Annotated in this window: 57 protein-coding genes, 1 rRNA gene, 1 pseudogene and 1 riboswitch (1 of these 60 running past the window's edge); of the genes and pseudogenes, 39 read left to right on the plus strand and 20 right to left on the minus strand. The window is 71.5% G+C overall.

Annotated features, from left to right (window positions below; all coding sequences use genetic code 11):
• The first annotated feature begins 147 nt into the window (after positions 1-147).
• The 11 genes from rrf (at position 148) to ACWFR1_RS19110 (ending at position 10,842) form a co-directional block, all read left to right on the plus strand.
• Positions 148-264: ribosomal RNA gene (gene rrf / locus ACWFR1_RS19060) — 5S ribosomal RNA — on the plus strand.
• Positions 265-411: 147 nt separating this feature from the next.
• Positions 412-1,020, plus strand: a complete 609-nt coding sequence (locus tag ACWFR1_RS19065; protein WP_056641870.1) for a CDP-alcohol phosphatidyltransferase family protein — start codon at positions 412-414, stop codon at positions 1,018-1,020.
• Positions 1,021-1,136: 116 nt separating this feature from the next.
• Positions 1,137-3,632 carry a sugar phosphate nucleotidyltransferase gene (locus tag ACWFR1_RS19070; RefSeq protein ID WP_453552569.1) on the plus strand — a complete coding sequence of 832 codons (2,496 nt, stop codon included), beginning with the start codon at positions 1,137-1,139 and terminating at the stop codon, positions 3,630-3,632.
• A gap of 101 nt (positions 3,633-3,733) precedes the next feature.
• Entirely contained in the window at positions 3,734-4,663 is a 930-nt protein-coding gene (locus tag ACWFR1_RS19075; RefSeq protein WP_453552571.1) for a DUF881 domain-containing protein, read from the plus strand.
• Complete coding sequence (locus ACWFR1_RS19080; protein WP_015032176.1) at positions 4,660-4,992, plus strand: small basic family protein; 333 nt, start codon at positions 4,660-4,662, stop codon at positions 4,990-4,992. Before ACWFR1_RS19075 ends, ACWFR1_RS19080 begins: the two co-directional genes overlap by 4 nt.
• A 224-nt stretch (positions 4,993-5,216) precedes the next feature.
• Positions 5,217-6,059, plus strand: a complete 843-nt coding sequence (locus ACWFR1_RS19085; protein WP_453552573.1) for a DUF881 domain-containing protein — start codon at positions 5,217-5,219, stop codon at positions 6,057-6,059.
• An 81-nt stretch (positions 6,060-6,140) separates the two neighbouring features.
• Entirely contained in the window at positions 6,141-7,082 is a 942-nt protein-coding gene (locus tag ACWFR1_RS19090; RefSeq protein ID WP_453552741.1) for an FHA domain-containing protein, read from the plus strand.
• Between the two features lie 29 nt (positions 7,083-7,111).
• Complete coding sequence (gene ftsR / locus ACWFR1_RS19095; RefSeq protein ID WP_453552575.1) at positions 7,112-7,855, plus strand: transcriptional regulator FtsR; 744 nt, start codon at positions 7,112-7,114, stop codon at positions 7,853-7,855.
• 53 nt (positions 7,856-7,908) lie between these two features.
• Complete coding sequence (locus tag ACWFR1_RS19100) at positions 7,909-8,382, plus strand: bifunctional nuclease family protein (RefSeq protein WP_015032172.1); 474 nt, start codon at positions 7,909-7,911, stop codon at positions 8,380-8,382.
• Between the two features lie 236 nt (positions 8,383-8,618).
• A complete protein-coding gene (locus ACWFR1_RS19105; RefSeq protein ID WP_453552577.1) occupies positions 8,619-9,236 on the plus strand; it encodes a MerR family transcriptional regulator in 618 nt (205 codons plus the stop codon).
• A 190-nt stretch (positions 9,237-9,426) separates the two neighbouring features.
• Positions 9,427-10,842, plus strand: coding sequence for a DNA polymerase IV (locus tag ACWFR1_RS19110; protein ID WP_453552579.1), 1,416 nt, complete (start codon positions 9,427-9,429; stop codon positions 10,840-10,842).
• A gap of 616 nt (positions 10,843-11,458) precedes the next feature.
• On the opposite strand, the gene ACWFR1_RS19115 is transcribed toward ACWFR1_RS19110, so the two are convergent.
• A complete protein-coding gene (locus ACWFR1_RS19115; RefSeq protein WP_453552581.1) occupies positions 11,459-11,833 on the minus strand; it encodes a PRC-barrel domain-containing protein in 375 nt (124 codons plus the stop codon).
• 113 nt (positions 11,834-11,946) lie between these two features.
• A riboswitch (glycine riboswitch) is annotated at positions 11,947-12,046 on the plus strand.
• Positions 12,047-12,223: 177 nt separating this feature from the next.
• Between ACWFR1_RS19115 and gcvP the strand changes: the two genes are divergently transcribed.
• Positions 12,224-15,109, plus strand: a complete 2,886-nt coding sequence (gcvP, locus tag ACWFR1_RS19120) for an aminomethyl-transferring glycine dehydrogenase (protein ID WP_453552583.1) — start codon at positions 12,224-12,226, stop codon at positions 15,107-15,109.
• Positions 15,110-15,256: 147 nt separating this feature from the next.
• On the opposite strand, the gene ACWFR1_RS19125 is transcribed toward gcvP, so the two are convergent.
• Both ACWFR1_RS19125 and ACWFR1_RS19130 read right to left on the minus strand, forming a co-directional pair.
• The gene (locus ACWFR1_RS19125) at positions 15,257-15,463 is read right to left on the minus strand and encodes a DUF5999 family protein (RefSeq protein WP_024756896.1); all 207 of its coding nucleotides are present in this window, start codon (positions 15,461-15,463) and stop codon (positions 15,257-15,259) included.
• Between the two features lie 332 nt (positions 15,464-15,795).
• Positions 15,796-16,386 carry a hypothetical protein gene (locus ACWFR1_RS19130; RefSeq protein ID WP_453552585.1) on the minus strand — a complete coding sequence of 197 codons (591 nt, stop codon included), beginning with the start codon at positions 16,384-16,386 and terminating at the stop codon, positions 15,796-15,798.
• A 484-nt stretch (positions 16,387-16,870) separates the two neighbouring features.
• On the opposite strand from ACWFR1_RS19130, the gene ACWFR1_RS19135 reads away from it, so the two are divergent.
• Both ACWFR1_RS19135 and ACWFR1_RS19140 read left to right on the plus strand, forming a co-directional pair.
• Positions 16,871-18,370, plus strand: coding sequence for a glutamate--cysteine ligase (locus ACWFR1_RS19135; RefSeq protein ID WP_453552743.1), 1,500 nt, complete (start codon positions 16,871-16,873; stop codon positions 18,368-18,370).
• A gap of 222 nt (positions 18,371-18,592) precedes the next feature.
• On the plus strand, positions 18,593-19,375 hold the full coding sequence (locus tag ACWFR1_RS19140; protein WP_453552587.1) for a CPBP family intramembrane glutamic endopeptidase: 783 nt from the start codon (positions 18,593-18,595) through the stop codon (positions 19,373-19,375).
• A 75-nt stretch (positions 19,376-19,450) separates the two neighbouring features.
• On the opposite strand, the gene ACWFR1_RS19145 is transcribed toward ACWFR1_RS19140, so the two are convergent.
• The gene (locus ACWFR1_RS19145) at positions 19,451-20,260 is read right to left on the minus strand and encodes a PhzF family phenazine biosynthesis protein (protein ID WP_453552589.1); all 810 of its coding nucleotides are present in this window, start codon (positions 20,258-20,260) and stop codon (positions 19,451-19,453) included.
• A gap of 68 nt (positions 20,261-20,328) precedes the next feature.
• Entirely contained in the window at positions 20,329-20,886 is a 558-nt protein-coding gene (locus tag ACWFR1_RS19150; protein ID WP_453552591.1) for an N-acetyltransferase family protein, read from the minus strand.
• A 177-nt stretch (positions 20,887-21,063) separates the two neighbouring features.
• Between ACWFR1_RS19150 and ACWFR1_RS19155 the strand changes: the two genes are divergently transcribed.
• Both ACWFR1_RS19155 and ACWFR1_RS19160 read left to right on the plus strand, forming a co-directional pair.
• Entirely contained in the window at positions 21,064-21,267 is a 204-nt protein-coding gene (locus ACWFR1_RS19155) for a hypothetical protein (RefSeq protein WP_453552593.1), read from the plus strand.
• 562 nt (positions 21,268-21,829) lie between these two features.
• Positions 21,830-22,444 carry a PadR family transcriptional regulator gene (locus ACWFR1_RS19160; RefSeq protein WP_453552595.1) on the plus strand — a complete coding sequence of 205 codons (615 nt, stop codon included), beginning with the start codon at positions 21,830-21,832 and terminating at the stop codon, positions 22,442-22,444.
• 66 nt (positions 22,445-22,510) lie between these two features.
• On the opposite strand, the gene ACWFR1_RS19165 is transcribed toward ACWFR1_RS19160, so the two are convergent.
• Together ACWFR1_RS19165 and ACWFR1_RS19170 are read right to left on the minus strand one after the other, a co-directional pair.
• Positions 22,511-22,939 (minus strand): type II toxin-antitoxin system Rv0910 family toxin, encoded by a 429-nt coding sequence (locus tag ACWFR1_RS19165; protein ID WP_453552597.1) that lies wholly within the window; start codon positions 22,937-22,939, stop codon positions 22,511-22,513.
• A 68-nt stretch (positions 22,940-23,007) separates the two neighbouring features.
• Entirely contained in the window at positions 23,008-23,232 is a 225-nt protein-coding gene (locus ACWFR1_RS19170; protein ID WP_453552599.1) for a hypothetical protein, read from the minus strand.
• Between the two features lie 196 nt (positions 23,233-23,428).
• On the opposite strand from ACWFR1_RS19170, the gene ACWFR1_RS19175 reads away from it, so the two are divergent.
• The 3 genes from ACWFR1_RS19175 (at position 23,429) to ACWFR1_RS19185 (ending at position 26,380) form a co-directional block, all read left to right on the plus strand.
• A complete protein-coding gene (locus tag ACWFR1_RS19175) occupies positions 23,429-24,127 on the plus strand; it encodes a Clp protease N-terminal domain-containing protein (RefSeq protein ID WP_453552601.1) in 699 nt (232 codons plus the stop codon).
• Between the two features lie 41 nt (positions 24,128-24,168).
• Positions 24,169-25,236 (plus strand): EamA family transporter, encoded by a 1,068-nt coding sequence (locus tag ACWFR1_RS19180; protein WP_453552603.1) that lies wholly within the window; start codon positions 24,169-24,171, stop codon positions 25,234-25,236.
• Positions 25,237-25,417: 181 nt separating this feature from the next.
• Positions 25,418-26,380: a DMT family transporter gene (locus ACWFR1_RS19185; protein ID WP_453552605.1), complete on the plus strand. Its 963-nt coding sequence runs from the start codon at positions 25,418-25,420 to the stop codon at positions 26,378-26,380.
• A 33-nt stretch (positions 26,381-26,413) separates the two neighbouring features.
• Here the strand turns inward: ACWFR1_RS19185 and ACWFR1_RS19190 are convergent, their stop codons facing one another.
• Both ACWFR1_RS19190 and ACWFR1_RS19195 read right to left on the minus strand, forming a co-directional pair.
• Positions 26,414-27,058, minus strand: a complete 645-nt coding sequence (locus ACWFR1_RS19190; RefSeq protein ID WP_453552607.1) for an FMN-binding negative transcriptional regulator — start codon at positions 27,056-27,058, stop codon at positions 26,414-26,416.
• 17 nt (positions 27,059-27,075) lie between these two features.
• Positions 27,076-27,753, minus strand: coding sequence for a pyridoxamine 5'-phosphate oxidase family protein (locus ACWFR1_RS19195; protein ID WP_453552609.1), 678 nt, complete (start codon positions 27,751-27,753; stop codon positions 27,076-27,078).
• 35 nt (positions 27,754-27,788) lie between these two features.
• On the opposite strand from ACWFR1_RS19195, the gene ACWFR1_RS19200 reads away from it, so the two are divergent.
• Entirely contained in the window at positions 27,789-29,123 is a 1,335-nt protein-coding gene (locus ACWFR1_RS19200) for an aminotransferase class I/II-fold pyridoxal phosphate-dependent enzyme (protein WP_453552611.1), read from the plus strand.
• A gap of 65 nt (positions 29,124-29,188) precedes the next feature.
• Here ACWFR1_RS19200 and ACWFR1_RS19205 read toward each other — a convergent pair whose 3' ends face one another.
• Entirely contained in the window at positions 29,189-30,304 is a 1,116-nt protein-coding gene (locus tag ACWFR1_RS19205) for a DMT family transporter (RefSeq protein ID WP_453552613.1), read from the minus strand.
• Positions 30,305-30,378: 74 nt separating this feature from the next.
• On the opposite strand from ACWFR1_RS19205, the gene ACWFR1_RS19210 reads away from it, so the two are divergent.
• Positions 30,379-31,281 carry a LysR family transcriptional regulator gene (locus tag ACWFR1_RS19210; protein ID WP_453552615.1) on the plus strand — a complete coding sequence of 301 codons (903 nt, stop codon included), beginning with the start codon at positions 30,379-30,381 and terminating at the stop codon, positions 31,279-31,281.
• Between the two features lie 25 nt (positions 31,282-31,306).
• Here ACWFR1_RS19210 and ACWFR1_RS19215 read toward each other — a convergent pair whose 3' ends face one another.
• On the minus strand, positions 31,307-31,765 hold the full coding sequence (locus ACWFR1_RS19215; protein ID WP_453552617.1) for a pyridoxamine 5'-phosphate oxidase family protein: 459 nt from the start codon (positions 31,763-31,765) through the stop codon (positions 31,307-31,309).
• Positions 31,766-31,841: 76 nt separating this feature from the next.
• On the opposite strand from ACWFR1_RS19215, the gene ACWFR1_RS19220 reads away from it, so the two are divergent.
• On the plus strand, positions 31,842-32,522 hold the full coding sequence (locus tag ACWFR1_RS19220; protein WP_453552619.1) for a cysteine hydrolase: 681 nt from the start codon (positions 31,842-31,844) through the stop codon (positions 32,520-32,522).
• On the opposite strand, the gene ACWFR1_RS19225 is transcribed toward ACWFR1_RS19220, so the two are convergent.
• Positions 32,509-32,913, minus strand: coding sequence for a Rieske (2Fe-2S) protein (locus ACWFR1_RS19225; protein ID WP_453552621.1), 405 nt, complete (start codon positions 32,911-32,913; stop codon positions 32,509-32,511). The two genes, ACWFR1_RS19220 and ACWFR1_RS19225, sit on opposite strands and share 14 nt — an antisense overlap.
• A gap of 136 nt (positions 32,914-33,049) precedes the next feature.
• On the opposite strand from ACWFR1_RS19225, the gene ACWFR1_RS19230 reads away from it, so the two are divergent.
• Complete coding sequence (locus ACWFR1_RS19230) at positions 33,050-34,144, plus strand: AraC family transcriptional regulator (RefSeq protein ID WP_453552623.1); 1,095 nt, start codon at positions 33,050-33,052, stop codon at positions 34,142-34,144.
• Between the two features lie 93 nt (positions 34,145-34,237).
• Here ACWFR1_RS19230 and ACWFR1_RS19235 read toward each other — a convergent pair whose 3' ends face one another.
• Both ACWFR1_RS19235 and ACWFR1_RS19240 read right to left on the minus strand, forming a co-directional pair.
• Positions 34,238-35,143 carry an RNA polymerase sigma-70 factor gene (locus ACWFR1_RS19235; protein WP_453552745.1) on the minus strand — a complete coding sequence of 302 codons (906 nt, stop codon included), beginning with the start codon at positions 35,141-35,143 and terminating at the stop codon, positions 34,238-34,240.
• A 93-nt stretch (positions 35,144-35,236) separates the two neighbouring features.
• A complete protein-coding gene (locus ACWFR1_RS19240; RefSeq protein WP_453552625.1) occupies positions 35,237-36,445 on the minus strand; it encodes an NAD(P)/FAD-dependent oxidoreductase in 1,209 nt (402 codons plus the stop codon).
• A gap of 231 nt (positions 36,446-36,676) precedes the next feature.
• Here ACWFR1_RS19240 and lepB point away from each other — a divergent pair, with 231 nt between their 5' ends.
• Positions 36,677-37,267 (plus strand): signal peptidase I, encoded by a 591-nt coding sequence (gene lepB / locus ACWFR1_RS19245; RefSeq protein WP_453552627.1) that lies wholly within the window; start codon positions 36,677-36,679, stop codon positions 37,265-37,267.
• A gap of 67 nt (positions 37,268-37,334) precedes the next feature.
• On the opposite strand, the gene ACWFR1_RS19250 is transcribed toward lepB, so the two are convergent.
• Positions 37,335-37,952, minus strand: coding sequence for a TetR family transcriptional regulator (locus ACWFR1_RS19250; protein WP_453552629.1), 618 nt, complete (start codon positions 37,950-37,952; stop codon positions 37,335-37,337).
• A 191-nt stretch (positions 37,953-38,143) separates the two neighbouring features.
• Between ACWFR1_RS19250 and ACWFR1_RS19255 the strand changes: the two genes are divergently transcribed.
• The 7 genes from ACWFR1_RS19255 to ACWFR1_RS19285 all read left to right on the plus strand — a co-directional run bounded on the left by ACWFR1_RS19255 (position 38,144) and on the right by ACWFR1_RS19285 (position 42,984).
• Positions 38,144-38,824: a DUF6230 family protein gene (locus ACWFR1_RS19255; RefSeq protein ID WP_453552631.1), complete on the plus strand. Its 681-nt coding sequence runs from the start codon at positions 38,144-38,146 to the stop codon at positions 38,822-38,824.
• A 130-nt stretch (positions 38,825-38,954) separates the two neighbouring features.
• Positions 38,955-39,509 carry a DUF6114 domain-containing protein gene (locus tag ACWFR1_RS19260; protein WP_453552633.1) on the plus strand — a complete coding sequence of 185 codons (555 nt, stop codon included), beginning with the start codon at positions 38,955-38,957 and terminating at the stop codon, positions 39,507-39,509.
• On the plus strand, positions 39,506-40,270 hold the full coding sequence (locus tag ACWFR1_RS19265; RefSeq protein ID WP_453552635.1) for a DUF6230 family protein: 765 nt from the start codon (positions 39,506-39,508) through the stop codon (positions 40,268-40,270). The genes ACWFR1_RS19260 and ACWFR1_RS19265 overlap by 4 nt, the downstream gene beginning before the upstream one ends.
• Positions 40,264-40,764: a DUF6114 domain-containing protein gene (locus tag ACWFR1_RS19270; protein ID WP_453552637.1), complete on the plus strand. Its 501-nt coding sequence runs from the start codon at positions 40,264-40,266 to the stop codon at positions 40,762-40,764. Before ACWFR1_RS19265 ends, ACWFR1_RS19270 begins: the two co-directional genes overlap by 7 nt.
• Complete coding sequence (locus ACWFR1_RS19275) at positions 40,761-41,378, plus strand: hypothetical protein (protein WP_453552638.1); 618 nt, start codon at positions 40,761-40,763, stop codon at positions 41,376-41,378. Before ACWFR1_RS19270 ends, ACWFR1_RS19275 begins: the two co-directional genes overlap by 4 nt.
• Positions 41,375-42,088 (plus strand): DUF6230 family protein, encoded by a 714-nt coding sequence (locus ACWFR1_RS19280; RefSeq protein WP_453552640.1) that lies wholly within the window; start codon positions 41,375-41,377, stop codon positions 42,086-42,088. The genes ACWFR1_RS19275 and ACWFR1_RS19280 overlap by 4 nt, the downstream gene beginning before the upstream one ends.
• Positions 42,089-42,327: 239 nt before the next feature.
• The gene (locus ACWFR1_RS19285) at positions 42,328-42,984 is read left to right on the plus strand and encodes an alpha/beta fold hydrolase (RefSeq protein ID WP_453552641.1); all 657 of its coding nucleotides are present in this window, start codon (positions 42,328-42,330) and stop codon (positions 42,982-42,984) included.
• A gap of 38 nt (positions 42,985-43,022) precedes the next feature.
• Here ACWFR1_RS19285 and ACWFR1_RS19290 read toward each other — a convergent pair whose 3' ends face one another.
• Positions 43,023-43,712, minus strand: coding sequence for an adenosylcobinamide amidohydrolase (locus tag ACWFR1_RS19290; RefSeq protein WP_453552643.1), 690 nt, complete (start codon positions 43,710-43,712; stop codon positions 43,023-43,025).
• A 28-nt stretch (positions 43,713-43,740) separates the two neighbouring features.
• The gene (locus tag ACWFR1_RS19295) at positions 43,741-46,005 is read right to left on the minus strand and encodes an alpha-N-acetylglucosaminidase (RefSeq protein WP_453552645.1); all 2,265 of its coding nucleotides are present in this window, start codon (positions 46,003-46,005) and stop codon (positions 43,741-43,743) included.
• 128 nt (positions 46,006-46,133) lie between these two features.
• Between ACWFR1_RS19295 and ACWFR1_RS19300 the strand changes: the two are divergent.
• Positions 46,134-46,463: pseudogene (locus ACWFR1_RS19300) on the plus strand (pyridoxamine 5'-phosphate oxidase family protein); the annotation flags it as partial.
• Positions 46,464-46,473: 10 nt separating this feature from the next.
• On the opposite strand, the gene ACWFR1_RS19305 reads toward ACWFR1_RS19300, so the two are convergent.
• From ACWFR1_RS19305 to ACWFR1_RS19315, 3 genes are all read right to left on the minus strand, one after another.
• Positions 46,474-47,175, minus strand: coding sequence for a 2-phosphosulfolactate phosphatase (locus ACWFR1_RS19305; protein WP_453552647.1), 702 nt, complete (start codon positions 47,173-47,175; stop codon positions 46,474-46,476).
• 69 nt (positions 47,176-47,244) lie between these two features.
• The gene (locus tag ACWFR1_RS19310) at positions 47,245-48,081 is read right to left on the minus strand and encodes a DUF2182 domain-containing protein (RefSeq protein WP_453552649.1); all 837 of its coding nucleotides are present in this window, start codon (positions 48,079-48,081) and stop codon (positions 47,245-47,247) included.
• Positions 48,082-48,138: 57 nt separating this feature from the next.
• On the minus strand, positions 48,139-48,795 hold the full coding sequence (locus tag ACWFR1_RS19315; RefSeq protein WP_453552651.1) for a DUF1326 domain-containing protein: 657 nt from the start codon (positions 48,793-48,795) through the stop codon (positions 48,139-48,141).
• Positions 48,796-49,111: 316 nt separating this feature from the next.
• Between ACWFR1_RS19315 and ACWFR1_RS19320 the strand changes: the two genes are divergently transcribed.
• From ACWFR1_RS19320 to ACWFR1_RS19350, 7 genes are all read left to right on the plus strand, one after another.
• A complete protein-coding gene (locus ACWFR1_RS19320; RefSeq protein ID WP_453552653.1) occupies positions 49,112-49,957 on the plus strand; it encodes a HipA family kinase in 846 nt (281 codons plus the stop codon).
• Complete coding sequence (locus ACWFR1_RS19325) at positions 49,954-50,337, plus strand: DUF3037 domain-containing protein (RefSeq protein WP_453552655.1); 384 nt, start codon at positions 49,954-49,956, stop codon at positions 50,335-50,337. Before ACWFR1_RS19320 ends, ACWFR1_RS19325 begins: the two co-directional genes overlap by 4 nt.
• Positions 50,338-50,555: 218 nt before the next feature.
• Positions 50,556-51,317 (plus strand): 3-oxoacyl-ACP reductase FabG, encoded by a 762-nt coding sequence (gene fabG / locus ACWFR1_RS19330; RefSeq protein ID WP_453552657.1) that lies wholly within the window; start codon positions 50,556-50,558, stop codon positions 51,315-51,317.
• Between the two features lie 32 nt (positions 51,318-51,349).
• On the plus strand, positions 51,350-52,117 hold the full coding sequence (locus tag ACWFR1_RS19335) for an SDR family oxidoreductase (RefSeq protein WP_453552659.1): 768 nt from the start codon (positions 51,350-51,352) through the stop codon (positions 52,115-52,117).
• 148 nt (positions 52,118-52,265) lie between these two features.
• Positions 52,266-53,843 (plus strand): ABC transporter substrate-binding protein, encoded by a 1,578-nt coding sequence (locus tag ACWFR1_RS19340; RefSeq protein ID WP_453552661.1) that lies wholly within the window; start codon positions 52,266-52,268, stop codon positions 53,841-53,843.
• 102 nt (positions 53,844-53,945) lie between these two features.
• Positions 53,946-54,629, plus strand: a complete 684-nt coding sequence (ung, locus tag ACWFR1_RS19345) for a uracil-DNA glycosylase (RefSeq protein WP_453552663.1) — start codon at positions 53,946-53,948, stop codon at positions 54,627-54,629.
• Positions 54,630-54,699: 70 nt separating this feature from the next.
• Positions 54,700-54,860 carry the 5' portion of a hypothetical protein gene (locus tag ACWFR1_RS19350; RefSeq protein WP_453552665.1) on the plus strand. 313 nt of this gene lie beyond the right edge of the window, so 161 of the gene's 474 nt are visible here — the first part of the coding sequence; its start codon is at positions 54,700-54,702; its stop codon lies beyond the right edge, outside the window.

Genomic DNA, 54,860 nt, shown 5'->3' on the forward strand with positions numbered 1-54,860 from the left:
CGGATGTGGAAGCCCAGTAATGGGTGGAGCTGACCGGTACTAATAGGCCGAGGGCTTGTCCTCAGTTGCTCGCGTCCACTGTGTTAGTTCTGAAGTAACGAACACGCCCCCCTTTGGGTGGTGCGGCGGTTCATATCTTCATAGAGTTTCGGTGGTCATAGCGTTAGGGAAACGCCCGGTTACATTCCGAACCCGGAAGCTAAGCCTTTCAGCGCCGATGGTACTGCAGGGGGGACCCTGTGGGAGAGTAGGACGCCGCCGAACAATTTTTAGCCTCAACCCCCGGACCATGTCCGGGGGTTGAGGCATTTTTGCGTTCTGCCGGCGGTCGGGACCCTGTGCGCGGCCGTGTCGTGGCTGAGGGTAGGGTCAGGGGGCAACGTCGGCACCATCCCAGCAGGAGGCCCCCGGGTGGAGGTCCAGGAGACTCGCGTTCAGACCGACCGGGTCCTCACCATCCCCAACATTCTCAGCATGGCGCGTCTTCTCGGCGTGCCGCTGTTTCTGTGGCTCATTCTCCGTCCGGAGTTCGGCGGGCCCAAGAGCGACGGGTGGGCGCTGCTCGTCCTGATGCTCAGCGGCGTCAGCGACTATCTCGACGGCAAGCTCGCCCGGCGCTGGAACCAGATCAGCAACCTCGGCCGGCTTCTTGACCCGGCCGCCGACCGGCTGTACATCCTGTCCACGCTCGTGGGGCTCACCTGGCGCGAGATCCTGCCGCTGTGGCTGACCGCCGCTCTCCTGGCGCGTGAGGCAATGCTGCTGGTCATGGTGGGAATCCTCCGTCGCCACGGCTACCCGCCGCCGCAGGTGAACTTCCTCGGGAAAGCTGCGACTTTCAACTTGATGTACGCGTTCCCGCTGCTGCTTCTCAGTGACGGAACCGGTTGGCTTTCGTCACTCGCTGAAGTTTTCGGGTGGGCCTTCGCCGGATGGGGTACAACTCTGTATTGGTGGGCAGGGATCCTCTACGTGGTCCAGGTCCGTCGACTCGTGAAGGCGGATACCGCGGCCGATTGAGCCCGTCCGTCCCGTGCCGAGCAACGTCGCCGGCAGGAACGAGGACGCCCCAGGGCCACCGAGCGGACAGGTGAAGTCGGCAGGACCGTCGTCTCTTCAAGGAGGACGCTTCCGACATGAAGGCCGTCGTGATGGCCGGTGGCGAAGGAACCCGACTTCGCCCCATGACCTCGAGCATGCCCAAGCCTCTACTGCCGGTGGTGAACCGGCCGATCATGGAGCACGTCCTACGACTGCTCAAGAGACACGGTCTCAACGAGACCGTCGTCACCGTGCAGTTTCTCGCCTCCCTCGTCAGGAACTACTTCGGTGACGGCGAGGAGCTCGGGATGGAGCTCACGTACGCGAACGAGGAGAAGCCACTCGGTACAGCGGGCAGTGTGAAGAACGCCGAGGAGGCGTTGAAGGACGACGCTTTCCTCGTCATTTCGGGAGACGCGCTCACGGATTTCGATCTCACCGATCTCATCGCCTTCCACAAGGAGAAGGGCGCCCTCGTCACCGTCTGCCTCGCTCGGGTCCCGAATCCCCTGGAATTCGGGATCACCATCGTGGACGAAGAGGGAAAGGTCGAACGTTTCCTGGAGAAGCCCACCTGGGGACAGGTCTTCTCGGACACGGTGAACACGGGCATTTATGTGATGGAGCCCGAGGTCTTCGACTACGTCGCGGCCGACGTCTCGGTCGACTGGTCGGGTGACGTCTTCCCTCAGCTCATGAAGGAGGGCAAGCCGATCTACGGCTATGTCGCCGAGGGCTACTGGGAGGACGTCGGTACGCACGAGAGCTATGTGAAGGCCCAGGCAGACGTTCTCGAGGGCAAGGTCCAGGTCGACATCGACGGCTTCGAGATCTCGCCCGGTGTGTGGGTCGCCGAAGGCGCCGAGGTCCATCCGGACGCGGTGCTTCGTGGGCCGCTCTACATCGGGGACTACGCCAAGGTCGAGGCCGGCGCCGAGGTCCGGGAGCACAGCGTCATCGGGTCGAACGTGGTCGTCAAGAGCGGGGCCTTCCTGCACAAGGCCGTCGTCCACGACAACGTCTACATCGGGCAGCAGAGCAATCTGCGCGGCTGTGTGATCGGCAAGAACACCGACATCATGCGGGCCGCCCGGATCGAGGACGGGGCCGTGATCGGGGACGAGTGCCTCGTCGGCGAAGAATCGATCGTGCAGGGGAACGTACGGGTCTATCCGTTCAAGACGATCGAGGCCGGTGCCTTCGTCAACACCTCGGTCATCTGGGAGTCCCGGGGGCAGGCGCACCTCTTCGGGGCGCGCGGGGTCTCTGGCATCCTCAACGTGGAGATCACACCGGAGTTGGCCGTACGGCTCGCCGGGGCTTACGCCACGACGCTCAAGAAGGGTGCGACCGTCACCACGGCGCGTGACCACTCCCGTGGTGCGCGGGCGCTGAAGCGGGCGGTGATCTCGGCGTTGCAGGCCAGCGCCATCGACGTACGGGACCTGGAGAACGTACCGCTCCCCGTGGCCCGGCAGCAGACCGCGCGCGGCAGCGCCGGCGGAATCATGGTGCGGACCTCGCCCGGTGTGCCGGACTCCGTCGACATCATGTTCTTCGACGAGCGAGGGGCGGACCTCTCGCAGGCCGGGCAGCGGAAACTCGACCGGGTCTTCGCGCGGCAGGAGTACCGGCGGGCCTTCCCGGGAGAGATCGGCGACCTCTCCTTCCCGGCGAGCGTCTTCGACTCGTACACCGGGTCGCTGCTGCGGAACGTCGACACCTCCGGGATCGCGGAGGCGGGGCTCAAGGTCGTCGTGGACGCTTCCAACGGCAGTGCGGGGCTCGTTCTGCCGAGCCTGCTCGGCCGGCTCCAGGTGGATTCGCTGACGATCAACCCCGGGCTCGACGAGTCCCGGCCGACCGAGTCGGCGGAGAGCCGGCGGGCCGGGCTCGTACGGCTGGGGGAGATCGTGGCGTCGGCGCGGGCGGCGTTCGGGGTGCGGTTCGACCCCGTGGGCGAGCGGCTCTCGCTCGTCGACGAGCGGGGGCGGATCATCGAGGACGACCGCGCGCTCCTGGTGCTGCTGGACCTGGTGGCGGCCGAGCGGCGTTCGGGGCGGGTAGCGCTGCCCGTGACGACCACGAGGATCGCCGAGCAGGTCGCCGCGTACCACGGCACCCAGGTGGAGTGGACGACGACGTCTCCCGACGACCTGACACGAGTGGGCCGTGAGGAGTCGACGATCTTCGGTGGTGACGGGCGCGGCGGGTTCATCGTGCCCGAGTTCAGCAGTGTCTTCGACGGAGCGGCCGCCTTCGTACGGCTCATCGGTCTCGTGGCGCGGACGCAGCTCACGCTGAGCCAGATCGACGCGCGGATTCCGCGGGCGCACGTCCTGAAGAAGGACATCGCGACCCCGTGGGCCGTGAAGGGGCTGGTCATGCGCCGGGTGGTGGAGGCGGCGGGCAGCCGGTCCGTGGACACCACCGACGGCGTGCGGGTGGTCGAGGCCGACGGGCGCTGGGTGATGGTGCTGCCCGACCCGGCTGAGGCCGTCACCCACTTGTGGGCGGAGGGTCCCGACGACGCCTCCGCGCAGGCCCTGCTCGACGAGTGGGCCGAGGTGGTCGACGGCGCGGGTCGCTGACGGTACGGGCTGTATGGGCCGGGAGGCGCCCTGGGGGTGCCTCCCGGCCCTTTGCGGGGGCCATTCGGTGGTAGGCCGTGCGACGTGCGACGATGTGCGGCATGTCGCAGCAGCCCCCCGTTCGGAGCACCGGATCACCGCCACCGCGTCCGGACGCGTCGATGTCGCTGCTGAACAACGTGATCGACCACGCGCTCGACGACGGCTACGCGGAGGCCACGGCCCGGCGCGAGGCCGAGGGCGGTGGCTTGCCCCGTAGCCTGCGGGCCAAGCTCGGTGTCGCCGCGGGCCTCGTGCTCGCCGCCGCCGTGGTGACCGTGGGCGCGGCCGAGGCGCGGATCTCGGCGCCGGTGGTCGCCAAGGAACGGCAGGACCTGATCGACCGGATCGAGGGGGAGACCTCGGCCGCCGATCAGCTGGAGCGCGACGTCGAGCGGATCCGGCTCGAGGTCGGGCAGCGGCAGCGGCAGGCGCTGGAGCAGCACGGCGGGGACCAGGCCGAGCTCGTCGCCCTGCTCTCGGGCGCGATCCCGGTGCACGGCCCCGGGGTGAAGCTCGTCGTCGACGACGCGAAGGGCACCGACACCGGTGGCGGCGGGCCTCGCGAGAGCAGCGGCTTCTCCGACACGGGCCGGGTCCGCGACCGGGACATGCAGCGGGTGGTCAACGGCCTGTGGGAGTCCGGCGCCGAGGCCGTCTCGATCAACGGGCAGCGGTTGACGTCGCTGTCCGCGATCAGGGCCGCCGGCGACGCCATACTGGTCGACAACAAGCCGCTGGTGCCGCCGTACACCGTCCTCGCGATCGGGGACGGGCAGAGGCTGAGCACAGCGTTCCAGGACAGCGCCGACGGGCAGTATCTGCACGCGCTGGTGGAGAACTTCGGGATCAGGAGCAGCATCTCGGCCGAGGGCGACATCCGCCTGCCGGCCGCGCCGAGCCTGACCGTACGTACAGCAGAGCCGAGGGGGGCCGGGGCGGCGACGCCGTCCGGCCGGGCCACGGCCGACACAGGGAAGGGCACATCGTGATCGCCGTACTGGGCCTGATCGTCGGAGTCGTGGTCGGACTGTTGGTCCGGCCCGAGGTGCCGGCGGTGGTCGAGCCCTATCTCCCGATCGCCGTGGTCGCCGCCCTGGACGCGGTCTTCGGTGGCCTGCGGGCCATGCTCGACGGCATCTTCGTCGACAAGGTCTTCGTGGTCTCGTTCCTCTCGAACGTGGTCGTGGCCGCGCTGATCGTCTTCCTCGGCGACAAACTGGGTGTCGGCGCGCAGCTGTCGACTGGTGTGGTCGTCGTGCTCGGTATCCGGATCTTCTCCAACGCGGCCGCCATCCGGCGTCACGTGTTCCGGGCGTGAGGCCGATGAGCGAGAACCCTCAGATGCCTGAGAATCCTGAGAATCCTGAGAACCCCCAGAAGCCCGAGAACCGCGAGAACCGCGAGAATCGCGAGAACCCTGAGATCGCGGAGACTCCGGAGAGCCCTGAGAGGTCTGTGGATCCCGAGAGGACTGCGGAGCCTGAGACGGCCGAGGCGGTCGGTAAGGCCGGGACGTTCGAGAAGCCCGCGGAGCCCTCGAGCGTGCAGCGTCCGCAGGAGCCGGTGAAGGCCGGGGAGCCCGTGGGGTCCCAGCGGGGCGAGGGTGTTGACGAGGGCGAGAGCCCGGGTGCTCCCGTTGACGCCGCCGGAACCGGGGGCACCGCTCCGAGCGGGCGGCGCAGGCTCGCCGCCGCTCTGTGGCCACCGCGGGTCACCCGCGCCCAACTCATCGTCGCGCTGCTGCTGTTCGTCCTCGGTCTGGGGCTCGCCATCCAGGTCTCCTCGACCAGCGAGAACAGCGCGCTGCGCGGGGCGCGGCAGGAGGACCTCGTACGGATCCTCGACGAGCTCGACGACCGGACGCAGCGCCTGGAGGACGAGAAGGCGCGGCTGGAGAAGCAGCGGACCGAGCTCGAGTCCAGCTCGGACCAGGCCGAGGAGGCCCGCAAGCAGACCCAGGAGAAGGAGCGGCAGCTCGGGATCCTGGCCGGCACGGTCGCCGCCGAAGGGCCGGGAATCACCCTGACCGTCGGCGATACCACCGGGGCCGTCGAGTCCGACATGCTGCTCGACGCCATTCAGGAGCTGCGGGCGGCGGGTGCCGAGGCGATCCAGGTCAACGGCGTGCGGGTGGTCGCGGACAGTTATTTCACCGGTAGCGGTGACGACATGCGGATTGATGGAACGAAGGTGGCCGCTCCGTACGTCTTCAAGGTCATCGGCAAGCCGGAGGATCTCGAGCCCGCGCTCAACATCCCCGGCGGTGTCGTGCAGACCCTCGAGAAGGAGCAGGCCACGGCCACGGTGGAGCGGTCGACGAAGATCGTCGTCGATGCCTTGCGACCCGCGAAGCGGCCTGACTACGCTCAGTCGTCCTCGCAGTGAGACGGGGGACGAGGGGGTCCCGCGACAAGGGCATGACGTTGCGGGGGGTCGACGCACCACAACGGTGGTGCGTGGTGGAAACTGTCCGGAGGATACGGACGTTGTGAAGGTGTCCGGGTCGGCAGGTGTGATGGATCTCGGTTCGTCCTGCCCCACGGGCGGGTCTGTTTCGGTCAAGGGGAATCGCCCGTGAAGTTGTTTGCGAAGTTGTTCGGCAAGAGCGCACGCGAGGACGGCGGCAACGCCAGGCACCGCGCGCCGCGCCATGACCAGAGCGAGGAGCAGGGCGGCGAGCGCCCGCTCTTCCGCGATGAGGTCGACGGTCAGGGCGGTGACATTTCGGGCGCGCAGGGCGCGTCTTCTGTTGACCCCGCCGGGGCCGGACGCATAGGTTTCGGGGAACCATCAACCTCAAGTACGGGTGGAGGGTTTACCCCCGACCCGTACGCGACACAGACCTCCGCGGGGCTGCCGCGGCAGGAGGATGCGTCCATGCCGGTGTGTACGAGGTGCGGTCACCGCAACGCGGCCGACAGCCGTTTCTGCTCCCACTGCGGTACGCCGCTGCGGGGCGGGGTGGCCGCCGAGCGTCCGTCCGAGACGACGTCGACGATCTCCATCTCGGGGCTCGAGGCGTACGACGCGGAGGTCACCGGCCAGACCCAGCTTCCGTCGCTGTCTCCCGAGGCGCTCGCGGCCGTGGAGGCCCTGCCTCTGGGTGCCGCGCTCCTCGTGGTGCGCCGAGGGCCGAACTCCGGCAGCCGGTTCCTGCTCGACGGAGAGCTGACGACGGCCGGCCGTCACCCGCAGAGCGACATCTTCCTGGACGACTTCACCGTTTCCCGGCGTCATGTCGAGTTCCGGCGGGCCCAGGACGGCAGCTTCACCGTCGCCGATGTCGGCAGCCTCAACGGCACGTACGTCAACCGTGAGCCGATCGACTCGGTCGTTCTGTCCAACGGCGACGAGGTGCAGATCGGCAAGTACCGGCTGGTCTTCTATTCGAGCCAGCGAGGCGTGTGACGCCTCGGAGAAGCCTTCAGGGAAGGTCCATGCTGCGAACACCGACGGGCGGTGCCGGAAACGGCACCGCCACCGCGGGCGACCGGCTGGTGAGCATCGGCACGGTGCTGAACCAGCTGCGCGACGAATTTCCCGAAGTGACGATCTCCAAGATCCGGTTCCTGGAGGCGGAGGGGCTGGTCGAGCCCCGCCGGACGGCGTCCGGGTACCGGAAGTTCAGCCCGCAGGACGTGGAGCGGCTCGCTCAGATCCTGCGGATGCAGCGGGACCACTATCTTCCGCTGAAGGTCATCCGTGAGCATCTCGACGCTCTCGCCCGGGGTGAGCAGATCAGTCTCCCGGCGCCCGGGCGCCGGGGTGAGCTGCTTGACGGGCCCTGGGAGCAGGACGGGGAGCGTCCCACCGCCGCGCGCATCGGCCGGGCCGAACTGCTCGCCGCCGCCGAGGTCACCGAGGCCGAGCTGGCCGAGTGGGAGTCCTACGGTCTGATCGCCGAGGTGCGGGGCGGCGGCTACGACGCGGAGGCCGTCACGGTCGCCAGACTTGTCGCGGATCTGGGGAGATTCGGTCTCGAACCCCGGCACCTGCGTGGGGTCAAGGCGGCCGCCGACCGTGAGGCCGGACTCCTCGAACAGCTGGTCGCGCCGCTGCGCCGGCACCGTAATCCGCAGACCAGAGCGCATGCTGAGGCCACCGCGAAGGAGCTCGCCGAGCTCTCCGTGAGGCTGCACGCGGCGTTCGTGCAGACGGCTCTGGGCATCCGGCTTCCGTGATCTTGGACGGGCCCGACTATCCAAACCGGTCGGGCACGTCCTAGGGTTGCTGTGTGAACGAGCTCGACGTTGTGGGTGTCCGGGTGGAAATGCCCTCCAACCAGCCGATCGTGCTCCTGCGGGAAGTGGGAGGCGATCGGTATCTCCCCATCTGGATCGGACCGGGTGAGGCGACCGCGATCGCCTTCGCCCAGCAGGGGATGGCCCCTCCGCGGCCGCTGACGCACGACCTGTTCAAGGACGTGCTGGAGGCCGTAGGCCAGGAGCTCACCGAGGTCCGCATCACGGATCTGCGTGACGGGGTCTTCTACGCCGAACTGGTCTTCGCCAGCGGCGTCGAGGTGAGCGCCCGGCCGTCCGACGCGATAGCACTGGCCCTGCGGACCGGGACGCCGATCTACGGCAGCGACGGTGTGCTGGACGACGCCGGTATCGCGATTCCGGACGAGCAGGAGGACGAGGTGGAGAAGTTCCGCGAGTTTCTCGACCAGATCTCACCGGAGGACTTCGGGACCAACAGTCAGTGAGACGTGCGGCCGGAGGCCGCTTGCGACGCCGTCGTACGGGCCGGTCGTGAAGGCCCGTCGCGCGGGCCGTTCGCGGGGTGCCGTCAGAGCATTCGAGTAGCCTTTCCCCGGGGAGAGACACGGCAAACCACTCTCAGGGTGATTATCACTCGGCGTGCCGAGTGTGGCGATCGTTGACGCACCCCGAGTGACTGCCTACCTTCGTGTGGGCAGGTCAAGGACGGAGGGTCGGCGTGATGAGCAGCGCGGACGGTACGGCAGGGAGCTCGCTCGGACGCGTGTCCGGGGAGTCGGGTCCGTATCCGCTTCACGGCAGTGTGGGCGACTTCGGAACGGACGCGAGTGCCGGCCCGGCGGGTGAGGTGGTGGGCTACCGCGGTCCCACGGCCTGCGCGGCCGCAGGCATCACCTATCGGCAGCTGGACTACTGGGCGCGCACCGGACTCGTGGAGCCGAGCGTGCGCCCCGCGTACGGGTCGGGGACCCAGCGGCTCTACAGCTTCCACGACGTCGTCGTCCTGAAGATCGTCAAGCGCTTCCTCGACACCGGGGTGGCCCTCCAGAACATCCGGGCAGCGGTGCAGCACCTGCGCGCCCGGGGCTTCCGCGATCTGGAGCGGATGACGCTCATGAGCGACGGGGCCACGGTCTACGAGTGCTCCTCGCCCGACGAGGTCGTCGACCTGCTCCAGGGCGGTCAGGGTGTCTTCGGGATCGCCGTCGGCGTCGTCCGGCGGGACGTGGAGGCCGCGCTCTCGCAGCTGCACGGGGAACGGGTCGACACGGGCGAGACGCTCGTGGGGCACAACCCTGGCGACGAGCTGGCCAGGCGGCGGCGCGACAAGGCGGTCTGAGGGGCTGGGGCCCTGAGCTGGGGGCTCTGAGGGGGCTCTGAGGGGTCTTTGAGCGGTGATCGGTCCAATAGGCTGCGGGTGCCTCCTTGTGCCTCTGCGGCTGCGGGGCCGGCTCTGGTGTCTCTGGGGCCGGTGGTTTTCCGGGGTTGGCTGCGGGGCGTTGTCAGTGGCATGAGGCAGCATCGGAAGTGTGAGAGTCGCGCCGACGATCCTGCATCTCGACATGGATGCGTTCTTCGCCGCCGCCGAGCAGGCGGCGAAGCCCAGCCTGCGCGGAAAACCCGTGATCGTCGGCGGCCTCGGGCCGCGCGGCGTGGTCGCCACCTCCTCGTACGAGGCTCGCCGCTTCGGAGTGCACTCGGCCATGCCGATGGGGCAGGCGCGACGGCTCGCGCCGAACGCCGCCTATCTCGTCCCGCGCTTCGCCTTCTACCGGTCGATCAGTGAGCAGGTCATGGAGCTGCTCGGGCGGCTCTCGCCGCTCGTGGAGCCGCTCAGTCTCGATGAGGCGTTCGTGGACCTGGAGGCGGGGCGGCTCGCCGACGACAGCGTGAGCGCGCGGGCCGTCGGCGAGCGGCTGCGGGCCGACATCCTGGCGACGACCGGGCTGACGGGGTCGGTGGGGCTCGCGGGATCGAAGATGATCGCGAAGATCGCCTCCGAGGAGGCCAAGCCGGACGGGCTCGTCCTCATCGAGCCGGGTACCGAGAGAGAGCTCCTCGGGCCCCGGTCGGTCCGGATCCTGCCCGGCGTCGGGCCGGCGACGGGGGAGCACCTGAGGCGGGCCGGGATGACCACGGTCTCCGAGCTGGCCGAGGCGGGCGAGGACGAGCTCGTACGGCTGCTGGGGCGGGCGCATGGGGCCTCGCTGTACCGGATGTCCCTGGGGCACGACGACCGGGCCGTGGTGGCCGAGCGGGACGCCAAATCGGTCTCGGTCGAGGACACCTTCGACGTCGACCTGCACGACCGCGTCCGGATCAGGTCCGAGGTGGAGCGGCTCGCCGAGCGGTGCGTGGGGCGGCTGCGGGCCTCCGGGCACTCGGGGCGGACCATCGTCCTCAAGGTGCGGCGGTACGACTTCTCGACGCTGACCCGGTCCGAGACGCTGCGGGGGCCGACGGACGACCCGGGGGTCGTGCGGGAGGCCGCGGGGCGGCTCCTGGAGGCGGTCGACACGACCGGGGGTGTGCGGCTGCTCGGGGTGGGCGTGAGCGGGCTCGCGGACTACACGCAGGAGGACCTGTTCGCTCAGGCTGAGGAGGAAGAGCGGGCCGCGGTGGCGGAGGAGTCGGCGGGGGGCGGTGTGGGTCCCGGGGGCGGTGGGGATGCCGGTGCCGGTGGTGCCGGTGGTGTTGTGGCGGACGAGGGCGAGTCCGGGGGGTCCGTCGCCGTCGAGCGGCGGTGGGCGCCCGGGCACGATGTGCGGCACGCGGTGCACGGGGCGGGGTGGGTGCAGGGGAGCGGCGTCGGGCGGGTCACGGTGCGGTTCGAGGAGCCGTGGTCGGCACCGGGGCGGGTGCGGACGTTCTTGGTCGACGATCCGGAGCTGGAGCCTTCGGAGCCGTTGCCGCTGGTGCGGGGGGAGTGCCGGGCGGGGACGTGAGGGGGCGGTGTGGGAGGCGGTGCGGGGTGGGGGTGCTGGGTGGGTGTGGGGGTGCGCCCGGCCCTCGGCCGGGCTGGGGTTCCCACCCGCACCACCCGTGCAGCTGGGTGGGCAGAGGTGCGGGTCTTCCCGCAGTGTCTCCCCTCCGCGCCGTCGGCCGCTGCGGCTTGGCACGGCCGTCCGGTGCCCGCCGGCGGCTGACGCCGCCGGACTCGCCGCGTCCTCAGCCCCACCCCGCCCGGGTGGGGTGGGGTGGGGTGGGGTGGGGTGGGGCCGGCTTCGTCCGTGGTTGCTGTCAGGTGGGGCGCGGCGTGCGCCGCTTGTGTCAGCGGGGCGGTGCATCGCCATGGTCGGGTTGAGGGCGGGCCGGAGGTGGCCGGACGGACCTTCGTCCTTGGGCCGGCTGGTCGGTGCTTTGGCTCTGCTGGGTTGAGAGCGGGCCGGACGGACCCTCGTCCTTGTGTCGGCGGGTCGGTGCTTTGCCTCGGCTTGGGTTCAGGGCGGGCCTGACGGACCTTCGTCCGTGGGTCGGCCGGTGGGTGCCTCGGCTGGGTTGAGGGCGGCCGGACGTGGCTGGACGGGGCCCCTGGACTTGTGTCGGCTGTGCCGGCGGGGGTCAGGGGCCGTCCTGGCCTGCCAGGTGGCCGAAGTCGGTGTCCTGGGGGGTCTGGGGCGGTGGCGGAAGCGTGAGGCTGTAGTGGCGGTAGAGCTGGAGTTCCTGCTCCGGGGAGAGGTGGCGGCCCACGCCGAAGTCGGGGGCGTCCTTGATGAGTGCCCGCTCGAACGGGATGTGGAGGCCGTCTTCGAGCAGGTCGCTCGGTTCCAGGGGGACGAAGGCGTCCCGGCTGAACAGGCCGGTGCGGACAGCCGCCCATTCCGGGATGCCGGTCGCGTCGTCCAGGTACACCTCGTCCACGGTTCCGATCTTGTTTCCGTTCCGGTCGAACGCCTTGCGGCCGATCAGGCTGCGCGGATCGATGTCGGTCTGCACGGTCCCTCCAACTGGTCGCAACTGCTCTACACCCCTACGAAAGTGCACAACTGGGATGGCGGCCACTTGAGCGATGGGAGTCGCAACCTCGCTGGTAGGCTGGCTGTGGCTGTCGACCCTGTGCGGGAGAGTCCCCCGGAGAAATCTTCCGGAGGGCGCCGAAGGAGCAAATCCTCCCCGGAATCTCTCAGGCCCCTGTACCGCGCGGACGAGGTCACTCTGGAAAGCAGAGCGGTGTCCGACGGCATGCGCTCTCACCGACGGTGAAAGCCGGCGTGCCGCGAGGCGTGCCGGTGAAACTCTCAGGTTGAGATGACAGAGGGGGAGGCCGTCCGGGTACCCGCGCCGTGGTGCCCCTCGCAGGTCGTGACGACCAGGAGGCCTCCGTACATGACCGCCAACCGCATTCCGCTCTCCGAACTCGAGCAGGGCATCCCGTTCGAGCAGCGGCACATCGGACCCGACGCCGAGGCGCGGGCCAAGATGCTCGCCCAGGTCGGATACGGCTCCCTCGACGAGCTCACCGCCGCCGCGGTGCCGGACGTGATCAAGAACGCCGAGGCGCTCGGTCTGCCGGCCGCGCGCACCGAGGCCCAGGTGCTCGCCGAGCTCCGCACCCTCGCCGACCGCAACCAGGTCCTCGCCCCGATGATCGGCCTCGGGTACTACGGCACCTTCACGCCTCCGGTGATCCTCCGGAACGTGATGGAGAACCCCGCCTGGTACACCGCGTACACGCCGTACCAGCCCGAGATCTCGCAGGGCCGCCTCGAGGCGCTCCTCAACTTCCAGACCATGGTCGCCGACCTGACCGGTCTGCCCACCTCCGGCGCCTCCCTCCTCGACGAGGGCACCGCCGCCGCCGAGGCCATGTCCCTCGCCCGGCGCGTCGGCAAGGTCAAGAACGGTGTCTTCCTCATCGACGCCGACGCCCTGCCGCAGACGATCGCCGTCATCGAGACCCGCGCCGAGCCGACCGGGGTCGAGGTCGTCGTCGCGGATCTGAGCCAGGGGATCCCCGCCGAGATCGCCGAGCGCGGTGTCTTCGGTGTGCTCCTGCAGTACCCGGGTGCCTCCGGCGCCGTGCGGGACATCAAGGCCGTCATCGACCAGGCCCACGAGCTCGGTGCCATCGTCACCGTCGCCGCCGACCTGCTCGCGCTGACCCTGCTCACCTCGCCCGGCGAGCTGGGCGCGGACATCGCCGTCGGTACGACGCAGCGCTTCGGTGTGCCGATGGGCTTCGGCGGTCCGCACGCCGGCTACATGGCCGTCCAGGACAAGCACGCCCGCTCCCTGCCGGGTCGACTGGTAGGTGTTTCCGTCGACGCCGACGGCAACCGCGCGTACCGCCTCGCCCTGCAGACCCGCGAGCAGCACATCCGCCGCGAGAAGGCCACCAGCAACATCTGTACCGCTCAGGTGCTGCTCGCCGTCATGGCCGGGATGTACGCCGTCTACCACGGGCCGGACGGGCTGAAGGGGATCGCGCAGCGGACCCACCGGTACGCCACGATCCTCGCCGCGGGTCTCACCGCCGGTGGCGTCGAGGTCGTACACGGTTCGTACTTCGACACCCTCACCGTCCGCGTCCCCGGCAAGGCCGACGAGGTCGTGGCCGCCGCCCGTGAGGCCGGCGTGAACCTCTACCGCGTCGACGCCGATCTCGTCTCGATCTCCTGCGACGAGACCACCGGGCGCGAGCAGATCGCCGCCGTCTGGGGAGCCTTCGGGGTCGACGGCGACGTCGAGGCCCTGGACGCCGTCGCCGAGGACACGCTGCCCGCCGGGCTGCTGCGCTCCGACGCGTACCTGACCCACCCGGTCTTCCACGCGCACCGCTCCGAGACCTCGATGCTGCGCTACCTGCGCAAGCTGGCGGACCGTGACTACGCGCTCGACCGCGGCATGATCCCGCTCGGCTCCTGCACGATGAAGCTGAACGCGACCACCGAGATGGAGCCGGTGACCTGGCCCGAGTTCGGCCAGATCCACCCCTTCGCCCCGATCGAGCAGGCGCAGGGCTACCTCACGCTCATCACCGAGCTGGAGGAGCGCCTTGCCGAGGTCACCGGATACGACAAGGTGTCGATCCAGCCCAACGCCGGTTCGCAGGGCGAGCTGGCCGGTCTGCTGGCCGTCCGCGCCTACCACCGCGCCAACGGCGACCTCCAGCGCACCGTCTGCCTCATCCCGTCCTCCGCGCACGGCACCAACGCCGCCTCCGCGGTGATGGCCGGCATGAAGGTCGTCGTCGTCAAGACCGCCGACGACGGCGAGGTCGACGTCGTGGACCTGCGCGCCAAGATCGAGCAGTACCGCGACGAGCTGTCCGTGCTGATGATCACCTACCCGTCCACGCACGGCGTCTTCGAGGAGCACGTCGCCGACATCTGCGCCGAGGTCCACGAGGCCGGCGGTCAGGTGTACGTCGACGGTGCCAACCTCAACGCGCTGGTCGGTCTCGCCAAGCCGGGCAAGTTCGGTGGCGACGTCTCGCACCTCAACCTGCACAAGACCTTCTGCATCCCGCACGGCGGCGGTGGCCCCGGTGTCGGTCCGGTCGGTGTGCGTGCGCACCTCGCCCCGTACCTGCCGAACCACCCGCTCCAGCCCGCCGCGGGCCCGGAGACCGGCGTCGGCCCGATCTCGGCGGCCCCGTGGGGCTCCGCCGGCATCCTGCCGATCTCCTGGTCGTACGTGCGCCTGATGGGCGGCGAGGGCCTCAAGCGCGCCACGCAGGTCGCCGTGCTCGCGGCGAACTACATCGCCAAGCGCCTGGAGCCGCACTTCCCGGTGCTCTACACCGGTCCGGCGGGTCTCGTCGCCCACGAGTGCATCGTGGACCTGCGTCCGCTCTCGAAGGAGACGGGCGTCACGGTCGACGACATCGCCAAGCGTCTGATCGACTACGGCTTCCACGCGCCGACGATGTCCTTCCCGGTGGCCGGCACGCTGATGATCGAGCCCACCGAGTCCGAGGACATCACCGAGCTGGACCGTTTCTGCGACACGATGATCGCGATCCGGGCCGAGATCGAGAAGGTCGCGTCGGGCGAGTGGCCCGCCGACGACAACCCGCTGCACAACGCGCCGCACACCGCGGCCGCGCTGGGCGGCGAGTGGGACCACGCGTACACCCGTGACGAGGCGGTCTTCCCGGCCGGCGTCTCGGCCGCCGACAAGTACTGGCCGCCGGTGCGCCGCATCGACGGTGCCTTCGGCGACCGGAACCTGGTCTGCTCCTGCCCGCCGATGGACGAGTACGAGCACTGAGCCACTGGGGGCTGTGGGGCATCGATCCGCCGAGGCGGTGACGTGCTGATGTGCTGAGGTATTGAGCGCGGCCGAGGGCCGGTTCGGAGGATCTTCTCCGGGCCGGCCCTCGGCGTGTGTCTCCCTTGTACGGTGCTCTTCCGCCGCTCAGGCGGCGGTCGTCACCTGTCCCGCCGTCAGCGGCCGGTGCGGGGCGATGATCTGCCCGTCCGGCAGGAGTTCGCCGGTGTCCTCGAAGAGCAGGACGCCGTTGCACAGCAGGCTCCAGCCCTGTTCCGGGTGGTGTGCCATCAGTCGGGCCGCCTCCCGGTCGTTGGAGTCGGCGGTGGGACAGGCAGGCTGGTGCTGGCACATGGGTGGGTTCTTTCGCTGCGTCGTGGTGGATGCCTTGCGGCTCTTCGCGCTCATGGCCGCCCCCGTCGGTCGGTTCGGTTCCGGTCCCAGTCTTGCCCCATGGACGGTCTTCCGCAGGTATTTCGCGGCAGCTCGTCCTCTCCGGGGAAGACGCGTCACCCGCAGGGGCGGTTCGGGTCAACTGCACCGTCTCTTCGGGTGGTTCGGGGTGGCCCGAGCGGGCTAGTCCGTATGGGCAAGGTGTTCGGGACGGGCGTTCGGGCGCGGTTCTCGGACAGCAGTGCGCCCCGTGACCCGGTCGGGCCACGGGGCGGGGAGCCACGTGCGGTGGATCAGGCGGGCGCCGCCGAGCCCAGGAGGGGCGGCGGCGCGAGACGCGTACTGAGCACGGGCAGGAGGTCGGCGACCTGGTAGGGCCGGTGGGCCGCGATCCCCGGCGGTGCGGGAGCCAGGGGCACCAGGAGGTCTCCCGAGGCCGGGGCCGCGGTCGTGCCGTCCGCCTCCGGGTTGGCGTGCAGCCAGAGCGTCAGCATGTAGAGCTCCGGTACGGAGAGCAGCCGGGGCTGGTACGCGGTGGGCAGCGCCTCGGCGTGGAGCAGGGCCCGTTCCGTCGCGGTGACGTACGGCCCCTCGAGGAAGTGCGAGAAGGTCCAGCCGTCCGGGGTGAGCATGGTGTCCGCGGCGGCGATCGCCCGCTCGCCGTTCCGGATGAGGAACCGCCAGCCGGTGAGCCGGGTGCGGGGTGACCGCCCCGGTGCTCCCGTGACGCCGAGGACGTGGACGGGCAGGGGGAGTTCGGGGCTCAGTGGTCCCTGCGCGGCCCGCAGGGCGGGGGTTCGCGCCTCGCGGACGGCGGTCGGTGAGCCGAGGGCCGCGAGGACACTGCGGAGGGCCGGCGCGGGGGCCGGGGAGGGTCGGAGCATGGTGGGTCGCCTCTCGCTCAGGAGACACGGTGATGCGTGGGCAGGTACGACGGCGCTGTAGGCGGCGCGGCCAGAGAGGGGCCATGGGGCCATGGCCGCGGGCACCCACACTCTGCCTCGTCCGCGGAGTTTATACGACACGTGTTCACAGAGTGTTTCCGCTAGACGTCGTCGATATTCCCGGCAAGGCGACATCAAGCCTTATTCCGGGGGCTGTTCAAGCGGAATCATGACGGCCGTGCGGCCCTCACCTGCGTATTCCTCGCCGAGTCGGACGGCTGAATTCCGATCCCCGGCCGCAAGACAATAAGACATTGGTATATGTCGACTGTGTCATGCCTTTGGGATGTGCCGGTGGAGCGCTCCTTCCAGCCTATCCTCCGGCGACTCCGTTCCGCAGGCGTTGTGGATCAGCGAGGTGGGCATCATGGTCCGTGACGCGCGGCCGTCGTCGCGGCTGCCCACGGTGGGAGGGACGGCTTCGATGGGGGAGAAGGTCGACGCGGACGGGTTTGGCCCGGCCGACCGGCAGCAGTACCGGCGAAAGCTCCAGCAGTGTCTCGCGGGGCTCGCGAGGCTGCTGGCGGAGAAGAGGTTCGACCGGCCCCGCAATCTCATGGGACTGGAGATCGAACTCAATCTCGCCGGCGCCGACGGACTGCCCCGGATGCTCAACGCGCCGGTTCTGGAAAAGATCGCGAGCTCCGATTTCCAGACGGAACTCGGATTGTTCAATCTGGAAGTGAACATCGCTCCGCACCGGCTCGGCGGCAGGGTATTCGACCGGCTCGCGGAAGAGATCGGGACCAGTCTTGGATATGCCGACCGCAAGGCCGGGGAACTCGACGCCGGCGTCGTCATGATCGGCATACTCCCGACGCTCGCCCAGAGCGACCTGGTCTTCGAGAACCTGTCGGCCGCCGACCGCTACACGCTCCTCAACAACCAGATCCTCGCCGCCCGGGGCGAGGACTTCACCCTCGACATCCACGGGGTCGAACGGCTCCAGTGCACCTCGGAGTCGATCGTTCCGGAGGCCGCCTGCACCTCGGTCCAGCTCCACCTCCAGGTCACACCGGCCCGGTTCGCCGCCGTCTGGAACGCGGCGCAGGCGGTGTCGGGCGTCCAGATCGCCCTCGGTGCGAACGCGCCCTTCGTCTTCGGCCGTGAGGTGTGGCGCGAGTCCAGGCCGCCGCTGTTCCAGCAGGCCACCGACACCCGGCCGCCCGAGCTGCAGTCCCAGGGCGTCCGGCCGCGCACCTGGTTCGGGGAGCGGTGGGTGGACTCGGTGTACGACCTCTTCGAGGAGAACCTCCGCTACTTCCCCGCGCTCCTCCCCATCTGCGACGAGGAGGACCCGCTGGTCGTCCTCGACGAGGGCGGCGTACCGAAGCTCCAGGAACTCGTCCTGCACAACGGCACGGTCTACCGCTGGAACCGGCCCGTCTACGGCTGGGTCGACGGGGTCCCGCACCTGCGCGTGGAGAACCGGGTGCTGCCGGCGGGGCCGACGGTGACCGATGTGATCGCGAACGCGGCGTTCTACTACGGGCTCGTGCGTTCGCTCGCCGACGACCCGCGGCCGGTCTGGAAGCGCATGGCCTTCGAGGACGCGGAGGCCAACTTCGACACCGCCTGCCGTCACGGCATCGAGGCGGAGCTGCGCTGGCCCCGTGCGGGCCGCGCGGGCGGTGTCGCGACCCTGCCGGCGGTACGACTCGTCCTCGACGAGCTGCTGCCGCTCGCCGCGGCCGGGCTCGACGCCTGGCACATAGAGCCGGCGGACCGGGACTTCTACCTCGGGGTGATCGAGCAGCGCTGTCTTCGGAAGGTGAACGGCGCCTCCTGGCAGGCCGACACCTTCCACCAGGCGCTGGAGTCGGGCCTCGACCGGGAGGCGGCGCTCGCGGCGACCACCCGGCGCTACCGGACGCTGATGCGCGAGGGTGAGCCGGTGCACACCTGGCCTGTGGGGATCGGCTGACGACGTTCGGCGACTCGCTGGTCCGTCGACTCGTCGGTCTGTCGATGTGTTGGTCTGTCGACGTGTTGGTCTGTTCCCTTGCCTGCCCTGCGGATTGCGAGATCCGGGCGGCATGACCGGGCGTGGGTGATCATGTCAAGGTAGTCGTGGCTGGATGCGACTGCCGGAACGGCATGGGTCCGCGGCGGGGAAGTGGAGACAGGTGTGGTGTCGGAGCAAGACGTGAGGGACGCTTCCCTGCCCCCCGGAGGCCTGCCGCGCAAGGTGCTGCGCTCCGAGACCCTCATCGTGCTCGCGCTCTCGCTCGGCGCGAGCGGGGTGTCGTCCCTCATCAGCTTCGTCGGATCCCTGACCAAACCGGGGTCGCTGAAGGAGCAGGCGGCGACGCTCAACGGTTCGTACGCGCTGGGGCGGCCGTGGCTCGACCTGTCCTGGCAGCTCTTCGGCATCGCCTCGGCGCTCGTGCCGGTCGTCCTCGTCGCCCATCTGCTGATGCGGGAGGGCGCCGGGCTCCGGGCCATCGGCTTCGACCGGACCCGGCCATGGACCGACCTGGGGCGCGGGACGCTCGTCGCGGCCGGGATCGGGAGCGCCGGGCTGGCCTTCTACCTGGCGGCGCGGGCGTCCGGGTTCAACCTCACGGTCGTGCCGGAGTCCCTGCCGGACGTGTGGTGGAAGTACCCGGTGCTGATCCTCTCGGCGATCCAGAACTCCGTCCTGGAAGAGGTCATCGTCGTCGGCTATCTGCTGCGCAGGCTCGGGCAGTTGGGGTGGACACCGATGGCGGCCCTCGTCGCGAGTTCGGTGCTGCGCGGCTCGTACCACCTGTACCAGGGGATCGGCGGCTTCCTCGGCAACGTGGTGATGGGCGTCGTCTTCGTCCTGCTGTACCGGCGCTGGGGGCGGGTCGGACCGCTCGTCGTGGCGCACGCGCTGCTCGACATCGTGGCCTTCGTCGGATACGGGCTGCTGGCGGGGAAGGTGGGCTGGCTGCCCACCGGCTGAGGTGATGCGGGGGAGGCGGGGGCGGTGAGGGAGCGAGGGGCGTGTGGCTTGGCCGTACGCCCCTCCCTCCTTTCGTCAGGCGTGCAGGTGGCCTTCGATGACCGTCACCGCGTGGCCGGTCAGCAGGGTGCGGTCGCCGCGCAGGCCGGTGCGGACGAGGCCGGTGCGGGCGCCGCCCTGGAAGCCGGTGAGCTCGTCGCGGCCGAAGCGGGCCGACCAGAAGGGGGCGAGCGCGGTGTGGGCGCTGCCGGTCACCGGGTCCTCGTCGATGCCGACGGCGGGAAAGAAGCCGCGGGAGACGAAGTCGTAGCCGTTGCCGGGGTCCTCGGCGGGGGCGGTGACGATGATGCCGCGCGAGGAGAGGCTCACGAGGGCGGCGAGGTCCGGGTCGAGGGAGCGCACGGTGGTCTCGTCGCGGAGCTCGACGACGAGGTCGCCGATGTGGGCGGCCGTGTCGTGGACGGCGACGACCTCGGCACCGAGCGCCTTCTCCAGGCCGTCGGGGACCGGGACGGGGGTGAGGGAGGACGTCGGGAAGTCCATCGTGATGGTGCCGTCCTCGGCGGCGGTGGCGCCCAGGACGCCGGACCGGGTGGCGAAGCGGACGCTGCCGCTCGCCGTGCCGGTGGTGTGGAGGACGTGGGCGGTGGCGAGCGTGGCATGGCCGCACATGTCGACCTCGGTGGTCGGCGTGAACCAGCGCAGGGCCCAGTCCGCCTCGCCGCCGGCGGGCAGGGGGTGGGCGAAGGCGGTCTCGGAGAGATTGACCTCTGCCGCGACCTTCTGGAGCCAGGCGTCCTCCGGGAAGGAGTCGAGGAGGAGGACTCCGGCCGGGTTTCCTGAGAAGGGCTGGTCGGTGAAGGCGTCGACGATTCGGATCCGCATGCCGATGACCGTACAAGGTGCGGAAACGCGCGGGCCAAGGCCAATCGCGGATCATTGGACCGGGTCCGTCACAGGGGAGACAGGACCATGAGGACCTCGTCACGGTCGTCGCCCGGGGCCAGCCGGAGGGCTCCCGGCCAGCGGCCGGCCTCCTGCCAGCCGAGGCGGCCGTAGAACTCCTCGAGGCCGACGCCACCGCGTGCCGCGAGCCGCAGCTGTTCCAGCCCCATGTCGTCCCGGGCGATCACCCGGGCCTGCCGCACCAGACCCGCTCCGATGCCCTGGCCCCGTACGTGGAGGCGGGTCTGGACGTGGTGCAGCGTGCCCCAGTGCGCGACCAGGGGATGCGGGTCGCGGCGGAGGTTCAGCCAGCCCGCCACGGCGCCGCCGACGGTCGCGACGACCAGGCGGCTGCTCGTCGGGTCGAGGCCCATGACGATGCGGTCGACTGCCGCGGCGACCTCGGCGGGATCGACCGGCGGGAAGGGGAATCCGGCGCCGCCGCCGGCGTCGCTCACCTCGGTCCAGCACGCGGCGAGAGCCGTGCGGAGAGCGTCGGTCGCCGCGTCGGGGGCGGTGAGCTGGGTGTAGCGGGGGGCGTTGTCGCCGGTCAGGCCCGTGGTCATGGACGTGATCATGGCAGGGCTCTCGTGGGCCTCGCCCGCCGGGGTTCGTCGGTCGGTCCTGCTTGGTGGCCGCCTGGGATCACGGGGGCCACGCGTGGTGGCCGGAGCGGAATCCGGTGGATCCCCCGCCGAGGGGAAGGCGCAATCCGGCGGGAATCGCGTGGAGGGGGAGCTTGTTTGGACGTGTTCGCGTGTGCCGGGTGTGGCACGGACCTGACGGCGCCGGTGTCCCGCGTCGCCCTCCCCGTCCACGCCCACCACGGAGGCTGGGAGGAGCTCCATCCTCCGTTGATGGGGCCCGCGACGTACGCCGTCGACCCCCGGCCCACCGGACGCGTGTACGCCCCGGTGCACTCCGCCAAGACGTCGGCGTCCCGGTAGTAGAGCGTGACAGCGGTCGACCACCTGGGTGCGGCCACCGCCCGGAAGTCGGCACGCCGGGTCAGGGCGCCATGTCGTGTTTCGGTCTGCAGCGCCGGGCTGGTGAACCCCTGGGCTTCCATGGTCTCGACCGCCTGCTGGTGGCTCATGCCGAAGCGCAACGGCCCCACGCTTGCGAACGGGGTGTAGTCCCACCGCACCCGCTCGACCTCGTCGACAACCTGCCACACCCGGCATCACCTCCCTCACTCCGTAGCCCGCGCCATGCCGAGGACTCAGCACCCTACAACTCGGAGTCGGGGCCATTGAGGCGGATGACTTCGGCCGGATGAGGCCGGCTGCTCGTGAAGCGCGCCATCGACCCTCCCTGAGAAGACCGCCCGGTCGTCGGCCTTCGCCGAGGCAGATCCACATCGGTGCAGCTTGCCCGAGACGACGTCCACCTTCACGGAGGCAAGTCGCGGACGCGCGCGTGTTCGTTGTTGCTTGGCGATCGGTTCCGATATATCGTTGAGGTATCGCGACAGTTCAATGAGGTAATCCCGATGGAAGGAGCGTTGCGATGCGTTCACATGGACACGAGTACGGAAACGGACACGGAGCCGGGCGTGGGGCCTGCGGCCCCGGGGGTCGGGGGGACTTCGAGGGGCGGCGGGCCGCGTTCGGGCCGTTCGGGCCCGGGTTCGGGGGTGGTGGCCCCTTCGGGGGTGGGCGCGGGCGTGGTGGCGGGCGGGGGAGGGCGCGGCGCGGTGACGTGCGTGCGTCGATCCTGGCGCTCCTCAAGGACCGTCCCATGCACGGCTACGAGATGATCCGCGAGATCGGCGAGCGCAGCGACGGGGCCTGGAAGCCCAGTCCCGGTTCGGTCTACCCCACCCTCCAGATGCTGGAGGACGAGGGGCTGATCACCAGCGCGAGCGAGGGCGGCAAGAAGCTGTTCACGCTCACCGACGCCGGGCGCGCCGAGGCCGAGGAGGGGCCGGAGGCTCCTTGGGAAGAGGCCGGGCGCGGGGTCGACTGGGAGGCCGTGAACGAGATCCGGCAGGCCGGCTTCGGTCTGATGGAGGCCTTCGGCCAGGTCTGGAAGACCGGCACCGCCGAGCAGCGGCAGAAGGCCGTCGGCGTGATCAACGAAGCCCGCAAGAAGCTGTACCTCATCCTGGCCGACGAGGCCTGATCGGCGCGAGTGAGTGTGAAGGGCCCCGCGGTCGGTGCGACCGCGGGGCCTTCCTCGTACGTCCGGTCAGGCGACCAGGCCCGAGAGCTTGCGGAGCGACTCCGTCAGTGCCGCCGTCGCCGAGTCCTTGAGCTTGCCCGCCATCAGCGAGACCGCCGCACCGGCGAACCCTCCGTCGATCCGTACCGTCGTCGCGTCCCCGTCCGGGGCGAGCGAGTAGCGCGTGGTGACGGTCACCCCCATCGGGCCCTTGCCCTTGATGGCGAGCGCCCGGTCGGTCTCCAGCTCCTCGACCGTCCACAGCACCTCGGCGGGGAACCCCATCAGCTTCATGTTCTCGGTGAAGGTGGCGCCCGTCTCCAGGGCCGCGGGGCCGCCGCTCGGGAAGCTGGTGTGCGTGGCGTTCCACTCGCCGTACGAGGAGAAGTCCGTGAGGCGCGCCCAGACCTTCCCGGCCGGCGCCTCGATCCGTGCCTCCGCGCTGACTTCGGCCATGCGACCACCCCTTCAGGCGTGCCAACTGGTTCCGGTGTCGCGGAACGTAGTCGGGTGGGCGCGAACATTCAATACTGATGAACCATCAGTTCTGCCGCCGCCGGCCCCGCGCCGTCGCCGATCCACCAGATCTCGGCCGAGTCGAAGCAGTCGGAGGCGCGCGGCCCCCCGTCCTCCTCGTGGCAGTGGAACGCGGCCCAGAACAGGTCGGCCGGCAGCGCCTCCCGGGGTGCGTACACCCGGTACACGTACTGCCGTCCGTCGCGCGCGAGCAGAGCCACCATCCAGAACACGTTCGGAAGACGAACGGCAACGGGCCCGCGGTTGCGCGGGGGGCGCGATGCAAGTCGGCGCGCGCCCCTGGAGGCGAACGCGGGCAATCTCATCCGTAAGGAGGAGGAACCGTGCGCCTGTGCCCAACTCCGGTGGGATGCGGACATGCTTCTCTCCGCTGATGTCCCGGCCGTCCCGGCCTGATGAGGTGGAAGGGTGCACCGTCCCGTTCCTCGCCCGCAGCCGCTCCGGCAGTCTCTTCCGCAGTCCGTCGCCCCGCGTGCCGAGCTCGCGTCCTTTCTCACGCCCTCGCTCGCGGCCGTCGTGGCGGGCGCGCGCCGCAGAGCCCTCCGGGACGGGGACCGCCAGATCGACACCGCGCACCTCCTGCACTCGCTCATCGAGTCGGACCCGGAGGTCGGGGCCGTCTTCGAGAGCGGGCATCAGCTCGCCCGCGTCCTCGGCTACCTCGCCCAGCGGTCCATCGGCTACGGCCTGCGCTGGCAGCGCTCGGTCGAGGAATCCGGCGCCCGGCGCCTCCTGCCCGCCATGCGCGAGGCCGAGCCTCGAAGCGGCGACGATCGAGCCTTCGGCTGGTCGCCTGCGGCGGCCACCGCCCTGGAAGGCGCCTTCCGGCAGGCCGCCGGACGCGGGGACGAACGCGCCCGCGGGCTCGATCTGCTCGTCGGGGTCGCCGCCGATCCCGAGAACCGGGCCGTCGAGGTGCTGCGGAGGGCCGGGGTCGATCCGGTCGCGCTGGTCGCCCGTGTCGATGCCCACGTCGATGCCCGATGCGATGCCCGTTTCGACGGGTGGAGCGAGGGTGGGGGCGAGGGCGGTACGCCGAGTGGTGGTGAGGTCGGTAGTGAGGGGCGTGTCGAGCTCTTGGGCGGGCGGTCGTCTCAACAGGTGTGACGGGGGTTACGCCCCTGACCGCGTCCTGTCATGATGGCCCGATGCACGCGTCTCAGGGGAGAAGCGCCGGCCTGGGACTTGCCCTGGCCTCGGCCTTCGCATTCGGTGGTTCAGGTGTGGCGGCCAAGCCGCTCATCGAGGCGGGACTCGACCCGCTCCATGTGGTGTGGCTCCGGGTCGCCGGCGCCGCGCTCGTGATGCTCCCGGTGGCCTGGCGCCACCGGGACCTCCTGCGCCGCAAACCCGCCCTCCTCGTGGGCTTCGGTCTGCTCGCCGTCGCCGGTGTCCAGGCTTTCTACTTCGCCTCGATCTCCCGCATCCCCGTCGGTGTCGCGCTGCTCATCGAGTACCTCGCCCCGGCCCTCGTCCTCGGCTGGGTGCGCTTCGTCCAGCGCCGGCCCGTCACCCGTGCCGCGGCGCTCGGCGTCGTCCTGGCCGTCGGCGGCCTCTCGTGTGTCGTCCAGGTCTGGTCCGGGCTGAGTTTCGATCTCGTCGGTCTGCTCCTGGCCCTCGCCGCGGCCTGCTGCCAGGTCGGCTACTTCGTCCTCTCCGACCAGGGGGCCGACGAGGCCGAGCAGGCCGATCCGCTCGGAGTCATCGCCTACGGGCTGCTCATCGGCGCGCTCGTCCTCACCGTCGTGGCCCGGCCCTGGGGCATGGACTGGGCGATCCTCGGCGGCAGCGCCGACATGGACGGGAGCAGCGTGCCCGCGTGGCTGCTGCTCGGCTGGATCGTGCTGATCGCCACGGTCCTCGCGTACGTCACCGGCGTCATCTCGGTGCGCCGGCTCTCTCCGCAGGTCGCGGGGGTCGTGGCCTGTCTGGAGGCTGTCGTCGCGACCGTCCTGGCCTGGGTGCTGCTCGGCGAGCACCTGGACGCGCCGCAGATCCTCGGCGGAGCCCTCGTCCTGGTCGGGGCCTTCATCGCGCAGTCCTCGACGCCCAAGGCGCCGCCGTCCGATCCGGTGGCGGCCTCCGGGGGTGGTGCCGCGAACGACTCCGGGAGTGATGCCGGGAGTGACTCCGCGAGCGATTCCGGCAGTGGCTCCCAGGGCGGAGTCGTCGGGCGGGACGAAAAGGAGTTGTCGGTGGGGCGGACCGCCCCCTAACGTGCCGCTCATGCACGTGATCGTACGTTCGACGCCGCCGCCGCCCGCCTCCTAGCGCGCGCGGCGACTTCTTCTGACGAGGGCCCGGCTCGGGGGCGCGGATCTCCGCCCCGAGTGGTTCGTCGCTGTCCGCGCGCGGAGCGAGCGACCATCCTTCCCTCTTCCTCCTCGGAGAAGTCACGTGCCGAACTCCTCGGAATCCGCCCTGCCCGTCGGGCGGAGCCTCCTCTATCTGATCGTCGCCGGGATCGCCTGGGGCACGGCCGGTGCCGCCGCCTCGCTGATCTTCCGCGTCAGCGACATGGGCCCGCTCGCGCTCTCCTTCTGGCGCTGCGTCGGCGGGCTCGTCCTGCTGCTCGGCGCGCTGGCCCTGCGGCCCCGCCGCGCCGTCGCCCGCATCGCCGGGGAGCCGCGCGGCCGGCGCACGGCCCGCATCCTCGGTACGGGGATCGGGTTCACGGTCTTCCAGAGCGCCTACTTCGCCGCCGTCCAGGACACCGGGCTCGCCGTCGGCACCGTCGTCAGCCTGGGCGCGGGACCGGTCCTCATCGCCGTCGGCGCGCGGCTGACCATGGGTGAGCGCCTCGGCCGCGCCGGACTCCTCGCCGCCGGCGGGGCGCTCGCCGGTCTCGCCGTCCTCGTCCTGGGCGGCGGCGCCGCCCAGGTGCGGCCGCTCGGTGTGACCCTCGCCGTCGTCTCGGCGGCCGGGTACGCCGCCATCACCCTGCTCACCCGGTGGCTCGGGCGCGACGGCGGTGCGACGGACGCCCTGTCGACCACCACCTGGGCCTTCGCGATCGGAGCGGTCGGGCTGCTGCCCCTGGCGGTCGCGGAGGGACTCGTACCGCACACCGAATCGCCGGTGCGGGTCCTCCTCCTGCTGGTGTACGTGGCGGCCGTGCCGACCGCCCTCGCGTACGCGCTCTACTTCGCCGGTGCGGCCGTCGTCCGGGCCTCCACCGTCTCCGTGATCATGCTCCTGGAGCCGGTGAGCGCGGCCCTGATCGCCGTCTCGCTCCTGGGCGAGCGGCTCACCGGAGCGGTCGTCCTCGGCACCCTGCTGCTGCTCGCCGCCGTCACGGGCCTCGCCTTCGCCGAGGCGAGGACGGTGGCCGTACGGCGGCGGGAGGCCGTAGCGGTGTAGGCGTTGTAGGTGGTGGTGGTGCGGGGGCTCGGGCTACTGCGCGGTGCGTCGGCGCAGCTGGTGGGCTCGGGCGGCGAGGTCGCCGGGGCCCGCGCGCTCGGCCAGCCGGTCCGCGATCCGCTCCTGGACCTCCGGCGGCTTGTTGCCCGCGTACTTGAACTTGGCCCGTACCTCCGTCACCTCCAGGTTCAGGACGCGGATGCCCGAGAGGAGGCGGCCGAACGGTTCTTCCCGAGCGGCCGCGAGGGCGGTGGCACCGTCCGGCTGGAAGTGGGCGACCTGGCGGTTGAGGAGCTCGGCCTTCTCCGCCGGGTCGTCGACCACGTGCGCCGTGCACCGCAGCTGGACGGCCGCGTAGTACGACGTCGGGGTTCCGTGCTCGGGCGCCGTGCCGTCGGCCACCGTCCACGGACCCGGCGCGAAGACGTAGTCGTCGACGACGCTCAGGAGCACCGTCGGGCTCGCCTCCAGGGCGCGCCACAGCGGGTTGGGGCGGGCCAGGTGGGCGAGGGCACGGCCGTACGGGCCGGGCCCGTCCTCGTACCGGAAGTGCATCGGCTGCACCCACGGCGGTTCGCCGGGCAGGCCGTTGACGGCGAGCTGGCCGAAGTCGTGGCGGGAGAGCCAGCCGCGCCACTCGCTGTCGTCGAGGGGGGCGTCCCAGGGGTGGATCAGCATCGTGGGTGCTCCTGTCCTCAGAGAGCGGCGAGGTAGTCGGGCAGGGCGACGGCCGGGTCGAGGCCGTCTGCCGGGACCGGGGTGCCGTGGACCGTGCGGACGGGGACCACGCCCGTCCAGTAGGGGAGGTCGAGGTCCTCCGCGTCGTCGTTGGGGCCGCCGGCGCGGACCTTCGCGGAGACCTCCTCCAGGTCGAGCCGGATCACGGCGGTGGCGGCGAGCTCCTTGGCGTTCGCCGGCCGCGAGTCGCGCGAGCGGCCCGGGACGACCTGGTCGACGAGCGCGTCGAGGGCGGTACGCAGCTCCTCGGGGTCGGTGACCTGGTGGGCGGTGCCGTGGACGACGACCGAGCGGTAGTTGAGGGAGTGGTGGAACGCGGAACGCGCGAGCACGAGGCCGTCGACGTGCGTCACGGTCAGGCAGACGGGCAGGCCGGGGGCCTTCTCGCCGTCGCCCGCCATGCGCAGGGGCCGCGAGCCGGTGGAGCCGTGGACGTAGAGCCGGTCGCCGACGCGGCCGTAGAGCGTCGGGAGCACGACCGGCGCGCCGTCGCGGACGAAGCCGAGGTGGCAGACGGAGGCGGCGTCGAGTATCGAGTGGACGAGGGCCTTGTCGTACGACGCCCGGTCGCGGTTGCGGGTGGGGACGGTCCGGTCGGTCGGCGCGTAGGTCTCGGCGGCGGAGGTGGCGGACATTGCGAACTCCATTGCACTAGTGCATAATCATGTTTGTGCTAGGAGAGTATCGGATCGAAGGTCGTCGCGCATCGGACATCGCCGCCAGCGTCGAGCGCGGAGTCGGCGCGGGCGCCCTCGCGCCCGGCCAACTTCTTCCGCCCATGCGGGAATTGGCGCTGACACTGGGAGTGAACGCCAACACGGTCGCCGCCGCCTATCGCACCTTGCGTGAGCGCGGGGTCATCGAGACGGACGGCCGGCGCGGCAGCCGGGTGCGGCCACGGCCCGCCACGACCGCGCGCGGCTCGCTCCGTGTGCACGCCCCCGCCGGGGTCCGGGACGTGAGCACCGGCAACCCCGACCCCGCGCTGCTCCCGCCGCTTGCCGAGGCCTTCGCCGAGGTCGCGCGGCGGTACGCCGAGCTGCCCGGCATGTACGGAGAGGCTCCCGTCGACGAGGAGTTCGGGCGGCTCGCGCGGGCCGCCTTCGACGCGGACGGCGTGCCCGCCGGGCCGGTCGGTGTCGCCTCGGGCTCCCTCGACGCCATCGAGCGGGTCCTCGCGGCGCACCTCAGGCCCGGGGACGCCGTCGCCGTCGAGGACCCCGGCTGGGGCAGCCTGCTCGACCTCGTGCCGGCGCTGGGGCTGCGGCCCGTGCCCGTGGCCGTCGACGACGAGGGGCCGCTGCCGGACGGGGTCGAGCAGGCGATCCGGCGTGACGGCGCGCGGGCGGTGATCGTGACGGACCGGGCGCAGAACCCGACCGGGGCGTGCGTGACGGAGGAGCGGGCGCGTGACCTGCGGCGGGTCCTCGCCGCGCACCCCGACGTCCTGCTCGTGGAGGACGACCACGGGCACGGCATCGTCGCGCAGCCCCTCCATCCGCTCGCCGGGGTCACCGACCGCTGGGCGCTCGTGCGCTCGGTCGCCAAGGCGTACGGGCCGGATCTGCGGATCGCGGCCTTCACCGGGGACGCGGAGACCGTCGACCGGGTCCTCGGGCGGCAGCGGCTCGGCCCCGGCTGGGTCAGCCGGCTGCTCCAGGGGACCGTCGCGTACCTCTGGGCCTCGGGCGCCGTCGACCCGGCCACTGTCGCCCGCTCGTACGGAAAGCGGCGCGACGGGCTGGTGCGGGCGCTCACCCGGCGGGGCATCGAGGCACACGGACGCGTCGGCATGAACGTCTGGGTGCCGGTCGCGGACGAGACGGGCGCCGTGGCGCGGCTCATGGCCGAGGGCTGGGCGGTCGCGCCGGGCGCGCGCTTCCGGATGGACGCGGGGCCGGCTGTCCGGGTCACCGTCTCGGGCCTCGCCGTCGCGGACGTCGAGGCCCTCGCCGAGGCCGTCGCACGGGCGGCGGGACCGGCGCCCGCGCGGAGTTACGGGTGAGGGGTGAGGGGCGGGGGGTGGGTGTTGGGCGCGGGAGTGCGTGAGGGGGGAGGTGTGGGGCTGGGTTACGGGGTCTTCGCCGCCGGGGCCGCTGCCGGAGCCGTCGCCAGGGCGGTCGCCGGTGGTGGCGTTGTCGGGGCCGTCGCCAGGGCGGTCGCCGGTCGTGGCGTTGTCGGGGGCGTACGGCGGGAGGCGCGGGTCTGGGTGAGCGCGGCGCCCGCGAGGACGATCACCGCGCCGACCGGGGTGTTCCAGCTGAGCTGCTCGCCCAGGACGGCCACGCCCGCCGCCGTGGCGATGACAGGGATGAAGTACGTGACCATGGAGGCCGTCGTCGGGCCGACCTCCGCCACCACGCCGTACTGGAGCAGCATCGCGTAGCCGGTGCCGAGCGCGCCGAGCGCGATCACGGCGAGCAGCGGCACGACCTCCACCGATTTCGGCATCGAGGTGAACAGCGGGGTGACCACGGCTAGTTGGAGCGTCGCGAGGCCCACCTGCGAACCGGCGAGCGAGAGATGTGAGACGCCGGTGTCGCTCAGTGTCCTGCGGACGTAGATCCAGCCCACCGCGTAGCTGAAGGAGGCCAGCAGGGCCAGTGCCGTGCCGGTCACGTCGAGGCCGGAGAAGCCCTGCCACGCGCCGAGCACCGTGAGCACCCCCATGAAGCCGATGCCCAGGCCGGCGGCGCGGACCCGGGTCGGGCGGTCCTCGGAGAGCGCGACGAGCGAGAGCAGCATGCCCCAGAGAGGAGTCGTCGCGTTGCAGATGCCCGCCAGGGTCGAGGGGATCGTCAGCTCCGCGTACGCGAAGAGCGAGAACGGCAGTGCGTTGAGCAGGAAGGCCGCGACCGTCAGATGGCCCCAGACCCGGGCGCCGCGCGGCAGCCGGTCGCGCTTCACGGCCAGGGTGACGGCGAGCACCGCCGTACCGAACAGCAGGCGCCCGAACGTCACCTGGAACGGGGCGAAGCCCTCCGTGCCGACCTTGATGAAGAGGAAGCTGAAGCCCCATATGAGGGCCAGGGCGCCGAAACGGACGCGCCAGTCGAGCAGCCGGGTGCGGTGCGAGAGGCGCGAGGAAGTGGTGCGGGAGGCGGGGGCTGAGGCGCTGGGGAAGGTGGGAGAGGCGGGGGTGGTGGTGCGGGCGGGGGACGGACCGGGCGGGACTGCGGGGCTCATGCGCTCAGGGTGACGCCCCTCAACCCCTTAGGACAAGCGAGACTTCTTCGACCCCTCCCCTTAGTATCGCTTACATGTTGAATCTGGAGCGCCTGCGGACCCTCGATGCCGTCGCACGGCACGGCTCGGTGAGCGGCGCGGCCGACGGGCTGCACGTCACCACCTCGGCCGTCTCCCAGCAGCTGTCCAAGCTGGAGCGCGAGGTGGGGCAGCAGCTGCTCGCCAAGAACGGCCGGGGGGTGCGGCTCACCGACGCCGGTCTGCTGCTCGCCGAGCACGCCGCCCGGATCCTCTCCCAGGTCCAGTTGGCCCAGGCCGACATCGAGGCGCAGAGTGGCCGGGTCGTGGGCGAGGTGCGGCTCGCGGCCTTCCCGTCGGCGGCCCGGGGGCTCATCCCCGCCGCGCTCGCCTCCCTGACCGCCGCCCATCCAGAACTCCGTGTACGGACGACGGAGTTGGAGCCCGAGCCGGGGGTGCGCGCGGTGCTGCGCGGCGACGCGGACCTCGCGATCGTGCTGGACTGGAGCAACAAGCGGGCGCCCGTGCCGGGCGGCCTGGAGCGGGCGCACCTCCTGGACGACTCGGCGGACGTGGCGCTGCCCGCCGGGCACCGGCTGGCCGGGCGGGAGTCGGTGGACCTGGTGGACTTCGCCGACGAGGAATGGGTGTCCTGGCCCGAGGGTGAGTTCTGTCACGACTGGCTGATGTTCACGCTGCGCTCGCAGGGCATCGAGCCGCGCATCGGGCACCTCGCCGGCGAGCACCACACCCAGTTGGCGCTGGTGGCGGCAGGGCTCGGGGTGTGCGTGACGCCGCGCCTCGGCCGCCCGCTGCCGGAAGGCGTCGTCTTCGTGCCCGTACGGCAGAAGATGCGGCGGCACATCTACGCCACCTGGCGCGGTGACGCGGGCCGCCGTCCCTCCGTACGCGCGGTGGCCGCGGCCCTGCGAGCGGCGGCCGAGCCCCTCGGGAGCTGACGGCCGCCCCGCGACCACCCGGGTTCTAGATCTTGCGGAAGTCCCAGGACGCGACGGCCTCCGGGGTCAGCCTCGCCCAGGCGTGGCGGCCGTCGTGCGGCATCGATTCCAGACCGAAGTTCTTGGCGGCGAAGAGCTGTTCGGGCGCTTCGAGTGCGGGGCACGGCTCGCCGGTGCGGGGCGCCTCGCCGACGAACTCGACCGTCCCCGACAGCTCCACGCCCCGCAGCTCTCCGTACTCCTCGCCGTCGTCCACCACGACCGCGATCCTCGGGTCGGCGCGCATCTCCGCCCAACGGCGGCTGCGCGTCAGCGAGTACAACCACAGCGAGCTGCCGTCCCAGGCGAACCAGAGCGCGCTCACGTGCGGCCGGCCGTCGGCGGACACGGTCGCCACCCGACAGGTGCGCTGTTCGGCGAGGAAGGAATCGAGCTCGGCCGGGGTCATCATGATCCGGCGTCCATGGCGCTGTGCGACGGTCATCGTCCGCACCCTTCTGGATTTCTGATGAGACGTCAGAAAGCATGGAGGGCCATTCGCCCGCAGGCAAGGGGAGACCATGAGTGAGAGTGCGAGAGACCGGCTCAAGGAGTGGATCCGTCCGGACGGCGGGGTCGTACTCCTCACCGTCGAGTGCCAGCGGGGAGTCGTCGGCGCGCAGAGCGCCCTACCCGAACTCGCCGCCGTGGCGCGCGCGTCGGGCGCCCTGCGGAACGTGGCGCGGCTCGTGGCCGCCGCGCACGAGGCGGACGTCCAGGTGATCCACGCCGTCGCCGAGCGACGCCCCGACGGGCGCGGAGCCAACACCAACGCACGGCTCTTCCGGGCCGCCGCCCGGTTGCCGGTGCAGCAGCACAGCGGCAGCACGGCCGTGAGGATCGCCGAACCGATCGAGGTCGCGGAGGAGGACATCGTGGTCCGCCGCCTGCACGGGCTCTCGCCCCTCGCCGGCACGGACGTGGACGCGCTCCTCCGCAACCTCGGCTGCCGGACGCTGATCGTGACCGGCGTCTCCGCCAACGTGGCCGTGCCCAACGCCGTCTTCGACGCCGTGAACCGCGGCTACACGGTCGTCGTGCCGGGCGACGCCATCGCGGGCGTGCCGGCCGACTACACCCCCGCGATGATCCGGAACACCCTGGCCCTCGTCGCCACGATCACGACGACGGACGAGGTGCTGGGCTGCTGGAAGGCTCCCCGGCGTACGGTCCGCCCCGGAGGTCCCGTCAGCCGAGGCTGATCGCGTCGCCCACCACCTGGATCGGCATCGGCGGCAGCGGGGCGGTCGCCGGGCCGGACTTCACGCTGCCGTCCGACACGTCGAAGTGGCTCTGGTGGCAGGGGCACACGATCGCGCCGTCCTTGACCTCGCTGACGGCGCAGCCCGCGTGGGTGCACTTGGACGAGAAGGCATGGAACTCGCCGGCCTTCGGCTGGGTGATCACCAGGCCCTGACCGCCGATGACCTTGCCGCCGCCCACCGGGATGTCCCCGGTCCGCGCCAGGGTGGCGCCCGCCTGCTCCTCCGTGCCCTTGTCCTCGCCGCTGTCGCCGCCGCAGGCCGCGAGCGCCGCCGCCAGGCCCGCGGCGCCCGCCGCCGAGACCACCGTCCTGCGTGCCACTCCGCTCATGTGCTGCCCCTCTTTCCTTCGCGCACTGGTGTGTTGGCACCCGACGGTACGGGTGTGACCTGTGCCCCGTTCACAGGATCGGGTCTTCGGGCGCCTTACAGTTCTTGGTGGAATGTCGGAACATGGACACGTGGCGATGAAAGTGTCAACCGACCTGGTCGGCGTCAGTGCCCACCACGTACGCGCCGTGCTGCTGGGCGGCGAGCGGCGCGGACTCGCGCCCGAGCCGTTGCTCGCCCGGGCCGGACTGCCCGCCGACCTCCTCGGGGACGCGGGGGCGAGGGTGTCGGCGGAACAGTTCGGGCGGCTCGTGAGGCTGCTGTGGGCCGTCCTCGACGACGAGTTGATCGGCTTCGGCGGCGCGCCCAGCAAGGTCGGGACCTTCGCGATGATGGGCCATGCCGTGGTCCACGGCAGCCGCGACCTGCGCGAGGCGCTCCGGCGGAGCCAGGCCTTCTACGCACTCTTCCCCGCCGGGCCGCGATTCCGGCTCGTCGAGCCGGGGGAGGGGCGTGCGGGGGAGGGTGGGAGCGGATGGGCGGGGGAGGCCGCGATCGGGCGGGTGGGGGAGGGCGGGGTCGACGAGGCCCGGATGGAGTTCGACGTCGCCGGGTACGACGACCCCCTCCACTTCGGTGTCGAGTCCACCGTGCTCGTCGCCCACCGCTTCGCCGGCTGGCTCATCCGCCGCCGGATCGGTCTGCGGCGCGTCGAGTTCGCCCACCCCGAGCCCCGGCACGCCCAGGAGTACGCCCTCCTGTTCGGCGTGCCCTGTGTCTTCGGCGCCCGGCGGACGGCGGTCGTCTTCGACCGGGCGGACCTCGACGAGCCCGTCCTGCGCGACGCGGCGGCCCTCAAGGCCTTCCTCCGCCGTGCCCCGGCCGACGTGCTCGTCCGCGCCGACTACGGCAGTACGGTGACGGGCCGCGTCCGGCACCTGATCGGGACGGCTCTGCCCGTGGAGCCGGTGCCGACGCCCGAACAGCTCGCCGACCGGCTGTCCGTCAGCCCGCAGACCCTCCGCCGTCGGCTGGCCGCCGAGGGGACCACGTACCAGCGGCTTCGTGACCAGGTGCGGCGGGACCACGCCCTCGCCGAACTCGCCGGCGGCCGGGTCTCCATCGAGCGGCTCTCGCGGCAGCTGGGCTTCTCGGAACCCAGCGCGTTCCACCGGGCGTTCCGGCGTTGGACAGGCGAGACGCCCCGGGCCTTTCGGGCCCGGGGCGGGTGAGGGCGCCTCCGGCGGCGATCCGTGGTCGGGTGGCCGGCGGTCCCTGGTCGGTGGCCGGCGGTCCCTACTCACCCGCCCCGGGAGTCCGGGGCGTCAGCGCAGGGTGAGCGGCGTCTCCGATGTCACGCGCGAGAGCTTCTCCGGGTTGCGGACGAAGTAGACGCCGGTGATGCGGGCGTCCTCGACGTGGACCGCCATGACGCCGTCGATCTCGCCGTCCAGGCGGACGAGGAGCGCCGGGCTGCCGTTGGCGACGGTGGGGCCGAGGGTGATCGTCATGCCGACCCCGTCGGCCCTGGCGGTGAAGCCCGCCATGAGGCGGGACACCTTGTCGGCCCCGAGCACGGGACGCAAGGCGGCGTGCTTGATCCCGCCGCCGTCTCCCATGTAGACGACCTCGGGGGCGAGGACGTCGAGCAGGCCCTGGACGTCCCCGGTCTCGAACGCGCGCCGGAACGACTCCAGGGCCGCCCGCGTCTCGCTCGCGGAGACCGTCCGGCGCGGACGGCGGGCGTCGACGTGCTGACGGGCGCGGTGCGCGATCTGACGGACGGCCGCGGGGGTCTTGTCGACGGCGGCCGCGATCTCCTCGTACCCGAAGCCGAAGGCCTCGCGCAGGACGAAGACGGCGCGCTCCGTCGGGGACAGCGTCTCCAGGACGAGCATCATCGCCATCGACAAGCTCTCGGCGAGCTCCACGTCCTCGGCGACGTCCGGCGCGGTGAGCATGGGCTCGGGCAGCCAGGGGCCCACGTACGACTCCCGGCGCCGGCTCGCGGTGCGCAGCCGGTTGAGTGCCTGTCGGGTCGTGATCCGGACCAGGTAGGCGCGTTGGTCGCCCACTTCCTCCAGGTCGACCTTGACCCAGCGCAGCCAGGTCTCCTGGAGGACGTCCTCGGCGTCGGCCGCCGAGCCGAGCATCTCGTAGGCGACGGTGAAGAGGAGGTTGCGGTGGGCGACGAACGACTCGGTCGCCGGGTCGGCGGCCCGGTCGCTCATGCCTTCATGGTCGCTCATGCCTCCACCCCGTTCCTTCTCGGTCGGCCAAGGTCGCCTTCGGTCCCCGCGTACGCGTCCACAGCAAGATCCTTCTCATCGGTGGGTGAGATCATGGCCCACCCGCTCCGCGCGCTCGCGCGCGGCCCCCAGCAGCTTCTCGCGCTGGCCGCCTCCCGAGACCCGGTGCAGGCCGTACTTGCCGGGCTCGCGCGCCTCTTCGCCCAGGTGCTTCACGGTGCCCTTGCACACGATCTCCTTGACCTTCGCGCCGGTGCGACCGCCGATGTGGAACCACAGCGCGATGTCGTTCCGGTGAGCGAACTGGAAGATGCCGCCGCCTCGGCCCAGGCTGATGCACTGGCCCGCGAACACCGAGTTGAGCGGCTCGGGCGCCTCCCCCGCGATCCGGCTGAGGACCGTGTCGGCGGCCCGCGCACCCATCGGCGTCGCGGCCTGGCAGCTCATTCTCGGCGGCAGGTTGGACGGCGCCGCCGAGTCCCCGGCCGCGATGACACGGTCGTCGTCCACGCTCGTCAGCGTCTCGTCCGTGAGCAGACGGCCCAGGGCGTCGGTGCTCAGCCCGCTGCGCGCGGCCAGGTCCGGCACGCCGAAGCCGGCGGTCCAGACGGTCACCGCGCTCGGCAGCGTGCGGCCGTCGTCGAGCAGCACGGCGTCGCGCGTCACGGCCGTCACCTTCGCCCCCGGGCCTTCGACCACGGTCACCCCGAGGGCCGCGAGCCGCCTGGCGACCGAGCGGCGACCGCGCCGGTGCAGGTACGGGCCGAGCACCCTCCCGCAGACCAGGGTCACGGCGCGGCCCGTCTCCGCCAGTTCGGCGGCGGTCTCGATGCCGGTCGGACCGCCACCGACGACCGTCACGGGGGCCGTCATGGCCGCGGCGTCGAGGGCCGGCCGCAGCCGCTGCGCCTCTTCCAGGTCCGCGATCGGGTAGGCGAACTCGGCCGCGCCGGGCACGCGCGGGTCGGCGCTGCCACTGCCGACCGCGTAGACCAGGTAGTCGTAGCGGACGGTGCCGCCGCTCGCCAGGGTCACGTTGCGCCCGGCCGCGTCGATCCGGGTCACGGTGTCGACCAGGAGGGTGGTGCCCTCGCGCAGGACCTCCGTGTACGCGACGACCGCGTCGTCGGACCCGGCGACGAGCTGGTGCAGGCGGATCCGCTCGACGAAGTCCGGGCGCGGGTTGATCAGCGTCACGCTCACGTCGTCGCGCTGCGTCAGACGGTTCGCGGCCATCACTCCGGCGTACCCGCCGCCGATCACGACAACTTCGGTGTTCCCCATCGCGGTGTCTCCATTCGTTTCCAGCGGTTCGTGCACAAGACACCGCCCGACCGGACCCTGTGACACGATGTGATGCAGGTCACTCCGGCGGGAGTGTGACGGTGGTGTCGCGCGGTCAACAACCGTGAGCGGTACGGTCACGGCCGCCGCCCACCGCCGGGCCTACCGTCCCGCCATGACCGCAATCGACCGGTCCGGCGCCGTCCGGCCCCCGGACCCCGCCGGTCGCCGGTGAACGCGCGCCGGGCGGCCGGAGCCGTCCTCGGCACCGGCGTCCTGCTCTGTCTCCTCGCGTCGGTGGCCGTCACATCGCTGAGCGTCCGCGTCGACGGCACGAGCATGACGCCCACCCTCACGGAGGGGGACCGCCTGCTCGTCGCGCCGGGCTCGGCGGGCGAGGCGCGCCGCTTCGACGTCGTGCTGCTCCGGGTGACCGGCAGGGACGCGCTGCTCGTCAAGCGGGTGATCGGACTGCCCGGCGATCGGGTCGCCATCGCCTCCACGCCGGAACGGCCCTTCGAGGTCCTCCTCCAGGAGCGGGGCGAGGGCCCCGTCCTCCGCGTGGTGGCGCCGCAGTGGACGGCGCGAGTGAGCCGTGTCGGCGCCTGCTGCGCGCCGGACGGCACCCGGTCGGCGCGGCCGGAGCTGCGGACCGTGCCCGAGGGCGCGTTCTTCTATCTGGGGGACAACCCCGATCTGTCGGACGACTCGCGGTCGTACGGCTGGGGGGAACTCGGCCGCGTCGAGGGGAGGGTCGGCCTCCGGGTCTTCCCCTTCTCGACCTCGCCGGGCCTGGGCGGCCGGCCAGGGCTGGAGGGGTGATCGGGGCTGGAGAGGCGATCGGGGCTGGAGGGGCGATCGGGGCCCGGTCCGTGAGGGGCCGGGGCCGTCAGCCCGTCTGCCGGGTGGGCGCGAGGGTCTCCTCGCCCGTGCTCAGGGCGACCCGGACCACGGTGTCGGCGATACGGCGGGCCGACTCCTCGGGCGACGCGGTGGACTGGACGATGTGGCTGGCGGTCAGCCGGACCGCCGCGTCCACGGCCAGCTCGCGCGCGACCGGGTCCATGCCGGGCCAGGCCTCCGAGACGTACGCGTCGGCCATCGCCGTCGCGGTCTCGAACGCGGCCGCGGACCGGGTGGTGAGGTAGGGGAGGAGACCGTCCTCGCCGGTGCTGGTCAGGACGGCCTTGATCAGCGGGTTCCGGCCGGCCAGCGTGAGGGTGAAGCCGACGGCGGCCTCGACGGCCGCGCGCAGGTCGTCCCGGTGCGCGTCCAGGCCCTGCTGGATGCCGAGCAGGCAGCGCTCCAACTCGCGCTGGAACAGGGCCTCGCCGACCGCCTCCTTGGAGGGGAACTCGGAGTACAGCGTCTGCCTGCTGACGCCCACGGCTCCGGCGAGGTGGGCCATCCGGAGCTTGTCGAAACCGCGGTCGGCGACCGCCTCGTACGCCGCGTCCAGGAGGCGTTCGCGCAGCAGTGTCCGGACCGTCTCCCTGAACCGTGCCATCGGCCCAGCCTAGTCCAGCGGGAATTCTCCTCAGAACTGTCCAGAGTGTTGACACATCCTCGGTAACTGTCCAATTCTCGAACAGGCAGTAGTGAAGTGTCCTCCGTCCTCGGTCGTCCGGCCGCGAGACGCACGGCTGCCGTGTCCACACCCACCCGCGCCGCCGGCGCGGGACGACGGTTGGAGTTCACATGCAGGAAGAACACAGAGGCGTCACCCGCTGGCGCAGATCGGCGTTCCTGGCCCTGCCCGCGACCGCGGCCGTGGCGGCCATGGCCACGGCGATGGTGCAGGGCGCGCTCGCCGCGAACCTCTCGCTGACGAGCGTCCCCTTCACCCTCAGCTCGAAGACCGTCGCCGCTCCGCAGGGCATCGGCGCGGTCATGCACACGATCGACGCCGGCGGGGCCAAGGGCGCCGCCGAGGTCGGCATCGCCAAGGCGGGTCTCGACGGCATCTGCGTCCACGCCGTCCAGTCGGTCAACCTCCCGGTCGTCGGCAGCCTCGGCACCTGGTCGCTCAACATCTCCTCACCGGCGGCGGCCACCCCGCTCACCAGCGACCAACTCGTCGCCGGCGCCGGGCTCCAGGCGAACAAACTGGTCCTCGACGCGCAGTCGCTCAAGGCCGCCACCGCCACGCTGAACGCGAGCGACGCCACCCCGAACGTCATCGGCGCCGCGGCCGACGGCGCCGGGATCAAGGGCACCGGCATCAACGACGGCACCCCGGGCCAGTTCGGCCTGGACGCCACCGGCGGCCGGACCGACATCAAGAACCTCAACGCCGACGCCAACGGCGCCACGATCTCCGGCGCGATCACGCTGCCGGACCTGGCGATCGCGATCGCCCACGGCGACAAGCCCTGCTGAACCGTCCCTGATGCCGGACGCCGGGGATCCGCGTCGCTGCGAGGAGGACGCGGATCCCCGGCTCCGTCCCACCGGCCCGGCCACCCAGCTATCCACTGACCTGACCTGACCTGACGTGACTTGACTTGACTTGACCGGACCCCTGCCGACGCGAGTGGGCACGTCCGTCCCGACCATCGACTGCGAGGGCCTCATGACCGTCCATCCGCCGCCTGAGCCGACCGGAGCCGCGGCCTCTGCACCCGTCCGGCGTGGCGCACGTACGGCCTTTCGGCGTTGGCGTCGTACCCGGCCCTTCTGGGCGGCCCTCTGGACCGGGACCGGCGGCTTCGTCATCTTCTTCCTGCCGATGGCGCCGCTCGGCAAGATCCTCCAGGTCGGTGTCGGAGGCATCGCGGGCATGGCGGGCGGTGTCGTCCTCATGGCGATGGCCCTGCTGATCCTGCTGCTCCCCGGTCAGCGCCACACCGCCGGCGTCATCGCGGTGATCGCGGGAGTCGCCTCCTTCCCCCTCTCGAACCTCGGTGGCCTCTTCGTCGGAATGTTCCTCTCCGTCCTCGGCGGCTCCATGGCCTTCGCCTGGCTGCCGGAGAAGCCCGCCCGGCGGCGCGGTGGCGGCGGTCCCTTCCGCCGTACGCGCTCCGCCACCCCATCGCCCGTGTCCGTAGGGAGCGGATCCGTATGAATCATCTGACGACCCGTCTCGGCCGGATCCGCGCGACCGGCACCCGCACCGCCGCCGAGTGGAACGCCCGGATGCTCGCCGAGGCCTCCGACGGCACCCGGCGCGGCACCCGCTGGGGGCGCGGCGCGCTCGCCCTCGTCCCCTCGGCGATCGCCGTCGGCGCCCTGGGAGCCGCGCTGGCACAGGGGGCCCTCGCCGCCAACTTCAGCGTCACCGGGCAGCCCTTCACCCTGACCTCCAACGGCGTCGAGGGCTCCGGCTTCGGGGCCATCGTCAACACCCCGGCCGTCGGGCGCCCGGACGGCACGACGACCACGAACACCGCGATGGCGCGCGTCGGTTTCGCCAGCGCCGGGCTCGCCGGGCTCTGCGGCGTCGTGCACCAGACGATCGCGGGAGTCCCGTACTCGCTGCTCCTGACGGGCGGCCAGAAGGTGACGGCCGCGCCGCCCGGCACGTTCACCACCGACATCGACGCGTCGAACCTGTACATCCAGGCCACCGAGCTCCAGTCGTACGGGCCCACCACCCTTCAGAACGCGGTACTCGGCCAGTCCGCCGACCAGGTCACCGTGGCCGGCAAGCCGCTCACGGGCGCGCTGCCCGGCGGCTTCGGACTCGGTTCTGCGGGCGGCGAGGGAGGCAGCTCGATCACCTTGCACGGGCTGAACGCGACCGCGTACGACGCGGAGATGGCGGGGGCGCTCGTCCTGCCGGACCTGAGGATCAGGGTCGTCGCGGGATCGGCGACGACGTGCTGAGCCGGGTGAGCGAGGAGGGCACGGCGGGCGGGCCGGGTGTGCCGGGCCGGGTGAGGGTCGCGTACGAGTGGTTCCGGGCCTTCCGCAGGACCCGCCCCTTCTGGGGCGGGGTGTGGCTGGTCGCCGGCGGGTGGACCGTTCTCAGGTTCTCCCTCAGCTCCCTCCAGCTGATCGTGAGCACGGGCTTCGGGGGAGTGGCCGGTTACCTCGTCGGCGGCGGGATGATCCTCTGCGGCCTGATCCCGATGGCGCTGCCCTCCCAGCGCTACACCTTCGGGCTCATCGGCGTGGTCCTCGCGGTCGTCTCCCTCGTCGTCTCCAACCTCGGCGGCTTCCTCCTCGGCATGACGCTCGGAGTCCTCGGCGGCTCGATGACGGTGGGCTGGGGCGCCAAGCGCCCGCGCCGCCGAGCGGCGGACAGGCCGGCGGACCGGGGCGTGCGGGCGGCGGACAGGCCGACGGACCGGGGCGTGCCGACGGCGGTGGAAGGGTGACGCGCCGCGTACGGTCCCGGCTCACCGCGGTGACCACCGCCTTGCTCCTCGCCGTGGCCACGGCCGTCTGGTCGGGGCAGCCGAGCGGCGCCACGGGCCGGGCGGTCGCCGCGCCCGAGCCGTTGGGCGTGCCCTTCCTCCCGTCCCCCGACCCGCTGCACGTCACGATCGCGAGCATGGTCGCCGTCTCGATGACCGTCGACAAGAACGTCACCATCAGGCTCTCCGACGGCACGACCCGGACGACGACCCAGTACACCTTCACCAAACTCAAGATCCGCTCGCACATGAACGTGACCCAGCGGGCGGCGGGGCACACCGTCACCATCGACGTGCCGGGCGAGGGCTCCCTCGGCGGCTACGACAGCGCCGGGAAACCGGAGACGACCACGATGTGGGGGAACATCACCAACGTCTGCGTCCGGGTCCTCGTCAAGATCTGCGGAGTGCAGGGGCTGCTCGACTTCTTCGGCTCCCTCATCCCTCTGACCGCCGGGGCCGAGGACTTCGCCGGTGACATCTACGCGATCCGTACGGTCGACGACCACGCCGCGCTCGACTCCACCGACAACCCCGTCCACCTCCCCGGAACCATCACGGTGACCGTCCCATGAGCCCCGACCGTCACCCCCGCCACTCCGCCCCCGAAGGACGCACCCACTGGCGTCGCTCGCTCGCCGTCGCCGTGCCCGCGCTGCTGGCGGCGGCCGGCCTCGGGTCCGCCATGGCCAGCGGCGCGCTCGCCGTCGGCCTCCGGATCCAGGACCGCCCCGTCGACTTCACGACCAGCAGCCTGTACGGGACGCAGTACGGCGCGGCGGTCGTCGACCAGGAGGTCGTCCGGTCCGACGGCACCACCGGCACCGTCCGCGTACTCCGCATGGGCTTCGCGGACGGTGTGCTCAACGGACTGTGCCTCAGCCAACGACAGGCGATCGCGGGGGCCACGTACACGCTGCTGCTCACCCTCGGCGACGACAACCCCGGCTCGTGGGAGATCCGGACCCGGAACACCGTCCTCGACCTGCGGACCGCCACCGGGGTCCTCGACATGGACGGCATCGTCGATCTCAACGTCAACGGCGCCGACGTGAAGACGGTCAAGGACGCGTCCGGGGCGTACGTCCCCAACCCGCTCGACAGTCCGCAGCACCGCTTCGGCATCCAGGCGCGCTACGCGAAGTTCGACCGGATCGTCGGCACCGCCCAGGACTTCCAGATCCCGGGCCTTCTCACCACCCCGAGAATCAAGCTCGCCGTCAGGCCCGGCACGGTCGCCTGTCCCGCCCCACCCGGGCCCGTCGGCACGCCCGGGACGCCGTGATGGCAGACTGCGGCCCTCACGGTCGTCTCTCCGCGCGTCGTGGGCGGACCATAGGTGGCGGGGAGCGGCAGGCGACTCCTGGAGGCACCCATGGCGCGGCGACCCGGACACGCGGCCCGCAGGGCCGCTGCGACCCGTCGAGGCCATCCGGCTCGTCGGGGCCATCCGGCTCACCCGGCTCATCCGGCTGAAACGGCGCAGGTGGCCCAGGCGGTCCGCACGAGCCGCGCGGGTTCCCGATGACCTCCGGGACCGGCTGCCGCGCGAAGCCGACCGAGCCCGGCGCCCTCCTGGTCCGCAGCTCGCCGGCGGTGCCCACCGCGGCGGTTCTGCTGCTCCACGGGGGCCGAGCCGACGGGCCGGAGCCGCCGCCCGCGCTCAACCTGCCCGCCCTGCGGATGCGGCCCTTCGTCGCCGCCGTGACCCGCGCCGTCCGGGGCCGGGACGTGCTGGTCGCCGAGGTCCGCTACCGCCACCGCGGCTGGAACGGCTCGCGCGCCGACGCCGCCCGGGACGCCGAGGCCGCCCTCGTCCGGCTCCGGGACCGCGTCGGGACCGTGCCCGTCGTGCTCCTCGGCCACTCCATGGGCGGCCGCGCCGCACTCAGCGCCGCCGGCGCCCCGGCCGTGCGCGGCGTCGTCGCCCTCGCGCCCTGGTGCCCCACCGGCGAGCCCGTCGACCACCTCGGCGGCCGACGGCTCTACCTCCTGCACGACGAGACCGACCGCGTCACGTCGGCGCGCGAGTCCTGGGACTTCGTCCGCAGGGCGCGGGCGGCGGGCGCGGACGCGGCGGGCATCCCGATGCCGACCGGCGGCCACGCCATGCTCCGGGGCGCCGGCCTCTGGCACCGCCGCGCGGCCGAGCTCACGGCGGCGCTGCTCTCGCACGGCTGAGAGCCCCCAGGATCGGGTCCGTCAGCCAGAAGCGGGCTTTACGGCCGGAGGAGGAGTCCGGCGCAGGCCTCGTACGTCGCGCGGTGCGCCGCGCGCGCGAGCCGCGCGCCCCAGAGCGACCGCGGTCCGGCGAACGACTCGGGGGACGGCCCGGTCCCTGTAGGGGAGGGGGCGGCCACGCAGACGGCGTCCGTCGGTGTGCCCGAGGCGTCGGCGCCGAGTTCGACGAGGGCCTGCACCTTCGCCTCGGTGGCGGTGGCGACCGCGTTGACGAGGGCGCCGTCCGTGAGCGGCACGGGCAGCGACACGATGATGTTGATCGTCCCGGGGCGCGGGGCCGCCACACCGCCCTCTCCCGGTGCGGCCGCCCATCCCCGTACGCCGATCCCGGCGGTGACGACGGCCTCGGCACCACCGTCCGTCGCGTGCCGCCGGTTCTCGACCGAGGCCGCCGTCATGAGCCCCACCCCGGGGCCTTCGAGCCCGGCTCCGGAGGCCAGCGCGCGGAGGTGGGCGACGGGGTCCAGCCGGTCGTAGCCGGGCGGGACCTGGGCGTTGAGGACCCACGCCCGTTCCCCGATGCCGCCGCCGAGGACGGCGCTCGACACCATCCGTACGCCGGGTCCCGGGGCCCACGCCAGGAGGGGCCACGCGCGGCCCTGTTCCCTGTGGGTGAGCAGGGCGGCGTCGGCGAGGGACGGGCTCGTGAGGAGGGTTCGGGGAAGCACCTCCCCAGGGTAGAGACGCCGTTCCGGATCACCTCGTCAGGGCCGCCAGCACCTCGCCCGCCAGGGCGACGGGGTCGCCGGCCGGGGTCGTCGCGTACCGCTGAAGCCCGTGCGCCCAGGCGTCGTCGCTCGCGAACCAGTCGACGGCCACCGGCTCCGTACCGCTGCCGCTGCCGTCGTCATGACCGTCGGCGACACCGCTCCCGTCGCCACGACCGCTCACCAGCGCGCGGTCGAGACGCGCGAAGTACGCGGCCCAGCGCGGCGCGTAGACGTCCTGGACGAGACCGGCCCATTCACGGTTGGCGTAGTCGTGCAGCCCGCCCGCCTCGCTCGGATGCCGGTCGCCCCAGGTGGTGAGGATCGAGCGGGCGTCGTACTCCAGCCGGTCGCGCTCGGCGGGGTTCGCCCCCCAGGCGCGGGCGTCGGCGAGCCACGGGCCGAGCAGGAACCGCCGGTCGGAGGCGACCAGCCGCCCCAGCAGCTCCAGATGGGCGTTCCACTCGGCCACCAGCTTCCGGTAGCCGGCCAGATCCCCGGCCTCGTACGCCGTCCGGATGCGCGGGAGAAGGACGCGGGCGCGGTTGGTGAGCGCCTGGCGCGCCACGTCGACGAGATCGAAGCGGTAGGCGTCGGTCGTCCGCGGCTCGGGAGCCACCTGGAGCAGCTCCGCGAGCGCGCGCTCCACGGTGGCGGCGTCGTAGCGCATGGCGGTGGGGCTCCAGCGAGCCGCCCTGGCCGCCGTCAGGCTCGGCCGGGCGGCGAAGAGACTGTCCTGCGGCTCGCTCCACGTACCGGATCGTGTGCTGTACGGGCCGCGGCGCAGCTGCTCCCACGCGGCGGCGGCGTGGGAGTCGGCCCCGCCGTAGCGCCGTGCGGCGTACTCCGCGAACCAGGTCCGGTGGTCGATCGGGCCCGGCTGCCAGGCGAGTTCGGTGAAGAGGTCGAACCCGGCGGGGTTCCCGCCGGTGCCCTCGGGGAGGTAGGCGATGCCGCGCAGCGCGGACCCGGGCTTGGCCAGCCACGCGTGGAAACGGCCGACCCAGACGGCGCTGTTGGCGCCCAGGCTGGTGTGGCCGCCGAAGTTGCCGATCGAGCCGAACGCGTAGGGCGTACCGCCCCACTGCGCCTCGCGGTCGAGGCCGTCGTACCGGTCGGAGAGACCGTCGACGACGAGGACCCGGCGGCGGTCCACGCCGCTCAGCAGAGCCGCCGAAGGGTTCCGCTGCCAGCCGAGCATGACCCAGGTGGCGGCGGGGTGCGCGGCCTCCAGGGCCCGCTGGACGGCTCCGGCCGCCGCGGCCACGTCGACGGGGCCCGGCGTGCCGCCCTCGTGGAGCAGGTCCATCTTGAACATGTCGCTGTCCCCGAACCGCCGCCGCTGGACGCGGTAGTACGTCGCGGCCAGCCGCGCGAAGACCGGTCCCGTCGGGTCGAGCCAGTCGGGCCGGGCGAATCCCACCCACCTGCCCTGCGGAACCGTGACCGCGCCCGGGTTCCGGGCGGCGAAGCCCGGCGGCACCGTGCCGAAGAAGCCCGGCAGCACCGGCGTCATCCCGAGGGAGCGCAGGTGCCCCGCGATCCTGCTCCCCAGCGTCGCGCGGGCCTCGATCAACTGCTCGGAGACGGGGCCGGCGAAGCCCGACATGTTCTGCAGGAGCCACCAGCCCTGATGGGCCGGTCCCGGGATCCAGTCGCGCAACTCCGCCGCGTCGTAGCCGAACCGCTGGAGCGCGCGGTAGTACGGGTACTCGGCCCCGGTCGGCACGAAGACCTCGTTCACGCCGTGCAGCGCCATCAGGTCGATGTCGTGCCGGTACGAGGCGAAGCCGCGGTAGGCGCCGGAGTACCCCTCGTCGGTGTCGTTGAGCGCGTAACGGTGGGGGACGGCCGCGCTCCGGGTGACGGTGCCGGCGACGGCGGGGAGCGTGGAGGGCAGTCGCCCGACGCTGTCGCCCGGCCAGCCGATGTCGACCCCGGCCACCTGCTCCAGGTACCACCCCACTCCGGTGAGCAGCGTGGCCGGCGAGGTGCCGCGCACGCGGATCGACCCGGCGGTCCCGGAGACGGAGAAGTAGTCGCCGGAGGCGGACTCCGCGACGGCGACCAGGTCGAACTGCCCGGCCACGGAAGGCAGCAGCCGCTCCAGACTCGCCCGGGCGGGCGCCGGGTCGAAGAGGGCCGGGGGCGGAGCGAGGGCGGGCGCCGTGGCGGCGGGTGAGAGCGTGGTGACGGCGGCGAACGCCGTGACGAGGAGGGCGTGACGGCATCGAAGGATGAGACGACTGGCCATCCGGCTCCCTGATCGAGGGCTGCGCTTGCGCACAGTGTCGGGTGCCTCGCGCCCGCGAGGACGGAGGCGCAGCCGGGAACGGGTAAGTCGGTGAGACGGGCGAAGGCCTCCCTTCATAATTCTCGGCCATGGGAAAGTCCTACGAACGCATCGACGGCCGTCTGTGCACGTTCATCGAGGAACAGCCGATATTCTTCACCGCGACCGCCCCGCTGGACGGCGACGGCACGGTCAATCTCTCCCCCAAGGGCCTCAAGGGCTCCTTCGCGGTGCTCGACGAGCAGCGGATCGCCTACCTCGACTTCGCCGGCAGCACGGCCGAGACCATCGCGCACCTGCGGGAGAACGGCCGGATCACGGTGATGTGGTGCGCCTTCCAGGGGCCGCCCAGCATCGTCCGCGTGCACGGCAGGGGCGAGCCCGTCTTCCGTGACGACCCGCGCGTCGCCGGTCTCCTGGCGCCGGCGGTCAGACCGAGGCCGTACCGGCCGGCGACAGCGTGGTGCACGGACGGAGGACCATGAGCGAGTCCTCCAGGGTCGCCGCCATGGCGAAGGGGAACCGGTCGAGCTCAAGACAGAGCGCGACGTCGTCGGGATGGACTCCCTGGCGCACCCCCTCGCCCAACTCGGCGGCGGCGCGCGAGGCGGCGCCGCGTCGGAGGTACTCGGCCGCATCCGTGACGGGTTCCGTGGCCCTCCGGGCGATGTACTGCGCACACGCCAGATCCTCGTCGGCCTGCCCGTCCTCGCCGGTGACGACGAACGTGACACTGTCGCTCGCGCGCTCCCGCAGGAGCCGCGCCGTGGCCTCCGCCACCACGAAGCCGGCGCACAGCACCAGCGACGCGTCCTTGACGGCGAGGGCGCCGACCGTCCCCGCCGTGGTCTTCTGCACGACCGTCCGCCCGGCGAGGTCGACCGACCGCAGCAGGCCAGGGGAGTTGACCATGTCGAAGCCGGGCGCGTGCGGACCGTCCTTGAGCGCCGCCCAGTCCGGGTGGCGCGCCTTGAGCGCCAGGGCCTCGTCCAGCGACCCGGCGAGAACGATCTTCTCCGCTCCTCGGTCGAAGGCCCAGGCGGCCACGGTGTAAGCGCGCATGACGTCGACCACGACCGCCACGGACGGAACTTCGGTCAGCTGAGGTATCCCAAGGAAACGAGCGTCCATCGGGTCATGATCGCTCACGGCCGCCCGGCCGCACGGAAATCATCGGGTGGCAGGGACCGCGGCACAGGATCACATGTCACCCATCGGTGGCGTCGAGCTCTGCAGCCCCGGTAGCAGCCAGTCCTGGAACGGTGCGAGCACCGCCAGGACGAGGAAGGTGACGCCGACGATCCGGCCGAGCAGCGCGCCCCGGGCCGACAGCTTCTCGACGAAGACCACCAGGGCCAGTCCGGCCATCGCCGCCACGTTCATCACGCCGAGCGGCACGAAGACGACCATCAGCCCGGCGCAGCAGCCGACGCAGTAGGTGCCGTGGTGGAGGCCTACTCGCAGGTCGCGGGCCGGTGGCCGGAAGCCGGCGTAGCGCATCAGGTGGCTCAGGGGGTCGCGGCAGTGCCGCAGGCACACGTACTTGAGCGGTCCGAGCTGGTACAGGCCCGCGAGCAGGAAGGCCGCCGAGCCGATCCAGCGTCCAGCGGTCGGATGGTCGTCGACGAGGCCGCCGGTGAGGGCCAGGGCGGCGTAGGCGAGTAGCCCGAAGGCGGCCCAGACCACCAGATATCCGCCCATGAACTCGACGGTGCGTAGGGTCCGCGTCCAGCCGGAGGACTGTCTGCCGATCCCTCGCGCCCAGGTGATGGCCACCGGCGCCATGGACGGCAGCATCATGGCCGCCATCATCGTGACCCACAGCAGCAGGAACAGCGGCAGCGCCATCCCCATCGTGCCGGGTTCGACCCTCATGTCCCTGGCCTGTCCGAGCGTCAGTATCCAAGCGGGCACGGCGATCAGGACCACCAGCAACCAGGCGGTCGCGAGTTCCCGTGCCGGCAGCAGCCCTCCGCCCGCACCGGTCGGCGCGGGCGAGCGGACGGACGCGACGGCTGAGGTCCGGTGATGGCGCATCGTGTGCCCTCCTACGGGAGACCTCCAGCGGACACGCTGCTTGCACCGGGTCCTCGCTCAGTCGGGGCCGCTCCAGTCGAAGGGGAAGTGCTTGCTCGACTTTCCGGAGCGCTCCCAGGAGAAGCCGAAGGCGTCGGCGCGGTCGATGGTGGCCCGGCCCCATGTGGCGACCTGGCCCGGACCGACTTCGGCACCTGGGGCGTTGTGGACCTGGACCCGCGCGCCGTCCGGGGTGGTCGGGCCGGTGAGAGCCTCGGCGGCCGCCGTGACCCGGCCCGGAATCTCGGCTCGCCAGGTGCCCAGGTCCTCGTCGATCTCCACATGGATAGGGGCTGTATCCATGCCGCGCATCTCGGGGTGGAACATCTCTCCGAACTGCGCCGGCCATCCGCCTGCCTGACCGCCGAAGACAGCCCCGAGGGCATCCCGCTGGCGCTCGTCGGCGCGCTCGTCGAGAAAGACCGCGGCGTACGGGTCGGTGTGCGTGCCGGCCCAGACATCGCCTTCGAAGGAGCCGAGCATCAGGACGTTGAGATCGTCGAGCCGCACCTCGCCGAAATTGCCCTCCCGTATGTGCCAGACCAGCACGCCTTCGCAGTCGCCGTACGTCGGAGGCTGCGCGAACGTACAGGGACACGGGATGGCGCACTTGCATACGTCGAACCAGTCGCCGGCCAGATGCCAGCGTGTACCGGAGGTGGCCTGTTCTGTCATCTCGCTTCCCTCCTACCGAGCCCGAGGGAGCTCACTCGGAGTGGCGCGACCAGGGATCCCGGGCCCGTTCCCCGGGGCAGGAAGCAGCCTCCATTTCAGTTTGCGCCTCACCTTCCGGGAAGGGAAACGCCCACGTCGGTGCTCATGTGCGGCGCTCCTCCGCGGCGCTCCTCACCGGCGATCACCCTCGGTTACTATGCTCTCTTCATGCCGGAAGCCAGCCGGCAGCAAGGGGCGCGGCACCATCGACGGTCTGCTGGGGGTAGGGGGAGACTGGCGCGCCGGCCGAAGCCGAAGAGATGGGTGGCCTGGGAAAGTGTTGCAAGAGGTCGTAGCGACCCGCTATGTCACGCCCTTGCGTGAGGGCGGCTCGCTCCCCGGGATCGTCGAGGCCGACGATCTCGGTACGTACGTCATGAAGTTCACGGGCGCGGGGCAGGGGCGCAAGACGCTCGTCGCCGAGGTCGTCTGCGGGCAGCTCGCCCGTCGGCTCGGGCTGCGGGTGCCGGAGCTCGTCACCATTCAGCTCGACCCGGTCATCGGGCTCTCCGAGCCCGACCAGGAGGTCCAGGAGCTGCTCAAGGCGAGCGGTGGGCTCAACCTGGGCATGGACTTCCTGCCCGGTTCCCTGGGCTTCGATCCGCTGGCCTACGAGGTGGATCCGAAGGAGGCCGGCAAGGTCGTCTGGTTCGACGCGGTGATCAACAACGTCGACCGGTCCTGGCGGAATCCGAACATGCTGGTCTGGCACGGCGACCTGTGGCTCATCGACCACGGCGCCACCATGATCTGGCACCACAACTGGCCGGGCGCGCGGGCCTCCGCCGCCAAGCCGTACGACGCCTCCGACCACGCGCTCGCGCCCTTCGGGCCGGACGTCGCCGCCGCGGCCGCCGAGCTCGCGCCGCTCGTCACCCGCGAGCTGCTGGAGGAGGTCGCCGCCGACGTGCCCGACGAGTGGCTCGTCGACGAGCCCGGCTTCTCCGCTACCGACGAGGTGCGCGCCGCCTACGTCGACGCGCTCCTGCCCCGCGCCGCCACCATCCACGAGCGGATCACGCTCGGCCCCCGCACCGAGAACCGGCCCCAGCAGCCGCCCGGCTGGCTGGCCGAGCGCCTCGCGCCCCGGCCGCTCTCCACCGAGAAGGACAGCACCACGTGACCGACCGCGATGTCTTCGAGTACGCGCTGCTGCGCGTGGTGCCGCGGGTCGAGCGAGGTGAGTGCTTCAACGCGGGCGTGGTCGTCTACTGCCGTGCCCGGTCCTACGTGGCCGCTCGCACCCATCTGGACGAGTCCAAGCTCGCGGTCCTGGACCCGACGGCGGACGTCATGGGTGTCAGGGCCGCGCTCCGCGCGGTCGAGGGGGTCTGCCTGGGCGGCGACGACGCCGGGCAGGCCGCGCGCGACGACGCGGGGCGGCGCTTCCGCTGGCTGATCGCGCCGCGCTCCACCGTCGTGCAGCCGGGCCCCGTGCACACGGGGCTCACCGCCGACCCCGAGGCCGAGGTCGAGCGGCTCCTCGATCTGCTGGTGCGCTGAGGCCTGGCCGGGGACGGTGGGGATCGGTGGAGGTGTCGGTCGCCGTTCCGCCACGAGGAGTGACCTGGGGCACCCGGTGGGCCGTTGACACCGGGTGCCATCGCTTCTAGCGTCTCGTTCTGCGGACGATACTAAGCGGTCGCTCATGTGCGGGACGCGTGAGCGGGGCGGTCGGGCCGTCCGCGATCAGGGACGATCCAAGGGCGAGGAGAACCAGTATGTCCACCACCGAGCAGCGCGTAGCCGTCGTCACGGGTGCCGCACGAGGCATCGGCGCCGCCACCGCGATCCGCCTCGCGGCCGAGGGCCGCGCCGTGGCCGTACTCGACCTCGACGAGGCGGCCTGCAAGGACACCGTCGAGAAGATCACGGCCGCGGGCGGCACGGCCCTCGCCGTCGGCTGCGACGTCTCCGACAGCGCCCAGGTGGAGGCCGCCGTCGCGCGGATCGCCGCCGAGCTCGGCGCGCCGACCATCCTCGTCAACAACGCCGGCGTGCTCCGCGACAACCTGCTCTTCAAGATGTCCGAGTCCGACTGGGACCTCGTCATGAACGTGCACCTCAAGGGCGCCTTCCTGATGGCGAAGGCCTGTCAGAAGCACATGGTGGACGCGGGCTTCGGCCGGATCGTCTCGCTCTCCTCCTCCTCGGCGCTCGGCAACCGCGGCCAGGCCAACTACTCGGCCGTCAAGGCCGGTCTCCAGGGCCTCACCAAGACGCTCGCCAAGGAGCTCGGCAAGTTCGGCGTCACCGCCAACGCAGTCGCCCCCGGCTTCATCGTCACCGAGATGACCGCGCAGACCGCCGAGCGCGTCGGCATGGGCTTCGAGGAGTTCCAGGCCGCCGCCGCCTCCATGATCCCGGTCCAGCGGGTCGGCCGCCCCGAGGACGTCGCGAACGCGATCGCCTTCTTCGCGGGCGACGACGCCGGCTTCGTCTCCGGCCAGGTCATGTACGTGGCCGGCGGCCCGCTCAACTGACGCACCGACAGCAGCGAGAGGAGAAGGCGGACATGACCGCGAACGAACAGCCGGAGCTCTCCGGCAAGGTGGCCCTCGTCACCGGCGCGAGCCGGGGCATCGGCTACGGCATCGCCGAGGCGCTCGTCGCCCGCGGCGACCGGGTCGTCATCACCGGGCGCGGCGAGGAGGCCCTCAAGGAGGCCGCCGAGCGCCTCGGCGCCGACCGGGTGATCGGCGTCCCCGGCAAGGCCCACGACCTGGCCCACCAGGCCGCCGCCGTCGAAGCGGCGATGGACGGCTTCGGCCGGCTGGACTTCCTGGTGAACAACGCCGGCACGAATCCGGTCTTCGGCGCCATCGCCGATCTGGACCTGGGGGTCGCCCGTAAGGTCTTCGAGACCAATGTGATCTCCGCACTCGGCTTCGCCCAGCGGAGCTGGCACGCCTGGCAGAAGAGCAACGGCGGTGCGATCGTGAACATCGCCTCGGTCGCCGGTATCTCTGCCTCGCCCTTCATCGGCGCGTACGGGATGAGCAAAGCCGCGATGGTGAATCTGACCCTCCAGCTGGCGCACGAATTCGCGCCCCTCGTGCGGGTCAACGCCATCGCCCCCGCCGTGGTGAAGACGAAGTTCGCGCAGGCGCTCTACGAGGGCCGTGAGGCGGAGGCGGCCGCGGCCTATCCGCTGGGCCGGCTCGGCCTCCCCGAGGACATCGGCGGCGCCGCCGCCTTCCTGACCTCGGCACAGTCGGAGTGGATCACCGGCCAGACCCTCGTCGTCGACGGCGGGATTTTCCTGAACGCCGGAGTCGGCTGACCGATATCCGGACACTTTCTGGATTTCCTGTCCGGATTGGCCCCGGTTATACGTCGAATGCCTCAAGTGCCCCGTCAGACTCGAAGATTGACCTGGCGGGGTGCTGCGGTATCGTCGGCCGACCCGTGGCTGAACGAGGAGCGTGCACGTGTTCAACCGGACCAGTCTGCAGGCGGCTGCAGCCCTTGCGTCCATATCCCTTGTGTCCGGATGCGGTGTCTTTTCGGACAGCGACTCCGCCGGGGATCAGAGAATCGTCATCGGTACGATGAGTTCTCCCACCACGCTTGATCCGGCCGCGGCCTGGGACAATTCCTGGGAGCTCTTCCGGAATGTCTTCCAGACCCTGGTGAGTTTCCCGACAGGCAGTACGGCGCCGCAGTCCGACGCCGCCGACTGCAAGTTCACGGACACGTCGAGCCGGGTCTTCGAATGCAAGCTCCTGGAGGGCCTGAAGTTCTCCAACGGGCACAAGCTGGACGCCGAGGCGGTACGGCATTCGATCGAGCGCATCCGTACGATCAACCACAAGGGCGGCCCGAACGGGATGCTCGGCTCGCTCGGCAAGATCGAGACCGTCGGCGACCGCACCGTCGTCTTCCGGCTGAACAAGCCGGACGCCACGTTCCCGTTCATCCTCGCGACCCCCGCGATGTCGCTCGTGGACCCGGCGGAGTACCCCGCGGACAAGCTCCGCACGGACGGCAAGCTCGTCGGCTCCGGACCGTACGTCCTCGACTCCTACGAGGAGCGGAAGACGGCGGAGCTGACGAAGAACCCCACCTACAAGGGATTCGCCGCCCGCAAGAACGGCGGCGCGACGATCCGCTACTACGACGACTCCGAGGCGATGGTCACCGCGCTCCGGAAGGACGAGATCGACGCCACCTACCGCGGCCTCACCGCCGAGGAGGTCGTCGCGTTCCAGGACGACAAGCCGGAGAACAAGCGCCTCCAGCTCGTCGAGTCCACCGGCGCCGACATCCGCTACCTGGTCTTCAACACCCAGGACCCCTCGGTCGCCGACCCGGCCGTCCGCAAGGCCATCGCCCAGCTCGTCGACCGCGACGAACTGGTCAGCAAGGTCTACCAGGGCACCGCCGAGCCCCTGTACTCGATGGTTCCCAAGGGCATCGCCGCCCACACCACCAAGTTCTACGACCGCTACGGCACGCCGAGCGTCCCCAAGGCCAAGAAGATCCTCAGGGATGCCGGTATCGACAAGCCGGTCAAACTGGACTTCTGGTACACGACCGACCGGTACGGCTCCTCGACGGCCGCCGAGTTCACCGAGCTGAAGCGGCAGCTGGAGGAGTCCAAGCTCTTCGAGGTCGAGCTGCACGGAAAGCCCTGGAAGGAGTTCCAGGCGGGCTACCAGGCGGGCGAGTACCCGACCTTCGGGCGCGGCTGGTTCCCCGACTTCCCGGACCCGGACAACTTCGTCGCCCCCTTCCTGGGCAAGGAGAACGTCCTCGGCACGCCCTACGTGAGCAAGCGGATCACCGACGAGCTGCTCCCGAAGTCCCGCCGCGAGAGCGACCGCGGGACGGTCACGGACGAGTTCGTCGAGGCCCAGGAGATCATGGTCCAGGACGTCCGGCTGCTTCCCCTGTGGCAGGGCAAGCTGTACATCGCGGCCGGTGAGGACATCGGCGGCGCCGAGCGCGCGCTCGACCCGCAGACGGTCATGCAGCTGTGGGAGCTGCACCGCCGCGCCAGCTGGTAGTCCGCACCCTGCCCCGGTGGGCGGCCCGCGGGGGGTCACTGTCAGTGGCCCCCGGTAGGTTCTCGGACGGAGAACAGGAACGTCCACCGGAGGTTGTTGACCATGACCGACACCAGCATGCTGCCCGAGTCCTGGCGGGGTGTCCTCGGCGATGAGCTGCGGAAGCCGTACTTCACGCAGCTCACCGAGTTCGTCGAGGAGGAGCGTGCCAAGGGGCCGGTCTTCCCCCCGAAGGACGAGGTCTTCGCCGCCCTCGACGCCACTCCGTACGACCAGGTCAAGGTCCTGATCCTCGGTCAGGACCCGTACCACGGCGAGGGGCAGGGGCACGGCCTCTGCTTCTCCGTCCGCCCCGGCGTGAAGACCCCGCCCTCTCTGCGGAACATCTACAAGGAGATGCAGGCGGAGCTGGGCCACCCGATCCCGGACAACGGCTATCTGATGCCGTGGGCCGAGCAGGGCGTCCTCCTGCTCAACGCGGTCCTGACGGTCCGCTCCGGCGAGGCGAACTCGCACAAGGGCAAGGGCTGGGAGAAGTTCACGGACGCCGTGATCACCGCCGTCGCCTCGCGGCCCGACCCCGCCGTCTTCGTCCTCTGGGGCAACTACGCGCAGAAGAAGCTGCCGCTCATCGACGAGGAGCGGCACATCGTCGTGAAGGGCGCCCACCCCTCGCCCCTGTCGGCGAAGAAGTTCTTCGGCTCGCGGCCCTTCACGCAGATCGACGAGGCCGTCGCGGCCCAGGGACACGAGCCGATCGACTGGCGCGTCCCCGACCTCGGCTGAGCCTCGGCCGGATCCGGGCCGGGTGCGGCTAGCGTCGGCTCTCCCAATGGGTGAGCGGGTGGAGGTCGGCGTGACCGAGCAGCAGCAGGCGGCGGACGACGGGGTCATGACCAGGATCGGGCAGGCCATGATGCTGCTCCACGGCGGCGACCGCGAGGAGGCCCGGAACCGCTTCGGGGTGCTGTGGCAGCAGATCGGCCCCGACGGGGACCCCCTGCACCGCTGCACCCT

Source organism: Streptomyces sp. NPDC055103, assembly GCF_053607625.1.

Coding starts and splice junctions, on each gene's coding strand:
- ACWFR1_RS19070 (WP_453552569.1), top strand. CDS start 1,137: ATGAAGGCCGTCGTGATGGCCGGTGGCGAAGGAACCCGACTTCGCCCC.
- ACWFR1_RS19075 (WP_453552571.1), top strand. CDS start 3,734: ATGTCGCAGCAGCCCCCCGTTCGGAGCACCGGATCACCGCCACCGCGT.
- ftsR (WP_453552575.1), top strand. CDS start 7,112: ATGCTGCGAACACCGACGGGCGGTGCCGGAAACGGCACCGCCACCGCG.
- ACWFR1_RS19105 (WP_453552577.1), top strand. CDS start 8,619: ATGAGCAGCGCGGACGGTACGGCAGGGAGCTCGCTCGGACGCGTGTCC.
- gcvP (WP_453552583.1), top strand. CDS start 12,224: ATGACCGCCAACCGCATTCCGCTCTCCGAACTCGAGCAGGGCATCCCG.
- ACWFR1_RS19125 (WP_024756896.1), bottom strand. CDS start 15,463: ATGTGCCAGCACCAGCCTGCCTGTCCCACCGCCGACTCCAACGACCGG.
- ACWFR1_RS19130 (WP_453552585.1), bottom strand. CDS start 16,386: ATGCTCCGACCCTCCCCGGCCCCCGCGCCGGCCCTCCGCAGTGTCCTC.
- ACWFR1_RS19135 (WP_453552743.1), top strand. CDS start 16,871: ATGGGGGAGAAGGTCGACGCGGACGGGTTTGGCCCGGCCGACCGGCAG.
- ACWFR1_RS19145 (WP_453552589.1), bottom strand. CDS start 20,260: ATGCGGATCCGAATCGTCGACGCCTTCACCGACCAGCCCTTCTCAGGA.
- ACWFR1_RS19150 (WP_453552591.1), bottom strand. CDS start 20,886: ATGACCACGGGCCTGACCGGCGACAACGCCCCCCGCTACACCCAGCTC.
- ACWFR1_RS19160 (WP_453552595.1), top strand. CDS start 21,830: ATGCGTTCACATGGACACGAGTACGGAAACGGACACGGAGCCGGGCGT.
- ACWFR1_RS19165 (WP_453552597.1), bottom strand. CDS start 22,939: ATGGCCGAAGTCAGCGCGGAGGCACGGATCGAGGCGCCGGCCGGGAAG.
- ACWFR1_RS19180 (WP_453552603.1), top strand. CDS start 24,169: ATGCACGCGTCTCAGGGGAGAAGCGCCGGCCTGGGACTTGCCCTGGCC.
- ACWFR1_RS19190 (WP_453552607.1), bottom strand. CDS start 27,058: ATGCTGATCCACCCCTGGGACGCCCCCCTCGACGACAGCGAGTGGCGC.
- ACWFR1_RS19195 (WP_453552609.1), bottom strand. CDS start 27,753: ATGTCCGCCACCTCCGCCGCCGAGACCTACGCGCCGACCGACCGGACC.
- ACWFR1_RS19205 (WP_453552613.1), bottom strand. CDS start 30,304: ATGAGCCCCGCAGTCCCGCCCGGTCCGTCCCCCGCCCGCACCACCACC.
- ACWFR1_RS19210 (WP_453552615.1), top strand. CDS start 30,379: ATGTTGAATCTGGAGCGCCTGCGGACCCTCGATGCCGTCGCACGGCAC.
- ACWFR1_RS19215 (WP_453552617.1), bottom strand. CDS start 31,765: ATGACCGTCGCACAGCGCCATGGACGCCGGATCATGATGACCCCGGCC.
- ACWFR1_RS19220 (WP_453552619.1), top strand. CDS start 31,842: ATGAGTGAGAGTGCGAGAGACCGGCTCAAGGAGTGGATCCGTCCGGAC.
- ACWFR1_RS19225 (WP_453552621.1), bottom strand. CDS start 32,913: ATGAGCGGAGTGGCACGCAGGACGGTGGTCTCGGCGGCGGGCGCCGCG.
- ACWFR1_RS19230 (WP_453552623.1), top strand. CDS start 33,050: ATGAAAGTGTCAACCGACCTGGTCGGCGTCAGTGCCCACCACGTACGC.
- ACWFR1_RS19235 (WP_453552745.1), bottom strand. CDS start 35,143: ATGAGCGACCGGGCCGCCGACCCGGCGACCGAGTCGTTCGTCGCCCAC.
- ACWFR1_RS19240 (WP_453552625.1), bottom strand. CDS start 36,445: ATGGGGAACACCGAAGTTGTCGTGATCGGCGGCGGGTACGCCGGAGTG.
- ACWFR1_RS19250 (WP_453552629.1), bottom strand. CDS start 37,952: ATGGCACGGTTCAGGGAGACGGTCCGGACACTGCTGCGCGAACGCCTC.
- ACWFR1_RS19255 (WP_453552631.1), top strand. CDS start 38,144: ATGCAGGAAGAACACAGAGGCGTCACCCGCTGGCGCAGATCGGCGTTC.
- ACWFR1_RS19265 (WP_453552635.1), top strand. CDS start 39,506: ATGAATCATCTGACGACCCGTCTCGGCCGGATCCGCGCGACCGGCACC.
- ACWFR1_RS19280 (WP_453552640.1), top strand. CDS start 41,375: ATGAGCCCCGACCGTCACCCCCGCCACTCCGCCCCCGAAGGACGCACC.
- ACWFR1_RS19285 (WP_453552641.1), top strand. CDS start 42,328: ATGACCTCCGGGACCGGCTGCCGCGCGAAGCCGACCGAGCCCGGCGCC.
- ACWFR1_RS19295 (WP_453552645.1), bottom strand. CDS start 46,005: ATGGCCAGTCGTCTCATCCTTCGATGCCGTCACGCCCTCCTCGTCACG.
- ACWFR1_RS19305 (WP_453552647.1), bottom strand. CDS start 47,175: ATGGACGCTCGTTTCCTTGGGATACCTCAGCTGACCGAAGTTCCGTCC.
- ACWFR1_RS19310 (WP_453552649.1), bottom strand. CDS start 48,081: ATGCGCCATCACCGGACCTCAGCCGTCGCGTCCGTCCGCTCGCCCGCG.
- ACWFR1_RS19315 (WP_453552651.1), bottom strand. CDS start 48,795: ATGACAGAACAGGCCACCTCCGGTACACGCTGGCATCTGGCCGGCGAC.
- fabG (WP_453552657.1), top strand. CDS start 50,556: ATGTCCACCACCGAGCAGCGCGTAGCCGTCGTCACGGGTGCCGCACGA.
- ACWFR1_RS19335 (WP_453552659.1), top strand. CDS start 51,350: ATGACCGCGAACGAACAGCCGGAGCTCTCCGGCAAGGTGGCCCTCGTC.
- ung (WP_453552663.1), top strand. CDS start 53,946: ATGACCGACACCAGCATGCTGCCCGAGTCCTGGCGGGGTGTCCTCGGC.